Source organism: Cupriavidus sp. (assembly GCF_057315035.1).
Map to the genome: position 1 here is coordinate 11,095 of NZ_DBHKYV010000043.1, position 56,781 is coordinate 67,875.

Annotated in this window: 52 protein-coding genes (1 of these 52 only partly in view); 21 read left to right on the forward strand and 31 right to left on the reverse strand. The window is 64.4% G+C overall.

What is annotated here, in order from left to right:
* Positions 1-224: 224 nt before the first annotated feature.
* The gene (locus tag ACO550_RS33060; RefSeq protein WP_315598842.1) at positions 225-866 is read right to left on the reverse strand and encodes a flagellar biosynthesis protein; all 642 of its coding nucleotides are present in this window, start codon (positions 864-866) and stop codon (positions 225-227) included.
* A gap of 453 nt (positions 867-1,319) precedes the next feature.
* On the opposite strand from ACO550_RS33060, the gene ACO550_RS33065 reads away from it, so the two are divergent.
* Complete coding sequence (locus ACO550_RS33065; protein WP_315598843.1) at positions 1,320-1,532, forward strand: hypothetical protein; 213 nt, start codon at positions 1,320-1,322, stop codon at positions 1,530-1,532.
* A gap of 52 nt (positions 1,533-1,584) precedes the next feature.
* Here the strand turns inward: ACO550_RS33065 and ACO550_RS33070 are convergent, their stop codons facing one another.
* Positions 1,585-2,139, reverse strand: a complete 555-nt coding sequence (locus tag ACO550_RS33070) for a hypothetical protein (RefSeq protein ID WP_315598844.1) — start codon at positions 2,137-2,139, stop codon at positions 1,585-1,587.
* 137 nt (positions 2,140-2,276) lie between these two features.
* Between ACO550_RS33070 and ACO550_RS33075 the strand changes: the two genes are divergently transcribed.
* Entirely contained in the window at positions 2,277-2,408 is a 132-nt protein-coding gene (locus tag ACO550_RS33075; protein ID WP_315598845.1) for a hypothetical protein, read from the forward strand.
* 12 nt (positions 2,409-2,420) lie between these two features.
* Here ACO550_RS33075 and ACO550_RS33080 read toward each other — a convergent pair whose 3' ends face one another.
* The 13 genes from ACO550_RS33080 to bcsB all read right to left on the reverse strand — a co-directional run bounded on the left by ACO550_RS33080 (position 2,421) and on the right by bcsB (position 19,955).
* Positions 2,421-3,137: a diguanylate cyclase gene (locus tag ACO550_RS33080; protein WP_315598846.1), complete on the reverse strand. Its 717-nt coding sequence runs from the start codon at positions 3,135-3,137 to the stop codon at positions 2,421-2,423.
* A gap of 32 nt (positions 3,138-3,169) precedes the next feature.
* Positions 3,170-3,559 (reverse strand): DUF1987 domain-containing protein, encoded by a 390-nt coding sequence (locus ACO550_RS33085; RefSeq protein ID WP_315598847.1) that lies wholly within the window; start codon positions 3,557-3,559, stop codon positions 3,170-3,172.
* A 24-nt stretch (positions 3,560-3,583) separates the two neighbouring features.
* Positions 3,584-4,156 carry a SiaB family protein kinase gene (locus tag ACO550_RS33090; protein ID WP_315598848.1) on the reverse strand — a complete coding sequence of 191 codons (573 nt, stop codon included), beginning with the start codon at positions 4,154-4,156 and terminating at the stop codon, positions 3,584-3,586.
* Positions 4,157-4,187: 31 nt separating this feature from the next.
* On the reverse strand, positions 4,188-5,453 hold the full coding sequence (locus ACO550_RS33095) for a SpoIIE family protein phosphatase (RefSeq protein WP_315598849.1): 1,266 nt from the start codon (positions 5,451-5,453) through the stop codon (positions 4,188-4,190).
* Between the two features lie 86 nt (positions 5,454-5,539).
* The gene (gene bcsR / locus ACO550_RS33100; protein WP_315598850.1) at positions 5,540-5,752 is read right to left on the reverse strand and encodes a BcsR/BcsP family cellulose biosynthesis protein; all 213 of its coding nucleotides are present in this window, start codon (positions 5,750-5,752) and stop codon (positions 5,540-5,542) included.
* The gene (gene bcsG / locus ACO550_RS33105; RefSeq protein WP_315598851.1) at positions 5,749-7,308 is read right to left on the reverse strand and encodes a cellulose biosynthesis protein BcsG; all 1,560 of its coding nucleotides are present in this window, start codon (positions 7,306-7,308) and stop codon (positions 5,749-5,751) included. The genes bcsR and bcsG overlap by 4 nt, the downstream gene beginning before the upstream one ends.
* A 37-nt stretch (positions 7,309-7,345) precedes the next feature.
* Positions 7,346-9,931: a UDP-forming cellulose synthase catalytic subunit gene (gene bcsA / locus ACO550_RS33110; RefSeq protein ID WP_485995083.1), complete on the reverse strand. Its 2,586-nt coding sequence runs from the start codon at positions 9,929-9,931 to the stop codon at positions 7,346-7,348.
* A complete protein-coding gene (gene bcsQ, locus ACO550_RS33115; protein WP_315598889.1) occupies positions 9,928-10,716 on the reverse strand; it encodes a cellulose biosynthesis protein BcsQ in 789 nt (262 codons plus the stop codon). Before bcsQ ends, bcsA begins: the two co-directional genes overlap by 4 nt.
* Entirely contained in the window at positions 10,713-10,907 is a 195-nt protein-coding gene (locus ACO550_RS33120; protein ID WP_315598890.1) for a hypothetical protein, read from the reverse strand. Before ACO550_RS33120 ends, bcsQ begins: the two co-directional genes overlap by 4 nt.
* A gap of 3 nt (positions 10,908-10,910) precedes the next feature.
* Positions 10,911-12,677: a cellulose biosynthesis protein BcsE gene (gene bcsE, locus ACO550_RS33125; protein WP_485995084.1), complete on the reverse strand. Its 1,767-nt coding sequence runs from the start codon at positions 12,675-12,677 to the stop codon at positions 10,911-10,913.
* A gap of 3 nt (positions 12,678-12,680) precedes the next feature.
* Complete coding sequence (locus ACO550_RS33130) at positions 12,681-16,481, reverse strand: cellulose synthase subunit BcsC-related outer membrane protein (protein ID WP_315597467.1); 3,801 nt, start codon at positions 16,479-16,481, stop codon at positions 12,681-12,683.
* Positions 16,463-17,638, reverse strand: coding sequence for a cellulose synthase complex periplasmic endoglucanase BcsZ (bcsZ, locus tag ACO550_RS33135; protein ID WP_315597468.1), 1,176 nt, complete (start codon positions 17,636-17,638; stop codon positions 16,463-16,465). The genes ACO550_RS33130 and bcsZ overlap by 19 nt, the downstream gene beginning before the upstream one ends.
* Before the next feature lies 1 nt (position 17,639).
* Positions 17,640-19,955, reverse strand: coding sequence for a cellulose biosynthesis cyclic di-GMP-binding regulatory protein BcsB (gene bcsB / locus ACO550_RS33140; protein ID WP_485995085.1), 2,316 nt, complete (start codon positions 19,953-19,955; stop codon positions 17,640-17,642).
* Positions 19,956-20,245: 290 nt separating this feature from the next.
* On the opposite strand from bcsB, the gene ACO550_RS33145 reads away from it, so the two are divergent.
* A complete protein-coding gene (locus ACO550_RS33145) occupies positions 20,246-21,094 on the forward strand; it encodes an aminotransferase class IV (protein WP_315597469.1) in 849 nt (282 codons plus the stop codon).
* Positions 21,095-21,165: 71 nt separating this feature from the next.
* On the forward strand, positions 21,166-21,441 hold the full coding sequence (locus tag ACO550_RS33150) for a hypothetical protein (RefSeq protein ID WP_315597470.1): 276 nt from the start codon (positions 21,166-21,168) through the stop codon (positions 21,439-21,441).
* A gap of 25 nt (positions 21,442-21,466) precedes the next feature.
* Here ACO550_RS33150 and ACO550_RS33155 read toward each other — a convergent pair whose 3' ends face one another.
* The 4 genes from ACO550_RS33155 to yfiR form a co-directional block, all read right to left on the reverse strand.
* A complete protein-coding gene (locus ACO550_RS33155; protein ID WP_485995086.1) occupies positions 21,467-24,040 on the reverse strand; it encodes a sensor domain-containing protein in 2,574 nt (857 codons plus the stop codon).
* A gap of 309 nt (positions 24,041-24,349) precedes the next feature.
* Complete coding sequence (gene yfiB / locus ACO550_RS33160; protein WP_485995090.1) at positions 24,350-24,865, reverse strand: outer membrane lipoprotein YfiB; 516 nt, start codon at positions 24,863-24,865, stop codon at positions 24,350-24,352.
* Between the two features lie 20 nt (positions 24,866-24,885).
* A complete protein-coding gene (gene dgcN / locus ACO550_RS33165) occupies positions 24,886-26,163 on the reverse strand; it encodes a diguanylate cyclase DgcN/YfiN (protein WP_315597473.1) in 1,278 nt (425 codons plus the stop codon).
* Positions 26,160-26,681 carry a regulatory sequestration protein YfiR gene (yfiR, locus tag ACO550_RS33170; protein ID WP_485995087.1) on the reverse strand — a complete coding sequence of 174 codons (522 nt, stop codon included), beginning with the start codon at positions 26,679-26,681 and terminating at the stop codon, positions 26,160-26,162. Before yfiR ends, dgcN begins: the two co-directional genes overlap by 4 nt.
* 371 nt (positions 26,682-27,052) lie before the next feature.
* Between yfiR and ACO550_RS33175 the strand changes: the two genes are divergently transcribed.
* The 3 genes from ACO550_RS33175 to ACO550_RS33185 all read left to right on the forward strand — a co-directional run bounded on the left by ACO550_RS33175 (position 27,053) and on the right by ACO550_RS33185 (position 28,146).
* The gene (locus ACO550_RS33175) at positions 27,053-27,256 is read left to right on the forward strand and encodes a hypothetical protein (RefSeq protein WP_315597474.1); all 204 of its coding nucleotides are present in this window, start codon (positions 27,053-27,055) and stop codon (positions 27,254-27,256) included.
* A 114-nt stretch (positions 27,257-27,370) separates the two neighbouring features.
* Positions 27,371-27,796 (forward strand): hypothetical protein, encoded by a 426-nt coding sequence (locus ACO550_RS33180; protein ID WP_315597503.1) that lies wholly within the window; start codon positions 27,371-27,373, stop codon positions 27,794-27,796.
* A gap of 128 nt (positions 27,797-27,924) precedes the next feature.
* Complete coding sequence (locus ACO550_RS33185) at positions 27,925-28,146, forward strand: hypothetical protein (protein ID WP_315597475.1); 222 nt, start codon at positions 27,925-27,927, stop codon at positions 28,144-28,146.
* Positions 28,147-28,227: 81 nt separating this feature from the next.
* Here the strand turns inward: ACO550_RS33185 and ACO550_RS33190 are convergent, their stop codons facing one another.
* The 3 genes from ACO550_RS33190 to glpK all read right to left on the reverse strand — a co-directional run bounded on the left by ACO550_RS33190 (position 28,228) and on the right by glpK (position 31,836).
* Positions 28,228-28,611, reverse strand: coding sequence for a hypothetical protein (locus ACO550_RS33190; RefSeq protein ID WP_315597476.1), 384 nt, complete (start codon positions 28,609-28,611; stop codon positions 28,228-28,230).
* Between the two features lie 68 nt (positions 28,612-28,679).
* Positions 28,680-30,284: an FAD-dependent oxidoreductase gene (locus ACO550_RS33195; RefSeq protein ID WP_315597477.1), complete on the reverse strand. Its 1,605-nt coding sequence runs from the start codon at positions 30,282-30,284 to the stop codon at positions 28,680-28,682.
* Between the two features lie 19 nt (positions 30,285-30,303).
* Positions 30,304-31,836 carry a glycerol kinase GlpK gene (gene glpK, locus ACO550_RS33200; protein WP_485995088.1) on the reverse strand — a complete coding sequence of 511 codons (1,533 nt, stop codon included), beginning with the start codon at positions 31,834-31,836 and terminating at the stop codon, positions 30,304-30,306.
* A 33-nt stretch (positions 31,837-31,869) separates the two neighbouring features.
* On the opposite strand from glpK, the gene ACO550_RS33205 reads away from it, so the two are divergent.
* Both ACO550_RS33205 and purU read left to right on the forward strand, forming a co-directional pair.
* Entirely contained in the window at positions 31,870-32,706 is an 837-nt protein-coding gene (locus tag ACO550_RS33205; RefSeq protein WP_315597479.1) for an NUDIX hydrolase, read from the forward strand.
* 47 nt (positions 32,707-32,753) lie between these two features.
* Positions 32,754-33,620, forward strand: coding sequence for a formyltetrahydrofolate deformylase (purU, locus tag ACO550_RS33210; RefSeq protein ID WP_315597480.1), 867 nt, complete (start codon positions 32,754-32,756; stop codon positions 33,618-33,620).
* A gap of 60 nt (positions 33,621-33,680) precedes the next feature.
* On the opposite strand, the gene ACO550_RS33215 is transcribed toward purU, so the two are convergent.
* Positions 33,681-34,451: a DeoR family transcriptional regulator gene (locus ACO550_RS33215; RefSeq protein ID WP_315597481.1), complete on the reverse strand. Its 771-nt coding sequence runs from the start codon at positions 34,449-34,451 to the stop codon at positions 33,681-33,683.
* A 158-nt stretch (positions 34,452-34,609) separates the two neighbouring features.
* Between ACO550_RS33215 and ACO550_RS33220 the strand changes: the two genes are divergently transcribed.
* The 7 genes from ACO550_RS33220 (at position 34,610) to ACO550_RS33250 (ending at position 42,200) form a co-directional block, all read left to right on the forward strand.
* On the forward strand, positions 34,610-35,728 hold the full coding sequence (locus ACO550_RS33220; RefSeq protein ID WP_315597482.1) for an ATP-binding cassette domain-containing protein: 1,119 nt from the start codon (positions 34,610-34,612) through the stop codon (positions 35,726-35,728).
* A 1-nt stretch (position 35,729) separates the two neighbouring features.
* On the forward strand, positions 35,730-36,830 hold the full coding sequence (locus ACO550_RS33225; RefSeq protein WP_315597483.1) for an ABC transporter ATP-binding protein: 1,101 nt from the start codon (positions 35,730-35,732) through the stop codon (positions 36,828-36,830).
* Complete coding sequence (locus tag ACO550_RS33230) at positions 36,827-37,711, forward strand: ABC transporter permease subunit (protein WP_315597484.1); 885 nt, start codon at positions 36,827-36,829, stop codon at positions 37,709-37,711. The genes ACO550_RS33225 and ACO550_RS33230 overlap by 4 nt, the downstream gene beginning before the upstream one ends.
* A complete protein-coding gene (locus tag ACO550_RS33235; protein WP_315597485.1) occupies positions 37,704-38,534 on the forward strand; it encodes an ABC transporter permease subunit in 831 nt (276 codons plus the stop codon). The genes ACO550_RS33230 and ACO550_RS33235 overlap by 8 nt, the downstream gene beginning before the upstream one ends.
* Before the next feature lie 19 nt (positions 38,535-38,553).
* On the forward strand, positions 38,554-38,862 hold the full coding sequence (locus tag ACO550_RS33240; RefSeq protein ID WP_315597486.1) for a DUF2160 domain-containing protein: 309 nt from the start codon (positions 38,554-38,556) through the stop codon (positions 38,860-38,862).
* 120 nt (positions 38,863-38,982) lie between these two features.
* Positions 38,983-40,713: an extracellular solute-binding protein gene (locus tag ACO550_RS33245; protein ID WP_315597504.1), complete on the forward strand. Its 1,731-nt coding sequence runs from the start codon at positions 38,983-38,985 to the stop codon at positions 40,711-40,713.
* A 203-nt stretch (positions 40,714-40,916) separates the two neighbouring features.
* A complete protein-coding gene (locus ACO550_RS33250) occupies positions 40,917-42,200 on the forward strand; it encodes an AAA family ATPase (RefSeq protein ID WP_315597487.1) in 1,284 nt (427 codons plus the stop codon).
* Here the strand turns inward: ACO550_RS33250 and ACO550_RS33255 are convergent.
* Both ACO550_RS33255 and ACO550_RS33260 read right to left on the reverse strand, forming a co-directional pair.
* Complete coding sequence (locus tag ACO550_RS33255) at positions 42,149-44,137, reverse strand: sensor domain-containing diguanylate cyclase (RefSeq protein ID WP_315597488.1); 1,989 nt, start codon at positions 44,135-44,137, stop codon at positions 42,149-42,151. The genes ACO550_RS33250 and ACO550_RS33255 overlap by 52 nt on opposite strands.
* A 238-nt stretch (positions 44,138-44,375) precedes the next feature.
* Complete coding sequence (locus ACO550_RS33260) at positions 44,376-45,236, reverse strand: LysR substrate-binding domain-containing protein (protein WP_315597489.1); 861 nt, start codon at positions 45,234-45,236, stop codon at positions 44,376-44,378.
* A gap of 83 nt (positions 45,237-45,319) precedes the next feature.
* Here ACO550_RS33260 and ACO550_RS33265 point away from each other — a divergent pair, with 83 nt between their 5' ends.
* Both ACO550_RS33265 and waaC read left to right on the forward strand, forming a co-directional pair.
* Positions 45,320-45,958: an isochorismatase family protein gene (locus ACO550_RS33265; protein WP_315597490.1), complete on the forward strand. Its 639-nt coding sequence runs from the start codon at positions 45,320-45,322 to the stop codon at positions 45,956-45,958.
* 156 nt (positions 45,959-46,114) lie between these two features.
* Positions 46,115-47,140 (forward strand): lipopolysaccharide heptosyltransferase I, encoded by a 1,026-nt coding sequence (gene waaC, locus ACO550_RS33270; RefSeq protein ID WP_315597491.1) that lies wholly within the window; start codon positions 46,115-46,117, stop codon positions 47,138-47,140.
* Here waaC and ACO550_RS33275 read toward each other — a convergent pair.
* From ACO550_RS33275 to ACO550_RS33300, 6 genes are all read right to left on the reverse strand, one after another.
* A complete protein-coding gene (locus ACO550_RS33275) occupies positions 47,101-47,787 on the reverse strand; it encodes a hypothetical protein (RefSeq protein WP_315597492.1) in 687 nt (228 codons plus the stop codon). The two genes, waaC and ACO550_RS33275, sit on opposite strands and share 40 nt — an antisense overlap.
* A 136-nt stretch (positions 47,788-47,923) precedes the next feature.
* Entirely contained in the window at positions 47,924-49,135 is a 1,212-nt protein-coding gene (locus tag ACO550_RS33280) for a c-type cytochrome (RefSeq protein ID WP_315597493.1), read from the reverse strand.
* A gap of 3 nt (positions 49,136-49,138) precedes the next feature.
* Positions 49,139-49,930, reverse strand: a complete 792-nt coding sequence (locus tag ACO550_RS33285; protein WP_315597494.1) for an ATP-binding cassette domain-containing protein — start codon at positions 49,928-49,930, stop codon at positions 49,139-49,141.
* Complete coding sequence (locus tag ACO550_RS33290) at positions 49,924-50,967, reverse strand: ABC transporter permease (protein WP_315597495.1); 1,044 nt, start codon at positions 50,965-50,967, stop codon at positions 49,924-49,926. The genes ACO550_RS33285 and ACO550_RS33290 overlap by 7 nt, the downstream gene beginning before the upstream one ends.
* A gap of 15 nt (positions 50,968-50,982) precedes the next feature.
* Positions 50,983-51,996: an ABC transporter substrate-binding protein gene (locus tag ACO550_RS33295; protein WP_315597496.1), complete on the reverse strand. Its 1,014-nt coding sequence runs from the start codon at positions 51,994-51,996 to the stop codon at positions 50,983-50,985.
* Between the two features lie 61 nt (positions 51,997-52,057).
* Positions 52,058-53,149: an LLM class flavin-dependent oxidoreductase gene (locus tag ACO550_RS33300; protein ID WP_315597497.1), complete on the reverse strand. Its 1,092-nt coding sequence runs from the start codon at positions 53,147-53,149 to the stop codon at positions 52,058-52,060.
* A 194-nt stretch (positions 53,150-53,343) separates the two neighbouring features.
* Between ACO550_RS33300 and ACO550_RS33305 the strand changes: the two genes are divergently transcribed.
* The 3 genes from ACO550_RS33305 to ACO550_RS33315 form a co-directional block, all read left to right on the forward strand.
* Complete coding sequence (locus tag ACO550_RS33305; protein WP_315597498.1) at positions 53,344-54,552, forward strand: acyl-CoA dehydrogenase family protein; 1,209 nt, start codon at positions 53,344-53,346, stop codon at positions 54,550-54,552.
* Positions 54,553-54,655: 103 nt separating this feature from the next.
* Positions 54,656-55,276: a cysteine dioxygenase gene (locus tag ACO550_RS33310; protein WP_315597499.1), complete on the forward strand. Its 621-nt coding sequence runs from the start codon at positions 54,656-54,658 to the stop codon at positions 55,274-55,276.
* Positions 55,273-56,781, forward strand: partial view of a rhodanese-like domain-containing protein gene (locus ACO550_RS33315; protein WP_315597500.1) — the 5' portion only. It continues 93 nt past the right edge of the window; 1,509 of the gene's 1,602 nt are visible here — the first part of the coding sequence; the start codon lies at positions 55,273-55,275; its stop codon lies beyond the right edge, outside the window. Before ACO550_RS33310 ends, ACO550_RS33315 begins: the two co-directional genes overlap by 4 nt.

Sequence of the window (56,781 nt, forward strand, 5' to 3'; positions counted from 1 at the left end):
AATCCCCCTCTCTCCGCCAGAATACAAATGCCCGCGTCAGCGGGCATTTTCGTTCCCGGAGAGAAGCAGGCCAACAGTTTGGCCTGCGCGGGGTATTCGAAGGGATTCGCCTGCAGGCGAATCCGCGGCCTGCGCCCGTGTAGGCGAATCCCCCTCTCTCCGCCAGAATACAAATGCCCGCGTCAGCGGGCATTTTCGTTCGCACGGGGGTGACGCAACTCCCGTCAATGCGAAAGCAACGTCTTGGTTTGCTCCGCGATCGACGCCAGGCCCTTTTCCACAATTTCCTTCCACTCGCTGGAAGACGCTATCTGGCGCGACTCGGTCACGCGGGTCTTGATAGTTTCCTGTCCGTGCAGGCCGTCGATATTGCCGTTCAGCTGCAACTCGGATTTGTGATTTACGCTGATGGCCCAGAATCCTGGCTGGAACCATGCCCAGAAGTCGATGATCTTCGCGTTGACCGGCGCGGCGGCTTCGAAGTTTGGATCGCCTTTGTTCACGACGACATAGCCGGCTTGCTGGAAGCCAGTGGCGAGGGCCTTTTCCACGAGTCCCGAGACTGTCTTGCCTTCTGGCAGCACGATGTCACCAAGCGCTTTTCCGTAGCTGTTTCGCTTTCGGCCAATTGCACGGGCCCTGGACGTATCGCTATTGTCTTCGTCAGGATCCAGCGACGCGATGTCTGCGGTAGGTGGCGCGGCCTCGAACGTGCGCTTGTCGAGCACCGATTCGATGCGCACATATTTGCCGGTTGCGGGGTTTGATGCTTGAGGTGCCGTGATGTCGACGGTGCCGCGGCCAACGGCGCAGCCAGCAAGAATCGATGCAGCGAGGCCATAGGCCAGCAAGCGGATAGTCAGCAAGTCAATCTCCAAAGACGTTTGTGTATAACCCTTTGGTCTCGGCAATGTTCGCCTCGATCTTGACCCCGCTTTAGTCGGGGCTGCCTGAATCCTCGGCAACGATCAGCCTCCAAAGACAAAAAAAAGCCCGCTGCGCGGGGCGAGCGGGCCGGGATGAATGTCATGGGGTCAATCATGACTGGGCTTGATTGTCTGCTAATGTATGGTGTCCTGTCTGCCCCACAGGCGAGGGGAAAATGTCAGCGCAGCCGGACATGTCGGCCAGTGATTGGTATGGATTCGCACAGCTGTTCGATGTAACGCGGTTTACGCTCGCCCACCGTGCATCTATAACTTCAGGAAGGGTGGTCGCGAAGGAGAGTGAGCGGCCGTTGCGCGCGTCGAGCCCTGGCTTGTTCCGGATGTCATTGCTGACTGACCAACCGTTATGCCGCATCTCGGGGAGTGCAAATCATGCTGCTACGCAAGTTTGCTGGATTCCTGATGTTGTTGACGCTCGCTGGCTGCTTGTCGCGCCAGACCAATCATCTGTTGCCGGCCGCGCCCGAACCGCCGCGAATGTCGTCGCAGCAGTCCTCGCAGCCGCGTGACGACATGCAGATTCTGCCGCCCACGTCGGCCGGCGCCACGGCACTTGCGCGAGAGCCGGCGCCGGCGTCACGGTAGTAAAAGCGCGGTGCCGTCACGAACCGCCGCTCGTGTCGTTGCGCGCGGTCCGCTAATCCAGCTTGTATGGCGCCCCGGCGCGTGCCTCGGCAGTGGCAGTTGCAGTATTCCTGCCCGATTCGAACGCACCGATGATGCTTGAGCTGATCGTCGCGTTCAGGCTTGCCAGTCCGATGAGCGTGGCACACGCGGCGATCCAGATGTTCCATCGCAGGAACTTTGACTCCTTGCGCATTTCGGTCATCTCTTCGCGGATCCCGGCGACCTGGATCGTGAAGTGTTTCAGCTGATCATTGAGCCGTCGATCGAATGCCTTGTCTGAATCGCTCAATCTTCGGTCCATCTCGGCGAGTCGCTGGTCAAATCTGTGGTCCATTTCGGCAACTCGCTGTTCGTACTTGCGGTCCGACTCGGTGATTCGCTGGTCATACTTGCGGTCCATCTCGGCAATTCGCTGGTCGAACCTCGCGAAGTTCTGCTGCATGGATTCGTCGATCCGTCGCACGGATTCGTCAATCCGTCGCAAGTGGGCATCGAGTTCGCCCCGCGTGATGCCATTGGTGCGATAACCCGTTGTATTTGTGCGATATCTTGTTTGCCTGCGCATGATGTTCCGTCGCCTCCGGTTGAAATAGGTTCAACCTCGACTGTCGCTCTTGTCGCCAGGGCAAGGCTATAAGACAGTTCGCAAAATGTGGCCGTGACGCCTACCATGCAAGGGTCCGATCGAGACGGAGCCCTTGCATGTCGAAAGAAAGCTCAGGTATTGCCTTCCCGACGCTGATTGCCTTTGCCGTGGCCGGCATGGCGTTTACCGCGTCGCTGGTGCTGGCCTACTATGCCACGCATCCCGAAAAACTTGGCAGACGGCCGTAAGCCTGCGCGCGATCAAGCCGTAAGAGCCTGCGTCACGCGGTTGCGCCCGCCACGCTTGGCTTCGTAGAGCGCCTCGTCGGCACGCCCGTAGGCGTGCTCGAACGTGCGTCCCTGCGCGGACCAGCTGACGCCAAAGCTCGCGGTGACCTGCCGGTTGATGGGGGAGGGGAAACAGTAGCCGGCAATCGCATGGCGCATGCGCTCGGCAAGGTCGAGTGCTTCGGCCATGGTAAAGCCGGGCAGCAGCGCCGCGAACTCCTCGCCGCCCACGCGCCCAATCGCGCCTTCCGCACGCACCGTATCCTTGAGGCAGGCCGTCACGCCGCAAATCACGGCGTCGCCCACCGGATGTCCGAAATCGTCATTGAGCCGTTTGAAGTGGTCGATGTCGAGCACGATCAGCGCCAGGTTGCCACGCGCCAGCGCGGCCGACGCGCGATCGATCACGGCACCGCGATTGAGCGCCCCGGTCAGCGTGTCATGCGTGGCTCGATACTCGAGTTCTTGTGCGAGTTCCTGCAACCGGTGGTTGAGCCGGTTCATTTCCAGTTCCTCGCGGTCGCTGCGGCGGATCAGCCGGCGTGTCTCGCGCATCAGCCGCTCGTAGTAGCTGATCAATTGCCCGAGCGTATGGCGATAGGCTTCCTCGCCTGCGTCGACGTCGCAGAACACGGCCCGGGCATGAGCCAGAACACTGTTCTCCGATTCGAACAGGTCGGGTTCCGACATGGTCGCGGCCGGTGGAATATCGCGAGGCGCGTTCAACTGCTGGCAGTGACTTCGTCGATGAAGTCGATGGCCGGGAAGTCGGCGTGCAGCTCCTGGCCAAACTCGAGGATCGTGTCGTCATCCTCATCGTGAAACCAGTGCAGGCGCACGTGATTGCCGCGCTCGGCGGCTTCATTGAGCGCGTCGAACATGCTGAACAGCATCTTGGTGCTGGAACTGTTGAAATAGGTCAGCGCCACATTGACGGTCACGCTGATGTTGTCGCTATCCGCCAGGTACTTGCGCAGGCGGGCAATGGCCTCGCCATAGAACACGGCGGCGTTCTCGGGATAGGACTCGCCTTTGAGCGAGAGCGTGTGCCGCGCGAAATCGAAGCTCACCTCGGGCGAGCTTGGCGTGGCGGCGATAAACAGGTTTTCCATGGCTGGCTCTGTGCGATCGGCGTGTCAGATGGTGGCGACGAGCTGGAACATCGTCGAGACCGGGTCCGTGTCGATCGGCTGAAAGTTGTATTCCAGGGGGGCGCTGGCATCGCGCGCCATTGTCAGGAAGCCAAGCCCGGCTCCCTTGCTGCCTTCCGGAGCTTCCGCGCGCAGCGACTGCTTGTAGGCGAGCTTGATTTCATCGAGCGTCATCGTGCGCACCTTCTCCAGCGCGCCCCGCAACTGCTCGACGCGTGCCGATGACACCGGGTTCGAGCACATCAGCCGATAGTGCTCGTCCACCATGCTGATGCATACCGAACCGTGGCGCAACTGGCCATCGGCCTGCGAGGGCGACGTCAGCGAGTCGGATGAGTAGTGCACGATGTTCTGTGCCATTTCCACAAAGGATGAGAACAGTTTGCGCCGCGTGGTTCCATCGACGCCGCTGACGGTAAGCTGCAGGCGCACCGCGTCGGACATGGCGGCGATAATGTTCTGCGAAAAATAGCCGACGTAGTAGAAGATCACGTTGCGTTCCCGAGCCATCTGGAAGAACGGCTCATATTCCTTGTCAATCGATTGTGCGGCGGTCATGGGCAGGCGGTGTGGCGCGCGGTGAACGGATTCACTGCGCGCGGAAGCAGAAGAAGGTCAGGTCGTCCCGGCGGCGTTGCTGTCCCTGCCAGGCGCGATGCACATCGAGTACGGACTCGCTGATCTGTGCGGCCGAGGCTTCGCGCCGTGCACAGATTGCTTCGCGCATGCGGCGCTTGCCGAAGGCGATTTCCTTCGGGCCGCCGATCTGGTCGATCAGCCCGTCGGTAGTAACGAACACCAGCGTGCCGGCCTGCATGGGCACCGTACTGTTGTGCCAGATGAAGTCCATGGTCGTGTCGACATAGCCAACACCCATCCGCGCGCCGTTGATCATCTCGCCGTCCGCCGATCCAGTCGAGCCGGGTGCGTCAGGCTGAAGTACGAACAGCGACGATTTGGCGCCCGCGAATGTCAGCGTGCGCGTGGCGTTGTCGAACCAGAAGAACGCGGCGTCCATGCCGTCGTCCGATTCGGATGCATCGGGAATCTGGCGCGTCTCGCGGTCGTTCTGCCCAAGCATCTGCTTGATGCCGCGGTTCACGGCCATCAACAGCGCGCCAGGATCGCGCGGTCCCATCTGTTCCAGTGCCTGTGTGAGTAGCGATGATGCGATCAGCGTCATGAACGCGCCCGGTACTCCGTGGCCCGTGCAATCGGCCAGCGCGGCGAACCAGCCGCCCTCGAACGCGGCAAAATGATAGAAGTCGCCGCCAACCACATCGCGCGGCTCCCAGACCAGTGCCGCATCGGGCAGCGTCGCGGCCAGCGATTCGCGCGAAGTGCGCAGCATCGCGCGCTGGATCGTGCTTGCATAGTCGATGCTATGCATGATCTGGCGATTGCGCTCGGCCTGCATGTCGGCCACCACGCGCATCAGTTGCAGGCCCTGGCCCAGGCCAATGTACTGGCCATCGCGGGCAATGATGAAGCCGTCGGCCAGGGCCTTCTCACCATACTCCACGGCACGGAACGTCAGGGCATCGATGCTCATGGCGGCATCGACGACGAGCGGCTCCTTGTCCATGAAGGCAATGCAGCTCTTGCGGTTGTAGAGCTCGCGGTGATACGGCTTGCTCATCTGCGACAGGAAGATCGACCGGTTGATCAGCCCGATCGGCTTGCCTTGCTCGGTGACCGGCAGGCAGTCCAGGTCACGGTGCAGCGTAAAGACTTCCAGTACGTCCTGGTTGGTCTGGTCCGTGGTGACCGAAGGCGTGGGCACGGCCAGATCCTCCGCGCAGGGCTGCCGGAAGCGCGGTCGGGCAGCGGAAGGGTCCACCAGGAAGCCGGACATGACGGAGGAAGCTGGGAATTGGAAGGTGGCCCAGAGTCTAGGCAGGCTTTATGTCAGTTCCGTGACGTTGCGTGACGTCCCGGGTCCTACTGGCGAGGGGTGGCGGCATTAGCATTTGCCGCCATTTCCAACCCCATCGCCGCAGCCAGCAATGGCCATCTACGTATCGCCTCGGCGGTTTCGATTTCGCCCTGCTGGTCGAAATAGTTGCTTCCGTCGAATCCATCCACATGCTGTGCCAGCGCGTCGATGTCGTTGTAGGCAATTGCCGCCTTGCGTGATGTGATGGCTTTGCTCATTTCTGTTCCACCCAGACGCCATCCGGGGTATGGATCACGTAGCCGTCGGTGCGCTTCATCGTGAGCGTGCCTTCGTTTTCGCCCACCATCTGCGTTTGCGGAAGATCGTCCGAGTAGTGCGACAGCGCTGGTGCACCCTGGCGGAACGGGCTGTCGGCCACGAGGTTGAACACCAGCTGCGAGAGCCCCAGGAAACTCATCGGCGCATCGATGGTCACCGGTTGCGGCGATTCGGTGCCCGGCAGCCCCACCAGCTTCACGCCGACTGGCACGTGGATGATGTTCGGCGTGGGAATCTCGCGCAGGCCCGAGATCTGGTTGCGATCGCCACGCAGCGCGGCGCCGTGCTCGGGAACGAATACCACCACGGCCTTGCGCCCCGACTTGCTGATCGTATCGATGATCCGGTCAACGTCGTCGAGCAGTGCCTTGAGGCGCAGCGGATATGACTCGATACTTGTCAGCCGCTTGCCCGGTAGTCGGTTGCCATCGTGCAGCGTCACCGTGTTGTAGTAGAGCGCCACCGGCTTCTTGTCTTGCGTCAGGCGCTGCTTGTACCAGTGGTCGAACGTGGCGAAGTCGCTCAATACCGGTGAATCGTCGAACGAGCGCATGGCCACGGGCACGCCGTCGGTCGATTCCATCTTGATGCCCGGCGTGCCGATTTCCTGTTCCACATAGGTGCGGAAATTGTCGAAGCGGCCGTCGTGGTTCATCAGGATCCGTGGCGTGAAGCCGGCCTGTGCCAGATCGGCAAACAGATGGCATTCAGCCGGCGCCGGATCATAGAGGCTCTTGTGCGGTTCCTGTCCGCACCCGGCGCGCAGCACGCGAATCGCCGCCGGGCCACTGTAGCTGGCGGCGGAGCTGAAGTTCTTGAACAGATAGTCGAAGCGCGCCAGCAACGGGTGGTTCAGGCTCTTGGCCGCATCGAGATCGTCCCACGACAGCGAGCAGATATGCAGCACGATGACGTCGAACTGCGCATCGGGACTGGCGGTCAGCGGCGCCACCGTGGCGTTGCGCTGCGCTTCCTGCTCGCGGAACGCGGCCAGGATGGCGTCGTAGTTGTTGGTCGCGTTGATATCGGCGCGCGGGCTATCCGCGGCGCGTGCCACCGCTGGTCCCTTGCCACCAGGCAGGTTGATCCCCAGCCCATACCAGAACGGCATGGCAAACAACGCAATCAGCACGAAGGTCGTGGTGCGGACCCAGCGGTTCACCAGCAGGTAGACCACCAGTACCAGCAATACCGCCACCACCAGTTGGACCGATACCAGCCGCTGCAGCAATTCCACCAGGTAGGCCGGTGTGAATTCGCTGATGTTCGAGAACTGCGCGATCACGCGTTCGAACGGTGGCAGCGTGGATTCGCGCCACGCCAGCGCGGCGCCAACGCAGATGGCCAGGATCTGGCGCAGCACGCGCAGCGGGCGCGATTCCATCGGCGCCACCAGCAGCAGCGCGAACACGATATTGAGGATCCATATCGGCTTCATCTGCCCGGTATGGAACAGGTAGAGCTTGGCGAGGAAGTAGAGGTTCCAGAGTCCCATGTCGTCTCGATGCAGGGGCAGAGTAGGTGCGATGCGCTCAGGGCATGCGCGACCGGCGTCGTGCGATGACCAGGTCCACGGCATCCATGAACGCGTCGTAAAGACGCAGCAAGCCCTGGTAGCCCATTTCAATGACTTCCTTGAGGCTGCGCAGCGGCGCATCCACGCGTTCGTCGTCAAGCCAGTCGATCCATGCGTCGGCCCGGCCGAACGTGCACTGGATCAACTGCGTTTCGCGTTCGACGGTCAGGTCGTCCATGCGCACGCCCAGGTGCCGGTTGACGTTGCGCGTGACCACCGACGGAAAGTGATAGGTGCGCGACCCGCGCGACAGGCATACACCCACGTGCGCGCCTTCCTGCAGCGGCACGTCGATCGGCAGCACCATGCCGAGCCCGCCCATCGAATAGTTCTCGGTCTTGCACGCCAGCGTGCGGCCATCGGGCAGCAACAGCGTGGCTGGCACGCGCATCGGGATGCGGTGCGAGACGCGCACCTGGCGTGCCTCGCGCGCGACACCTATCGCGGCACCGAGCATCATCAGGTTGAACACCGCCCATGCCATGTTCATCAGTACCGTGGCTGGCTCGTCGGTGCCCCAGAACAGCAGCCTTGCGATACCTGCCCCGAGTCCGATGACGTTCAGTGCCAGCAGGAACAGGTAAGGTTTGGAGATGGTCCAGTCCAGGTAGTCGTCGGCGATCTGGCCACCCTTGGCCGTGACGTTGAACTTGCCAGCCCGCGGGTTGATGAACGCGACCGTGGTGGGCAGCACGATGTACCACGCGAGCACCGATTCGTAGACCTCGGCCCAGAACGAATGCCGGAAGCGACCCTGCAGGCGCGAGTTGGTAATGTTGGCAACCAGCAGGTAGGGCAGCACATAGGCAGTGATCAGCAGCGCCGAAGTGTTGATCACGTGCAGCCCGAAATACAGGTAGGCAATCGGCATGGTCAGGAAGATCAGCCGCGGAATGCCATAGAAGAAGTGCAGCATCGCATTGCTGTAGCACAGCCGCTGGAAGAACTTGAGGCCCTTGCCGAACATCGGATTGTCGAGCCGGAAAATCTGCGCCATGCCACGCGCCCAGCGAATGCGCTGGCCAATATGGCCCGACAGGCTTTCGGTGGCCAGGCCCGCCGCCTGCACCGTGCGCAGGTAAGCGCTGTTGTAGCCAAGCCGGTGCAGCTTCAGCGCGGTGTGCGCATCCTCGGTCACGGTTTCCACGGCGATGCCGCCGATTTCCAGCAGCGGGTCTCGCTTGATCACCGCGCACGATCCGCAGAAGAACGTGGCGTTCCAGAAGTCGTTGCCGTCCTGGATCAGGCCGTAGAACAGGCTGCCTTCATTCGGTACGCGCCGGAACGTATCGAAGTTGCGTTCGAACGGGTCTGGTGAGAAGAAGTGGTGCGGGGTCTGAACCAGCGCGCAGCGTGGATCGGCAAGAAACTCGCCCATCGTCATCTGCAGGAAGGAGCGCGTGGGGATGTGGTCGCAGTCGAAGATCGCGATGTAATCGCCATCGGTCTTCGGCAGCGCCGCGTTGATATTGCCGGCCTTGGCGTGGCGGTTGTCGGTGCGCGTCAGGTAGCCCACGCCGGCGGCTTCAGCGAACTCGCGGATATGTGGCCGCCGTCCGTCATCGAGAATGAACACGCGCAGCTTGTGCGCGGGCCAGTCCATGCTGCGCGCCGCGAACACTGTGGGCTGGATTACGTTCAGCGACTCGTTGTAGGTCGGGATGAACACGTCCACCGTGGGCCATTGCTCGGGGTCGGCAGGCAGTGGCTTGGGCTTGCGATGCAGCGGCCATGCGGTCTGCAGATAGCCAAGTGCCAGAACAAACCAGGTATAGACCTCGGCGGCGTAGAGCACATAGCCGACCACGGCCTCGGTGGCGGTGGCGAACTGCAGCGTCTGGGTGGAGCGCCACCAGATATAGCGGCCCGCCATCAGCGTGGAGATGGCGATCATCGTCAGCGTTGCCAGCCGTCCCGGCACGCGGCGCACCACGGCCAGCACGAGCCATACCACTGCGAACAGCACGATCTGGTCCTTGAGCGGCAGCGGCGTGGTACTGACGATCATTACCGCGATGGCGGCCAGTACCAGCGACACCGGTACCACGAACGGAATACGGCCGACGCGTGCCGAGAGGCCCTCCGTTACGTACGCCACACGGTTCCAGTCCGGGCGCGGCAGTTGCATCAGGAACTTGTGACGCAGCCGCGCCGCGGCATGCCAGACCGGTTCGAGTACGCGGTCTAGCGACCTGCGCAACCAGCCCGAGCGGTCGGGTTCCGTGACGCCGCGCAGCTTGCGCGGATCGGCGGCCAGGCGCACCCGCGGCTTTGGCGGGCGGACGAATAGCCGCCATAGCCAGGTGCCGGCATGTGGACGCTTGCCGATGCCCAGCCGTGCCACGGCGCGACGATAGACAAGCGCGGACCATTGCGCCGGAATATCGGGCTTGCCGGGCCGCGGTGGCTGGAACACCAGACGCAGCAGCCAGTCGCCGAGATGCGGCACCGGACCGGTGCTGATGCCGACACCAAGCAGGAGCGCCAGGCGGTCGCGCGTCGACACCATCCATTGGCGCAGCCCTGGCATGCGTGCGTTCATGATGTGCTCCCGCGCTGGCCCTGACCTTGGCCCTGAGCCTGGCCAAGTTCCTCGGACTCTATCCAGGCCGACAGCCATGAGGCGACGCCGTTCAGGTCATGGGCGGCCTGTGAGTGTGGGGTGCTGCGGCTGAAGTTTTCGCTGCGCGCCAGGGCGTCGGCGACACTGCTGTCCTCGTGCACGTGATACGGCAGCATGTCCGCACCGAGCATTGCCTGCAGCATGGCAACGATGTCGACGTGCAAGGGCCGCGCCGGCTGCAAACGCGTGGCCAGGTAGCGCACGGCTTTGCCGCGTGCGGCAAGACTGTCGGTGAAGCGGCGCAGCGTCAGGCAGGTTTCCGGTTGTGCCGGCACCAGCGCAAGCACTAGGTCGGCGGCGTCGATCGCCTGGTTGGCGTAAGCCGAAGGCCATGGCGCGGTATCGATCAGCACCACGCCGCGTGGCGGCAGGTCGACCTGCCCAAGCTGGCGTGCGAGCCAGTTCGATGCCAGGCGCTCGATGGCGCCGAGTTCGGTGCTGTCGCCCCAGGGTACGAACAGCACGCCATCGTCACTGCGCTGGCCCGTCTTCGCCCATGCCATGGCCGAGGCTTCATGCAGGAACGCGCCAAGTCCTTCGGATGGAATCTCGCGCATGCCGAAGTGGAAGCCGAGCACATTGCGCGGATCGCATTCGATGGCCAGCACCTGATGCTTGCGCGATGCCAGCAGCGACGCCAGTTCGGCCGTCAGCGTGCTGCGGCCGGCGCCGCCCGTGGTAGAGACAATTGCCACGGTTTTCATCGACGCCCCTCGGCCTGGCGCTTGCCGCGAATCACCAGCGCTTGCGCTTGCGGCGGCAGACGCACGGCACGGCGTGGCCGCGCGGCCGACCAGCGTGGCAGCCAGCGCAGCAGGTTGAAGCGCCAGATCAGCCAGGACAGCGGCGCGGCAAGTATCAGTCCCCAGATGAAATAGCCGAGAAAAATGGGCATGGGTCAGTCCTGAGGTTTGAGTGGCACCGGGTGGTGTTGCGGCAGCGAGCGCGGCGCCGCGGCGGGCGTCGCGCGGCGCGGCGGTATCAGTGGCAGTGTCGGCGATGCAACTTCCGATACAGCTTCGGGGGCGTCGCGTGCAGCCGGCGCTTCGGAACGATGTTCGGTCTGCGCGGGCAACCACGTACTGTAGTCGGGCGGTGGATAGGTTGCGGCCTCGGCTTCGAACCGGTTCAGCACCGCGGTAATCGACTCGTTGTCGCCGCTGCGCAGATCGCCCTGGAACAGGTTGGCCATCGGGCGCCGGAATACGCGCTGGCATACCGCATCCACGTCGTCCATGCGGCAGGCGAAGAAAAACACATAGAGGCAATCGCTGCCGGCGGTGCAAAGGTCGCCCGCGCGATTCATATGGCAGGCACGCAATGCGTCGACATGCGCGATCTCGGGCAGCAATGGCAGCTGCAGCAACACATGCGGCAGGCGGACCATCCGGCTGCGCTCCACCGCATCACGCACCAGTGCGACAAAGGTCGATGCGGTGACATAGCCGCTGGTCGTGGTGGTCAGCACCGCCGATAGCGCGTTGTGATAGTCGGCCAGGATCGGCCTCGAGAATACTTGTCCCTGCAGGCCGTCGATGGTGGCCTGCATCCGCGCAAACGGGGTGCGCTGCGCGATCACGGCATTCGCGCCCAGGTTCAGCATCAACAGTTCATAGTGCTGGCGCATCGCTTCGCGATCTTCGCGAATCACGATCTTGAGTGCGCGTCCGGCACTGCGCCGCAAGCGGTGCACCTGACCGGCCAGCATTTCCAGGTCGCGGCTGCCCGCATAGTGCAGCACGGCGGTGGCCGCCACCGATTTGCTCGCGGTGGCAACCACCGCTTCGTTACTGTCGACCACGCGCCACGATTCGGGGATATGACGCTCGCGCAGCACCGCATCACGGCTCACGATCACGCGATCTTCATCGGGCGCCAGCATGCCGGCTTCCTCGATCGTGTCGCTATAGGTGTCGGACGCCACCATAAGCCGGTGTTCGTTTGGCGCAAAGCGCAGGCGGATCAGTTCGCCGGCCACCACGGCCTGGTTGTCGCGCCAGAACGCCACCTCCCAGGTGTACTGGCCTTGCTGCTGCGACAACTGCACGGCGCCGGCAAAGCGCCCGTGAAATCCCTGCAGGTCGGGTGCGGCGTGACCAGCCTCGAGCGTCGGCGGCGCCATCACCAGCAATAGCGCGCAGCGCTCCTGTGCGCACCAGTCGCCAAGGCGCGTGCCTTGCTGGGCCAGCGCGGGTGCATCCTGCCAGGAGAAGAATGGCTCGGCACCCTCGATCAGGAATGTGGTACCACGCGCGCCGCACTGTTCGACCAGCGCCTGCAAGACTTCCATCAGTGCTTCAAAGCCTTGCTTGCCGGGCTGTGGACGCAAGGCGCACAGGTTGGCGCGCGCATGGAGCGCACGATTCACGTCAATGTCGAGCCCATGTTCGCGTAGTGCGCCGGCAATCTCACTGGCATCGCGTGTGGACAGCACGCAGGCAGGGCCACGCAGCGCGCTGGCGGCGCTTTGCCAGAACAGCGCATCGCGTGCGGGAGATGGCTGCGCATAGACCACATGGGCACGGCCCGGCGTCAGCGTGGCCAGTGCGGGCGTCAGGCCCTCGATGGCCAGCATGGCGCGCGCCTGCAGTCGCGCGAGCAGCGGGGTGCGCGGGGATGTGGCGAGGTTGCGTGCGACGTCGTTCATCACGGAGCCCTGGCTCATGGGTCAGTATGCCGAATATGGTCGTACTGGCGTTGGCGGGAATGGCACCGGCATTTGCCGCTTGTCGAACAGGTAGCGTAGCCATGCCATCGCGCGATTCGGCGCATAGTCGCGCGAGCGGTCGATCGAGAAGCCGGCACCCACCACCCAGTGCGGCGCGAAGGTGTACTCCACGGTCGCGCCAAGCGTGTAGCTGAACCCGCCGCCCGATCCGCCGCCGTATGTGGCGTTGCCACTCAGCGCCTGCAGGTCCGGTCGCGTCGGGAAATACGGCGCGTCGTTCTCATAAGTGAAGGACCAGCCCGCCGAGCCGAGAAAACGCCAGGACCACTTTGCGTAGCGGCCGGTCCAGTCGAGTGGAATGCCAAATGAAACGTAACGCTGCGGGCTGTAATACCCGCCATGGCCAAACGTATAGAAGCGCTGGTTATCGGAATAGTGCCAATAGTTCACCACCAGGCCGCTGCTTACGCGCTGGTCGCGCTGCGTATAGACCGGCACGTCGAAGCCCGTGCGCACCGTGACTTCCCGGTTGGTCTTTACGTTGTCACCAGTGTAGAGGCCGTAGCCCACGTCGGCAAACAGGCCGACGCGCCCGACATCGCGCGCATAGCGCAGGTGCACGCCATTGCGCACAATGCCGCCCCAGGTTTCACCGGTCACGGGGTCACGCGCGCCCGCGTAGGAAATCAGCGAACTGGTCTGTGCGCGGCGCGAGATATCCACGGTGACCGACTGCACGCCCAGGTCCGCGCGATAGCGCAGGCCGCCCACCACCGTGGTCTCCAGAAAGCCTAGCGGGGTGGTGCCGATATCGGCGCGCCAGCTGTTGTAGGCGCCATTGAACTCATAGCCGGCGGCCAGTGCCACGCCCTTGTCGGTCTGGCCGATCGCCCCGAGCCCGGCGTTGCCGAGCGCCGGGATCTTGCCGAAGGGCAGGGAGCTGACGTTGCGATCGCCTTGCAAGGTGCCGGCATCGAGCAGCACGGTGTCGGCGTGAAAGAACATATGGCCGGTGTAGCCGTGCGGAATCCGCACGTAAAGCGGAATCTCGGTGGCGTGCAGCTTCGAGATACCGTCGTCGCCAGACTTGTTCGATTGCATGACAGCGGTTGCCACCTCGCCCTGGCGCCGTGATTCCAGCCCGGCCAGCGCGCGCTGTGCCGGTGTGCCATCCGGGCCGGCCAGCACGCTTTCACGCTGTTCCAGTCCGCGCGCACTGCGGTAGATCTGCGCCGCCTGATCGAAGTCGCCACGCGACTGCGCAATCCGCCCGCGCTGCATGGTGATGTCGGCACGCTCCGGAAAGCGCGCATCGAGTGCGTCGACCACTTCGCCGGCCTCGTCCTCGCGGCGCATGGCTGTAAAGCGGCGGGCGACCGACAGGCGGGTGTCGATATCGTCCTCGGGCGTTTCCGCCAGCACCGTGCGTACGATGTCGAGCGCCTGGTCGGTGCGGCCCATCAACTCGTACTGGCGGGCCAGTGTGAGTTGTGCGCCCGCATCGCGCGGCTGGGTGGCCAGCACCTGCCGCGCGGCATCGGCCGCGCCGCGGTAGTCGCCGGCCGCCTGGCGCAGGTCGGCCAGCGTCAGCAGCCAGCGGCGATCGGTCTGCTGCGCGGCCGGTACCGCGTAGAGGACCTGGTGCGCGCGCTTCAGGTCGCCGGCCGTGATCTGGCGATCGGTTTCGCGCATCGCCAGCCGCAGCGACTGGTCGGCAAAGTCGGCACGCTGTTCCGTCGTGATGCCGGGCAGGGCGGTTGCGTCGGCAATCCATTGGCGCAGGTCGTCGTCGCGGTCGGCCGCGGCCAACAGTTCGCCGTAGCGCAGGCGCACGTCGATATGCGGCGCCTCGGGGTGCGCGGCCAGCCAGTCGCTGACCAGGCGCAACCCTTTGTCGGTCTCGCCGAGTGCAATCCACTCGCGGCCGATCGAGGCGAGCATATGCGGATCGTTGCTGGCCTCCATTGCCGCCTGATCCAGCAGCTTGCGCGCTTCGTCATCGCGGCCTTCGGCCACGCGTTGCCGCGCGTCGCGCAGCATCTGCTGTGCCGCCAGGTTGCTGGCCAGGTTGCGCATGCCTTCCGAGCGATCAGCCTGCGGTACCGTTGCCAGGACGGTCGCGGCACCATCGATGTCGTCGACGCTGTTCAGGTAAAGCGCCGTCGCGTAGCGCATCTCGCTGTTGGGTGCCGCGCGCATGCCATCGTCCATCACGCTGCGGCCCAGCGCGGGCAGGTTCAGGTCGCGGTAGATGCGCGCGAGGGTGAAACGGGTCCACGGATCTTCGGGGCGCAGGCGAATGGATTCTTCAAGCGCGCCGATGGCCGGACTGCGCTTCTGCTGGGCCAGCAAGCGGTCGGCACGTACCGACAGCAGGTCGGCGCGCAACTCCCGCAGTTCGCTGGCGGAACCTTTCATGCGTTGTTCCTGGCTGGCGATCAGCGGTTCCACTTCGGCATCGCGGCCTTCCTTCTGCAGGATTTCGACCAGCGTACGCAGCGCGTTGAGGTCGGGCTTGCCACGCGCCAGCATGTTCCGCAGCAGTTGTTCGGCTTCATCATTCTTGCCCTGCGCGACCAGCGCTTCTGCAAGGATGTGCTGGGCGTCCTCGTTGCCTGGCTGCTGGGCCAGCGCCAGGCGGGCCAGCGCTTCGGCTTCGGCGGGCTTGCCTTGTGCGTTGGACTGGCGCGCCTTGGCCACGGTGCCCCAGAACGTGGCGGTGGCTATCAGGCTGCGCCACTTGTTGCTGGGGTCTAGTTGCTGGGCACGCGTGAACAGTTCGCGCGCTTCGTCATGCCGGCCTTCGCGCAGTCGTACCAGGCCAAGGCCGCCCACCACCTCGGCATCGTTGCGGCGTTTCTGGTAGGCCTTTTGCAAGGTCGCATCGGCATCCTTGAGCTGGCCGCGTTCGAGTTGCGCCAGTCCGCGCTGGCGTGCCTGGTAGGCCGGATCGGCCTGCAGCTTTTGCTGCGCGGTCACCCGCTTGCCAAGATCGGCAAGCGTGTCCTGCGCAGCCTTGTCGTCGGGCACTTCCTTGACGTACCGCTCGAACCAGACGTAGTAGGCTGGATCGTCGTTGACGCGATACAGCGTGCGACGCCAGATATCGAGCGCGGTCTTGCGATCGCCGTCAGGGCGCTGGGTAATGCGGTACAGGATCGCCATGCCTTCCTGGCGGGTGGCGTCGCGATCGGTCAACAGGTCGCCCAGCGCCATCTGCAGCTGGAGGTCGTCCGGATTGGCGCGTGTGCGGCGGCGCAGCTCGGCGATGGCTTCGGTGCGGCCGGCCGGCGTGCCGGACAAGATGCGATAGTAGTCGCGCGCCAGGTCGCCGTCGGGCGCACCGCGCGGAAACAGCTTGCGCAGCCGCTGTACCGCTTCGTCGTCCTTGCCGCTGCGCGACAACAGGCGGATATTGGCCATTTCGCGTTTGTCGCGCGTGGCGATACGGTACGCGTCTTCGAGCTCCTGCGTGGTCGCGTCTCCCGGGGCCACTGCGCGCAGTTTCTTCAGCAGCTTCTCGGCTTCCACGGGACGGTTCGAACGGATTTCGATCAGGCCCATCAGCTTCAATGCTTCTGGCTGGTTGGGGTCGATCAGCAGCGCCTTTTCCAGAACACCGCGCGCCATGTCGGCGCGGTTCCTGGCGTCCCACATCCTTGCGGAGGCCAGCAGTTGCGCCATCTGGCGTGAGGGCGCAGCGCGTGAAGCGGGGGCGGGGGCGGGATCGGCGGCGAGGACCGGCATGGCGGAACTGGCCAGCAACAGCGCCAGCGTGGGGGCTAGCGCGTGGCGGGGCATGCGGATTTCCAGGCCGGCACCACGGTGCCGTCCGCTTCAAAGCGGAATTGTCCGTCGAGATGACCAAGTCCGAACAGCGCCAGAACCTGGCTGTAGTAACCGAGCGGCTCGCGCCCGGCCAAGGTGCGGGTGCGCTGGGCCTGCGCGCGCGCGGCATCGGCCAGGCCCAGTGCGGCCAGGTAGGGGGCCACGGCAGCCGAGAACCCCGCATTGCCAGCATTTGGGCCGAACGTGCCGGCTTGCGTGTCGACCTGCTCGGGCGGGTGACCATGGGTCACCACGTAATCGGCCATGGGGCGGAACGTGTGCAGCACTGACGTACGCATCGGATCGCGTTGCGCCATCATGCCGGCCCACAGGTAGACGCGGATGGCGTTGTATGCGCCGACCGCCTGCGTCTGCGCGTCGGGAACAAAGCCGTGCCCCTTCCGGTATGCGACCCAGTCGGGCGAGAAGCCCTTCGGCGCGGTGGTCACTATCAGTCGCGCCGAGGTTTCGACCAGCGTTTTCCAACTGCTGTCTTCGCCGAGCACGGCGGCCAGCCGGCGCATCACGGGCAACGGCACATAGCTGGGATTCAGGCGCCACAGGTCGGGCGACGGATGAAAGCCGACCGGGCCCGGCAACAGCGTACGGCCCAGGCCAGGCAGGAGCGCGGTTTCCTCGTGTAGCACACGGCGTGCGACCAGTGTGCCCAATGCGATGTAGCGCCGCTCATTCCAGAGCCGGCCGGCTTCCAGCAGCGTATAGGCAATCCAGAGGTCGGCATCGGACGCGGGATTCTGGTCGAGCACGCCCCAGGTGCCGGCATGCTCGCCGTCGGTCCGCTTGCCCCATTGCCAGGCTGGCAGATGCGCAACCAGATCGCCCTGCGCGAGGTTGTTCTCGGTCCAGGCCAGCAGCTTGTCGAACGTGGCGCGGTCATTGGCCACCAGCGCGAAGAACAGCGCGTATGACTGGCCTTCGGAGACGGTGACCTGCTGATCAGTGCTGTCGTCGATCACACGGCCATCCTGGCTGATCGTATGGCGGCGAAAGGCGTCCCAGTCCGGCCACGCGCAGGTCGCGGCCGCGCTGGTCAGCGCCACGCTGCCCAGCACCCACGCCGTCGCGCAGCGTACCAGGACAGGCAGCAGCCACGCCCGTGCCCGCCGCATGTCAGCCTCCGTTTCGGCGCGCCGCAATTCGGCCCAGCGCCCAGAACAGTGTCAGCGCCACCAGCAACCCGGCCAGGATGCCGGCTATGGCCAGCAGGGCAGGGTGAGCCGACATCGTCATCCACAGTCGCGCATACCAGGGCAGGTTGCCTACGTAGTAGGTGTCGCCCAGGCGCAGCCCTTCGAGCTCGCGCTGCCGGATCACCGTAAGATCGCCGCGGATCTGCGCCACCTTGCCGGGATCCTCGAGTACGTCGAGCACATCGCGTACACGGTCGTCGCTCGATGCCGTCAGCGCTACCACGCTGCGGCGTTCCACATACGGCGATTCGAAACCGATCAGCGCGGCCAATGGCCCGTCGCCAGTCAGGATCGCGCGGCCGGCCGGCGAAATGTTTTCCTCCTCCAGTCCGCTGAGCCAGTTCGACCATGCGTGCGTGCGCTGGTCGCGCAACGCGATTTCGGTGCGGCCGCGTTCAACCAGCAGTGGCAGTGACTTGCCCCAGTTCTGCAGGATCTGCGCGGCGCTGCCCGTGCCGACGATGACCAGGTTGCGGTCCTTGACCGATTCGATGGCCTTGGCTGGGGTCACCGCAACGCGCAGCGCCGGCAAGCCGGTCCATTTGCCCATATGGCCCAGTACGGTCAGCAACGCTTCCTGGTCGACCGTGGTCGGGGCGTCAGGCATTACCACCGCGGTGTCGGCGAGGTCGGCGAGGCGCGTGAACGGATATCCGCTGTTGGCAAAGAATGCGAGGTTCGGCAACGCTGCGTAGTGCAGGAAGCCGCTGAAGTCGATCGACGAATCGGGATCCACAGCGGCGCGTGCCACGTTGGCGGCGGTGGATGAGCACAGGCCCGTCTTCTGCGAATCGATATGGAAACGGAACTGCATCTGGTTGTTGCTGCCCACACGGAAGGCAGGGATCAGGATCTCGTTGCTGACGGTTGCGCTGCCACCGGACAGCAACGGCACGCTGACCAGGTTCTCGTCGGTCTGCACAGTCAGTGGCTTGAGCCGGTACGAGCGTACGAGCTGGTCGTTGACGTCGATGCTGAGCACCGAATCGTTGTAGGTGGAGGGCGCCGTGTAGCGGTACTTCATGCTCAGCGGCACCGAGCGGTCGTTCCAGCCGAACAGGTCGGCAGGCACGCGCAGGTTCACGCGGATCGCATCGGGGCTGGCCCCCGACACCTGTAGTTGTTGCGGGTCGGTGACCAGCTCCTTGAACATGACCGGGCGGTCCACCGGTGCCCAGGCCGGTGCGTCGTAGGGGCGGCGCGGCTTGCCGAGGTCCACCGACTTGACCGCGGCGCTGGGCCCGGCCATGCCGGCCTTGCCAAGCACCACCGCATTGGCGGCGACTTCCAGTTCCTGCGGCGTGCGGCCTGCCAGCACCAGCAGCTTGCGTGACGGATTGGCCGGATTGGGCATCACGCTGACGGACGGGCCATCGATCTTGTCGAGGTGAATGCCGTCGGGCTGCGCATTGGGCAGGACCAGCGCAATCGCATGGGCGTCGGCCGGTGCGCTGCGTGTCACCGGAAAGCGCAGTTCGCGGTAGCTGGCCAGCGCGCCAAGCCACGACGCCACCACGCCCGCCGCGCGCAGCGTGACGGGATCGGCGTTGGCTGCCAGCATGAACGGCACCGTGACGCGGCGGTTGTCGCGGCGGTCGAAGAACGGCGCCGGTAGCAGCGCCAGGTTGTCAGGCAGGGTGACCGTGGACTTGGTCAGCGTCAGCGTGCTGGTGGGGCTGATGTCGGTCCACAGGCTCGAATGGTAGGGGTCTTCGCAGTGGTCGAGCGTGTAGTGCGCGATCATCTGCACATTGATGCGATTGAAATCCGTAAAGAAGCGCGGGTCCAGTTCGATCTCGCGCGAGACCTGCTGGCCGGCGTGAGCCTGATCCAGCGGCAGCGTCGCCACGACTTCATCGTTGAGTCGGATCTTCAGGTGCGACAACGGATACACCAGCGACGGCGAATACGTGAACACCAGCTTGAGCTTTGCCGCGGTGACCACTTCATCGAGCCGGATGCCGACATTCACGGTGCGATCGGGATCGACGCCGCGCAATGGAATCGTATAGTTGGCGCCCATCTGGGCGAAGCTCAGGGTCTGGGTGCGGCCGGGCGGTGATGGTGTCGGGGGCGTCGCGGCGTCTGAGGCTGCAGCCGTTGCCGAGGCTGCGACGGCCTGGGCAGCGGATTCCAGAGGGAGGACGGCCGCGCAGAGGGCCGCAATCATTAAGGTCAATGGCAACCAGGCTTGCCTGATGCAGCCACGTCGCAGGCCTGACACAAGTTCCGTCATATCGGGGTGCCCTGTGAAGATCGCAGCAAATACATTGCGTTCAGAGAATACTGCGTGGCGAATATAGCACGCCGATTTCGGCCAGCAGCAAGGCTTTGCGGGAAGTCAGCAGTGAATTAAGAAAGATTCAAATCAAACGGCCGAGTGGTCTTAATATTTTTAATCACAGCGCGAGTTCCAATTCGCATGTGCGGTAATTTCGACAATCGCACATGCCAAATTTGCATAAAGGCAGCGTCGGGCATGTGGAAGAATTCAGCCAATCCTTTGCTCTCGTTGAGTATTTCGCCATGTCCGAAGCTGTCGTTTTCCTGAACGGGGAACTGCTCCCCCTGTCCGAAGCCCGCATTCCCGTGCTCGATCGCGGCTTTATCTTTGGCGACGGCATCTACGAAGTCATTCCGCTCTACAACGGCAAGCCGTTCCGTGGCGCGCAACACCTGGCGCGCCTGGCCCGCAGCCTGGCATCGATCGGCATCCCCAACCCCTATACCGAAGCGGAATGGCTGGCCCAGATCGACCGCGTGGTCAAGTCCAACGGCCTGGCCGACCAGATGATCTACATGCAGGTGACGCGCGGCGTGGCAAAGCGCGCCCACGCGTTTCCCGCCGAGGTTTCGCCGACCGTACTGATCATGACCAACCCGATGGCACTGCCGCCGGCAGCGTCGGTCGAGCAAGGCGTGGCCTGCGTGACGATGGAAGATCGCCGCTGGCTCAATTGCCAGATCAAGTCGACCTCGCTGCTGGGTAATGTGCTGGCCGCGCAGGTGGCGGCCGAGGCTGGCGTGACCGAGGCCATCCAGTTTCGCGATGGCTTCCTGACCGAGGCTTCGTCATCCAATGTGTGGATCGTGAAGCAAGGCCGTGTGGCGGCGCCCCCCAAGGACAACCTGATTCTCGAAGGCATTCGCTATGGCCTGATGGAAGAACTGTGCGCGGCGATGGACATCTCGATCGAGGCACGCCGCATCGCGCGCGACGAGGTCTTTGCCGCTGACGAGGTAATGATTTCATCGGCCAGCAAGGAGTTGCTGCCGGTGGTGACGATCGACGGCAAGCGCATCGGCAATGGCCAGCCTGGTCCGGTGTTCCAGCGCCTGTACGCGGCATACCAGACGGCCAAGGCCGCGCTCTAGTCACCCTGCGCGCCTTTTCGGTAGCCGCGTGCTAGGATGGCCGCGGACGTATCACCGACAGGAGACTGGTCATGGCCAAGCGCGAGCGCAGCCGGCGTGTCATCAAGGAAGAGGTGAGCCGGCGCATTGGGCAGATCGACGAGATCGCGGACGACGGTGCCCGTGTCCGGGTACCGGACCCCGAGCCGCACGCACGCGATACACGCGGCCGTAACTGGGACATGGCCCGCTTTGGCAACGCGCGGGGCTATGAAGCGGCGATCCGGGCGGTGGTCGACGAGGTACGCGACGAGTTCGACCTCGTGGACGATCCCGCCAGCCACGTGCCAAATCCGTTTGGCGATTGACGCGTGGCCGGCTTGCCCGGCAAGTCTAGTGCGGCAGTCCCGGCCATGCCGGTTGGGGCTGCCAGCCTTCGATGGTCCTGGCCGGCAATGGCTGCGCAAACAGGAACCCCTGCCCCACATGGCAGCCGTGTTCGAGCAGGAACTGGCGCTGGAATGCGCTGGTGACACCCTCGGCCACCACCGTCAGTTCGCGGGCGCGGCCGATGCGGATCACGGCTTCCACCAGCGTGCGCGCCGCCTCGCTGGTTTCCAGATCCAGCAGGAAACTGCGGTCCAGCTTGATTTCTTCGACTGGCAGTCGCGTAAGCCGGCTCAGGCTCGAAAAACCCGTACCGAAATCGTCGATCGACAGGCGCACGCCCATCTTGCGCAGCGCCGCAATGGTTGCCTCGGCCTCCGACGTGTGCTCCAGGAAGACCCCTTCGGTGATCTCGATGGTCAGGTCGCCGGCAGGCAAGCCGTGCGTGCGCAGGGCCTGTGCCACCACGTCGGGCAAGCCCGGGTCACGAATGCTCAGCGGCGACAGGTTGACCGAGACCGCCGGCACTGCCGCACCCCGGGCGCGCCATTGGCCCTGCTGGGCACAGGCCTCGCGCACCGCCCAATAGCCCAGTGCAACGATCAGCCCGGATTCCTCCGCCAACGGTACGAACATCGACGGGGCGATATCGCCACGGCGCGGATGCGGCCAGCGGGCCAGTGCCTCGACGGCCCACAGGCTGCCGGTGGCAAGGTGAATCTGTGGCTGGTAGTGCATGCGCAGGCGGCCGTCGGCAATGGCTTCGCGCAATTCGATCTCGAGCGTGCGGCGGTCGCCGAGGCGACGTGCAAGCGAGGCGTCGTAGAGGCAGACCTGGCTGTCGCGCCCCTGGACGCATTGTTTCTTGGCCTGGTAGACCGCCAGGTCGGCGTGATGCAGCAAGGTCTCGCGGTCACGCGCCTGTTCCGTCAGCAGGCTGATGCCGACGCTGGCCATAGGCGACAAGGTCAGTCCGCGCGCGACACTGATCGGGGCGGATAGCGAGTGAAGCAGGGCCCGCGCAGCGGCCATGGCAGCGTCGGCCGAGTGGCCGGGCAGCAGGACCGCAAACTCGTCGCCAGACAGGCGGCCGACCGTGGCATCGGCATGGAGGCCAAGCGCGCCATGCTGCAGTCGCGTGGCCACTTCGGTAAGAAAGCGGTCGCCCGCACCGTGTCCCTGCACGTCGTTGACGCGCTTGAAGTCGTTCAGGTCGATAAACAGCAATGCCAGCGGGCTGCCATCGGCGTTGGCGCGGGCCACGGCTTCGTCGGTGCGCGAGAGCAGTAACTGGCGATTGGGCAGGCCGGTGAGCGCGTCGTAATACGCCAGACGATGGATGCGCTCCTGCGCGTGGTCGCGCGCCAGTGCCAGCGCGCATAGATCCGCTGCCACCGATACCAGGTTCTCGTGGAACGCATCGGGCAGGCGCGGCTCGGCAAAGCAGAGGGCAAAGGTTCCCAGGACGCGGCCATCGGCTGCCCGCACCGGCGTGGACCAGCTGGCGGCCAGCCCGGCCCCCAATGCCGCGTCGCGCAGCGTTTCCCAGCGCGGGTCCTGCGCAATATCGCCGACGGCCACCGGCTTGCCCAGGAATGCGGCCGCACCGCAGGAGCCCGATTGCAGTCCGATTGACAGGTTGTCGAACGGTGCCTCGGCGGCAGGGTCGGCGGACGGCATTGCCACCAGCCGCAGGTGGCCGCCGGCCACGCGCATCACGGCCGCCATCGCGCCCGGCGACATCCGTTCGACGCGCCGGCACAGGTCGGCCATGATTTCGCTGGTGGGCAGGTCGCGTGCCAATGCCTCCAGCGTGCGATGCTGGATCGACTCCCGCACCTTGGTGGCGGTGATGTCGGTGAGCACGCAGACGGTATTGACCAGGTCGCCGGCCGCGCGAGTCGGGTTCGCCTGCCGGGATCCCGCCATGATCGGACTTACCGCAACCGACAGCCAGCGCGGCTGGCCAGCCATGTCGGCCACCAGCGATTCACGCTGGAGGGGTTTGCCTTCGGCCAGCGGCGCGAGCATCGTGGCAAGCGGTTCGGTCCGTGCGTGGAGTGGCCTGAGCAGTTCATGCCAGGGGCGTCCCACGGCCTGGTGCCGGGCATAACCGAGCAGCCGTGCAAAGCCGCCGTTGACGTGGCAGATGATGCCTCGGCCGTCGGTAATCATGACCGGGTTTTCGGCGTGGTCCAGGCATAGCGACAGCATGCGCAGGCCTGCCGGGCTTAGCGCGTCGCCGGGTTCGTCATGGCGATCGCGCAGGAAGGCCGCGTACTGGACCGGCGAGTCGGCATCGCCATCGAGCGGTGCAAACGCCGTGGCATGCAGGCATACATGACGTACCGTGCCGTCCGGGCGCCGGACGGCAATTTCTTGCGCAGCCTCGCGCTGATCGCCTGGCGTGGCCAGGCCGTCCAGTGCGCCGGGCGACAACGTGCTGGCGCATTGCCCAAGCACGGTAGCTCGCTTAAGTCCCCACAATGCCTCGGCGGCGGCATTGAACAGGGTGACGTGGTTGCGCGCATTGACGGCGACCACGGCATCGATCGCCTGTTCCAGCGCCTGGGTACGCATGCTTTCTGACTTTCTCGTTTTTTTGGATATCGTCGTGCCCACTCCCGGCAATCTCCCTCGATTGCCGTCCATCCGTGCGCACCCCGCGAGTGTACGACCGTTCCCAAGCGCCCATGGGCAGGGTTTGCCCGGCTTTTTGTAGAAATGACAATCGAGTCAACCCCTCTGATGGGGTCGTGCGGGCGTAAGCGCCATATCCGGCGCCATTGCTGCGCCTGCGTATGACCCCACGCACCATGACGGGGCAAAAATTAGAGGGTTTATTCGGTCTGGCAGCGGTCGCTTGCCTGGCCAACCGCCCGGGTATCGTCAGTCGACCGAGACGATAATGGCCACGCGACGATTCTCCGCGCGGCCCAGCGCGGTGCGATTGTCGGAAATCGGGTGGGTCTTGCCCAGGCCGCGCACCAGCAACTGACTGCGTGTGAACCCGCAAGTGGTCAGCACGCGTGCCACCGCTTCCGCGCGGCGCATTGACAACAGCTGGTTGTACTCGGCGGTGCCGGCATCGTCGGTATGTCCGTCAATGCGCAGCGCATCGATCCCGGCGTCATGGAGAACGTGGCCAATGCGCAGCAGGGCGGCCTGGCGCTCCGGCGTAATCACGTCTTCGTCGAACCCGAACAGCACCTTGTTCGACGCGCCGAGTTCCCAGCCGCTACCGGTCAGTTCGAAGCCGTGGCCTTGCAGTACCGTCACCTGCGCGGGCGTCAGCTTGCCGGCAGGCGCGGGCGGGCTGGCGCAGCCCGCGAGGGTCAACCCGGTCGTCATCGCAAGGCCCATGCTGCGGGTCAGGAAGCTGCGACGGGTGAGTCGGTACTTCATCATGACGGCAGCCGTGCCGATCAGGCATGAGGTTCGGGTGGCGCGGTTTCGGCGCTGCGCCAGGTGGCGCCCGACTGCCGCTTGGCGCCGTACATCGCGGCATCGGCCGCATGGAGCAGCGCGGTGCCGTTGCGGGCGTGGAGCGGAAATACCGCCAGACCGATGCTGAGCGGTGCCACGATCGACGTGCCGCTGGGCAGGTCCATTGGCTGGCTCATCGCATCGAGGATGCCTTCGGCGATGCGCACCGCATCCTCAGGCTGGCGCAGCGCGGCAATCAGCACGGCGAACTCGTCGCCGCCGAGGCGCGCCACGCTGTCGGTGTCGCGCAGGCAGGCGCGGATGCGCTGGGCAATGCCCACCAGTACCGCGTCGCCGGCGGCATGGCCGTGGCGGTCGTTGATACCCTTGAAGTCGTCACTGTCGAGATAGAGCACGGCGGCATACTGGTTGCGGGCCGCTGCCGAACGCACGGCGAGATCGAGCGTTTCGGTGAAGGCGGCGCGGTTCAGCAATCCTGTCAGGCTGTCGTGCGTGGCGCGGTGCGCCAGCGAACGGTTCTCGTGCTGCAACTGTTTCTGCCATGCCTCCAGCTCGTCCAGCAGTACGTTGAAGTCCTCGGACAGCGCATTGAGCTCGGCGATCCGCGCGGGCGGCATGCGCTGGCCGAAGGCGCGTTCCGAGCGTACCGCGTGCGCCACGCGCATCAGGTTGCGCAACGGATCGACGATATTGGACAGCATGCGGCTGGACATGTAGTGCGCGCCGATGGCCGTCAGCAGCAGGCACGCAATCAGCCCAAGTGTGCCCTGCAGCAGGAAATGCAGCAGCGCGATCGGGTCGCCGGCCACGCGCACGCTGCCCACCTGCTGCGACTCATGAATGATCGGTTGCACCACCGGGCCCGAGGTCAGCATCTCGCCAGCCAGCCGGCGCAGTGCCGGAAAGCGGTGCTGGCCAGGCCGTTGCCACGACGCCAGCGGCTGCTGGTCGCGGTCGAGCACGGTAACCGTGGCCACGTCCTCGGCGGCGGCAATCACCGAGAGTGCATCGGCGGTGGCGGCTTCGTCGCGGAACACGACCGGCGCCTCGACCGTATAGGCAATCGAGCGCGCCACCAGATGCAGATTGTGGTCGGCATAGGCGCGCAGCGCGGTCATTCCGAGGAACGTCAGCGAGATGCCCGCCGTAAAAACGGCGATCATCGCCACACCCAGGTGGATGCGGCGCAGCGCGCTGTACAGCGTCGGCCGGGCCGGCGTAGTCGGGGCGGGGGCGTGTCGGCCGTGCAGCTTCATGGTGCCGGCGCCCTGCGGCGTCCCAGTTGCAGCACACCCGGATGAACGTGAATGCCGCTGCGCGCAATCGCATCGAGATTGATGCGGAACGACACCTGGTTCTCACGGATGACCAGGCAGAACATGCTGCCACCCTCACACTCGAAATCTTCTTCCGATATCACCAGTACGGGTTTGCCAACGAACTCCGTCGTCAGCTTGTGGCGGCGCGCATCGGTCATCGCCCCAAGGTAAAGCGCGTCGCAATCGGCCACCAGCGATTCGGTGAGCATGTCGGCCCGGCGTGCCTCCACCAGCCGCCCGGAGGACAGCGTGCCACCCTCCATCAGCTTGCTGGCGAAACGGGCGGTATTGTCCACGCAAAGGCGCACCGTTTCGCGCTCGTTTGGCCAGCGCGCATAGCTGAGCAGGCTCATGACCACGCGCGCGACGGCTTCGGGGCGCGAAACCGGCGCGGCGGCCGGCGCGGCGGCCGGCGCGGCTGACGAAGCACCGGCGACCGGTGGCGACGAGGCCATGGCCGGCATCGGCAGGCATACGCCGAGAGGCAGAGCCAGAAGGGCCAGCAGTGCCAGTAGGCCTGGCAAGGCCCGGTACGCAGGCCGGCTCACGGCGAGGAGGGGGCGGAATACGGAACGCGGCAATTGGGCGGCGGACGCAAGTCAGGGCAAATCCACGGAAATGGTGGGCGAATGGCTCCATGGGAGTTTCGGCAGGTTCTGCACAAAACTGTAGCCACAATTGCCAGCTTCCGCACCGGGCCAAATGCCGTAGGCCGGGGTCGCCCGCGACGAAGGGCTTCACCCGGATGTGCTAGAGTTCCCGCAACGCTTTCCTGCCAGCTTTTTGTCCTGTTGTGTTGTGCCGTTGTCTTGACCGGAGGAGCATCATGGCGACCGAATCCAGACCGCAACTTAAGGCTTTCGTGCAGACCGCGCCCCAGGCCGGGCGTTACGTGTGGGTGATTTCACTGGTGGACTTCAGTGCGCAGCAGATCCGGCGCACCATGGTGTCCGACGACACTTTCACGACGTCCGATGCCGCCCGTGTGGCGGGCGACGCCGAACTGAAGGGAATGGCCGCCGACCACTGATCCGGCGGTAATTTTTCGATACCCTCTCTATCACACCGTTACATCACACCGTGGATACGGTAGGTACACTGTTGCCCATCGTCCATAAGAAAAGAGAGGGTCATCTTGAACCGCATGACATTCCTGCGCGCCGCCGCTGGCGCCGCGCTGCTGTGCTCGGCCGCGGCATTCGCCCCGGCGGCCATGGCCCAGGTCAATATCAATATCGGCATCGGCACCCCGCCGCCGGCCCCGATCTACGAAGCCGTGCCGGCCCCGCGCGCCGGCTACGTCTGGGCGCCGGGCTACTGGGCCTGGGATGACCATTACCACAAGCACGCCTGGAAGAAGGGCCATTGGGCCGCGGCGCGCCCGGGCTATGTCTACGAATCGCCGCGCTGGGTGCGGGCCAGCAACGGCTGGGTCATGCAGCCCGAGCGCTGGAACCACGGGCCGGACTATGACCGCTACTACGGTCGTGACGATCGAGGCCCGGGCCGGGGTCACGGCAATGGCGGCTATCACTGCCCGCCGGGGCACGCAAAGAAGGGTGAGTGCTGAATACCGCCTGAGCCTAGTCTGAGCCTGGGCTGAGCCCGTTTGGGCACAGCTATCTCACGATGCGGTGACAGGCGTGCGTAAGGCCATGCTAGGATTTCCGGGCTCAGCCGATTACCCGGAGACTAGATATGGCCAAGCAGGTCTTCTCGCGTATGCAGTACCTGGATATCCTCAACGACAGTTTGCGCCGCCATCCGGGCTTCCAGCCGGGCATGGCGTTCGTGTTCCTGCCGCCAGGGGCCAGTGCCGGCCAGGCGTCGGGTGTCGGATGCACGGGCCCGCTCGAGGCGATGCCGGTCTATTGCGAGATCGAGCGCGTGGCGTCGGGACTGATCGAGGTCGAAGAATAGTCGAGGATTTGGTCGACGATTGATCGAGGGATTGGTCCAGGAAAACAAAAAGCACCCGAGGGTGCTTTTTGTTTTTGTTTCTCAGCCTTCGTCTTCCTCGTCATCGAGGAATTCGCGACGCAGCATCCAGTTGGCGATGGCTTCGTCGCAGACGTTCTTGAGCTTGCCCTTGTCGGGCAGCTTGTCGAACAGCTGGAAATTGACCAGTGCCATGCCTGCATCGGTGATGTAGAACAGGCGGTCCGGTTCGTCGTAGTGGACGATGCGTCCGTCGATGCCAGCTTCCTCGTTGTCGGCGGGCAGGTCTTCGAGCTCGACCACGCGGCACGTGAAACGCGGGCTGCGGGTGTGGGTCAGATACTCGAATTCGTCGTGTGTGATATCGCCGCCCTTGCCGGCGACGACCGCGAAGCCCCAGATGAACCGGGGCATCGGCAGATCGGACAGATCATCAATCTCGTCCATGGTGTTCTCCCTGATGCAACAACCGGCATTATCGCCCAACTCCAGCACCGCGGCAGCCCCCGGGACCATCAATCGAGCATGTATCCCTTTGCCAGCGTGCCAAAGTCTTCCAGTTCACGTGCTTGCCATGCGGCATCATGCCCCAGTTCCTCGGCCAGCAGGGCCGCCACGCGTGGCGCACCGGCCAGCGCGGCCCGGGCATCGAGGAACAGCGCACGATTGCGCCGGCCCAGCACGTCTTCCACGCGGCGTGCCAGTTCATGGCGGGCGGCAAACCGGACGTGGGCTTCGGTCAGTCCTGACGCCGGCACGATGACGGAGTCGGCGCCGGGCAATGCCTGCACCAGCGGCAGGTCCGCGCCATAGTAGCGATCCGGTGAACCCGTATTGGCAGGCGGCAGGCCGGCTGGCATGCCGGTGGCCCCATGCAGCGGCAGGTCGGCCGTGCGGCACGGTGCGGCACGCAGCAACTGGCGCTGGATGGCGGTCTCGATCACGTCCTCGGCCATCTTGCGATAGGTGGTCCATTTGCCGCCAGTCACGGTGATCAGGCCGGCCTTCGAGACCACTATCGTATGTTCGCGCGACAGCGACGCCGTCGACGATTCCCCCGTGGCCTTGACCAGCGGACGCAGTCCGGCCCAGACGCTCGTGACATCGGCGCGCGATGGGTCGCGGGCCAGGTAGCGCGCAGCGGTTTCCAGGATGAAGTCGATGTCGTCGGCAGTGGCGCGCGGCTCAATCGGCAGGTCCTTGCGCGGCGTATCGGTGGTGCCGACGATCACGTGGCCATTCCAGGGCACCAGGAACAGCACGCGGCCGTCGTCGGTCTTGGGGATCAGGACTGCCCGGTCACCGGGCAGGAAGCTGCGCGGGATCGTCAGGTGCACGCCCTGGCTCGGTGCCACCATGGTGCGGGCCTGGCCGTCTTCCATCTGGCGCACCGCATCGACCCATACGCCCGTGGCGTTGATCACGCAATCGGCACGCAACTGGAAGGTGGCATCGCCCAGCGCATCCTGCGCCGTGACGCCGGTCACGACGCCATTACTCTGTGTCAGGCCGGTCACGCGCATATAGTTGAGCGCGGTACCGCCTACGTCGAACAGTGTGCGCATCAGCGCCATGGCCAGGCGGGCATCGTCGAACTGGCCGTCGAAATACAGGTTGCCGCCACGCAGCGGCCGGCCGCCCACATGCTCGGCCAGCGTCGGGGCGGCCTGCAGTGTTTCGCGGTGATTGAGCCAGCGGCTGCCCGACAGGTTCAACCCACCGGCCAGCATGTCGTAGACCTTCAATCCGATGCCATAGAAAGGCTGGTCGAACATCTGGTAAGCAGGCACCACGAAACCCAGCGGCCACACCACGTGAGGCGCGTTGCGCGCCAGCAGGCCGCGTTCGTGCAGTGCTTCGCGCACCAGGCTGATATTGCCCTGGGCCAGATAGCGCACGCCGCCGTGTACCAGCTTGGTGGCCTTGCTCGAGGTGCCCTTGGCGAAGTCGGCGGCTTCCAGCAGCAATGTGCGATAGCCGCGTGCGGCTGCGTCGAGTGCGGTGCCCAGTCCCGTGGCGCCGCCGCCGATGACGATGACATCCCAGCGCGCGGTGCGCGATAGCGTATCGAGCAGTTCGCCGCGTGTGGGTGGCTGGACCGGAGGTACGGAGATTGGCATGGAGTCTTCGGCAGTCAGTTCAGTGTGCGGCACCGCTGTCGTCGCGCGCCCAGTCCCGGGCGCGGTCGACGGCACGATGCCAGCGGGCAATGCGATGCGCGCGTTCGTCGGCCGACAGTTTCGGTTCGAAACGCTGTTCCACCTGCCACTGGCGCGTGATTTCCTCGGGGTCGGTCCAATAGCCGGTGGCCAGGCCCGCCAGGTAGGCGGCGCCCAGCGCCGTGGTTTCGGTGACGCGCGGACGCACGACCGGTGTGCCAAGCAGGTCGGCCTGCATCTGCATCAGCAGGTCGCTGCGCGATGCGCCACCGTCCACCCGCAATTCATCCAGCGAGATGCCGGCATCCTTCTGCATCGCATCGAGTACATCCACGCTTTGCAGTGCGATCGATTCCAGCGCGGCGCGGGCAATATGCGCGCCGCCGGTGCCGCGCGTGATGCCGATCAGCGTGCCGCGGGCAAACGGGTCCCAGTGTGGCGCGCCGAGTCCGGCAAACGCCGGCACGAACACCACGCCGCCGGTATCGTCGCATTGGCGCGCGAGCGGGTCGACCTCCGGCGCGCTGTGGATCAGCTTGAGCCCATCGCGCAGCCACTGGATCGTGGCGCCGCCCATGAACACGCCCCCCTCGAGGCAGTATTGCGTGTCCTGCCCGATCTGCCAGCCGATGGTGGTAATCAGCCTGTTGCGGGATGCCACTGGCTGGTTGCCTGTATTCATCAGGATGAAGCAACCGGTGCCATAGGTGTTCTTGGCCATGCCCGAGCGCAGGCAGGCCTGGCCGAACGTGGCGGCCTGCTGGTCGCCGGCGATGCCGGCAATCGGCACGTCCACGCCGAACAGCCGGGTGGACGTGCGCGCGACCTCGCCACTCGATGGCACCACCTCGGGCAACAGGCTGCGCGGGATGTCGAGGATGCCGAGCAGTTCATCGTCCCAGCGGAATTCGTGGATATTGAACAGCAGCGTGCGCGATGCGTTGGAGACATCGGTCACGTGCCGCGCGCCATCGGTCAGTTGCCAGATCAGCCAGCTGTCGACCGTGCCGAAGGCCAGTTCGCCACGTTCGGCGCGTGCGCGCGCGCCGTCGTAGTGGTCCAGCATCCAGCGCAGCTTGGTGCCCGAGAAATACGCATCGATCAGCAGTCCGGTCTTGCGCTGGAAAGTGTCGGCATGGCCGGCGGCCTGCAGGTCTTCGCACATCGGTGCGGTGCGGCGGTCCTGCCAGACCAGTGCGCGGCCCACTGGTTCGCCGGTTTTGCGGTCCCACAGCACGGTGGTTTCGCGCTGGTTGGTGATGCCGATCGCGCTCAGTTGTGATCCGCTGACATTGGCATCGCCGAGCACCTCGTGCGCAACCGCCAGTTGCGATTGCCAGATTTCATAAGGGTCGTGCTCGACGTGCCCGGGATGCGGATAATATTGCCGGAATTCGCGCTGGGCGATGCGTACCACATTGCCGCCGTGATCGAACAGGATGGCGCGCGAACTGCTGGTGCCCTGGTCCAGGGCCAGCACGTAGCGCGGCTGCGAGGCGTGCGTGGATGTCATGCGGTCCATCCTTCATGGAGAAACTGAATAGTCATGTCCGATATCGTTACCAACATCCTGGCCGGCGTTGCAGCGCGCAGTCCGTTCGATCGTGCAGCCCATCTGCGGTTGACCGTGGAGGGCGCGCAGGTGGGGTGGCTGCCGCGCAGGCACGCGGAAATTCTCGCGGGGTTTGGCAGCGACGTGATCGGCGAAGTCGTGGGCAAGGAAGACGGGCAGGGCGCGGTGGCGCTGTTGCCTGCCTGCGGCACGGTGCACGCGCGCGACGCCGCGCTGGCCACGCTGGCCCGGCAGCTTGCCGACGCCGGGCATGTGCGCGGCTGGCGCAACGAGCTGTTCGCCGTCACGCCCGCGCTCGAGGCGACGCCATTCGGGGTCATTGAACGCGCCGCGGCCCGCTTCCTGGGGCTGCTGACATTCGCGTCGCACATGAATGGCATCGTGGCCGGGCAGCGCACGTTGTGGATTTCGCGGCGCAGCGCGGCCAAGGCGGTCGATCCCGGCATGTGGGACAACCTCGTGGCCGGCGGCATGCCGGCTGGCAGCGATCCGCTGGAAACCCTGGTGCGCGAATGCGACGAAGAATCGGGCATTCCACCTGCGCTCGCTGGCCAGGCCGAAGCGCATGGCGTGATCGAAGTCCTGCGCGAGATCCCCGAAGGCGTGCAATGGGAACACGTATATATATATGACCTGCTGCTGCCGCCAGACTTTGTACCGTGCAACCGTGACGGCGAGGTGGCGGAGCACCGCATTATCGACCCGGCGGCATTGCTTGCTATCATGGCGGACCGCGCGATGACCGTAGATGCCACGCTGGTGACGTTGGATGCCCTCGTTCGGCGCGGCTGGACTGCCGTCCAGCCCTGATTGCCACGCATCACGGTACCTGCCTGCCTAACCCCGAATTGCCGAAGATGAGCACCACCGGATTTATCCTGACCCTTTCCTGCCCGGACCAGCCGGGCATCGTGCACGCCGTGTCCGGCCTGCTGTTCCAGCACGGCTGCAATATCGTCGATTCTGACCAGTACGGCGATGCCTTCACCGGCCGCTTTTTCATGCGCGTGCATTTCAGCACGGCCGCGGGCGGTCCGGAGCTCGGTGAACTGCGTACCGCATTCGCGCCCATAGGCGATCAGTTCGGCATGCAGTGGGACGTGTTCGATGCCACCGTGAAGCCGCGCGTGATGATCATGGTGTCGAAGATCGGCCATTGCCTGAACGACCTGCTGTTCCGCGCCAAGGCCGGTGGTTTGCCGGTGGAAATTGCCGCGATCGTGTCGAACCATCGCGACTTCTATCAACTGGCCGCGTCGTACGACGTGCCGTTTTTCCACCTGCCGCTGATGAACGCATCGGCCGAGCAGAAGGCCGCGCAGGAAGCGCGCGTGTTCGAGGTGGTACGCGACCAGAACATCGACCTGGTCGTGCTGGCGCGCTACATGCAGGTGCTGTCCGACGACCTGTGCCGCAAGCTGCAAGGCCGTGCGATCAATATCCACCATTCGTTCCTGCCAAGCTTCAAGGGTGCCAAGCCCTACTACCAGGCGCACGACCGTGGTGTGAAGCTGATCGGCGCCACGGCCCACTACGTGACCGCCGACCTTGACGAAGGTCCGATCATCGAGCAGGAGATCGAGCGCGTGGATCACAGCATGGACCCCGAACAACTGACCGCCGTCGGCCGTGACGTGGAATGCGTGGCGCTGGCACGCGCCGTCAAGTGGCACGCCGAACACCGCATTTTGGTGAACGGCCACAAGACGGTCGTCTTCAAGTAAGCGACGGTTTTTTCCCCTCTCCCGCACGCGGGGGAGGGGAGCAAGGCGCTCGACGCAGCGTCACTCCTTTTCCGCGACCACACATTTCACTCCGCTTTCTGTCAGCATCGTCTCGAACGGCGTGCGTAGCGGCTCGTCCGTGAACAGGCGGTCGATGCTGGACAGCGGCGCCAGTTCCACCATGGCCTGGCGGTTGAATTTGCTGGCATCGGCGGCCAGCCAGATCTCGCGCGAATGTTCCATGATTGCGCGCGCCACCTTCACCTCGCGAAAATCGTAGTCACGCAATGTGCCATCGGCCTCGATGCCCGAGATGCCGATCAGGCCGATGTCGACCTTGAACTGGCGGATAAACTCCACCGTAGCCTCGCCAATGATGCCGCGGTCGCGCGAGCGCAGTACGCCACCTGCCACGATCACTTCGCAATCGGGGTTATCGGCCAGGATATTGGCCACATGCAGGTTGTTCGTGATCACGCGCAGGCCGCGATGATGAATCAGCGCGCGCGCTACCTCTTCCACGGTGGTGCCAATGTTCAGGATCAGCGAACACCCTTCCGGCACCGCTGCCGCCACGGCTCGCGCAATGCGCGCCTTGCCTTCGGCATTCAAGACCTGCCGTTGCCGATAGGTAATGTTCTCGGTCGTCGACCCTTCCATGCGTACCCCGCCATGAAAGCGGGCCAGCATCCCGTTCTCCGCCAGCAGGTTGACGTCGCGCCGGACAGTTTGCAGGGTCACGCCGAACTTGCGCGAGAGTTCGTCGATGGAGGCAAAGCCCTGGGTGCGGACTTCCTCGAGCAGGGCGGTCTGGCGGGGATTAAGCGTCATGTCCGGCATTCTAGTTCAAACAGAAACGAAAACAAATGATGCGCCGCAGTATTGTTTTATGTTCGTTTATGCACTAAAACGAGCGGGACGAGTGAAAAAGTGCGCCTTGGCCGCAGTTTTCAGTGTGGCTGAAAAAGCACAGGAACATTGGAGACTGGATGCAGCTGAGCCTGGAAGGCGTTGCGCAGCAAGTGGGGTCGCAAGCCTATCTCTACCCGATGTCGCTGGCCCCCGTGCCAGGCGCCGTTACCATCCTGCTGGGGGCAACCCAGGCCGGCAAGACATCGCTGATGCGGATCATGGCAGGGCTCGACAAGCCCACCGCCGGCCGCGTGCGCGTGGACGGCGTCGACGTGACCGGCGTACCGGTGCGCGACCGAAACGTGTCGATGGTCTACCAGCAGTTCATCAACTACCCGTCGCTGACCGTCTTCGACAATATCGCATCGCCGCTACGGCTGCGGCGCGACAGTCGCGACGACATCGCAACGCGGGTGCGCGCGCTGGCGGACCGCCTCCATATCGGGCAATTCCTCGACCGCTATCCGTCGGCACTGTCGGGTGGCCAGCAGCAGCGCGTAGCGCTGGCGCGTGCGCTGGCCAAGAACGCGCCATTGATGTTGCTGGACGAACCGTTGGTCAACCTGGACTACAAGCTGCGCGAGGAACTGCGTGAAGAACTCACGCATCTGTTCGCGCAGGGCGATGCCACGGTGATCTACGCCACCACGGAGCCGGCCGAGGCGCTGCTGCTGGGTGGCCATACAGCCGTGCTAGATGCCGGTGAACTGCTGCAATACGGGCCGACTCCCGAGGTGTTCCATTACCCGGTGTCATTGCGCGTGGCGCGCGCATTCAGCGATCCGCCGATGAATCTCATGGAAGGCATGCTTGCGCGCGGCAGCGTGACGCTGCCCGGCAATATCGTGATGCGGCTGCCCGAGGTGACTGCACCTGACGGGCCCGTCACCGTGGGCGTACGCGCCGCGGCATTGCGGCTGCAACCGGTGTCCGGCAGCGTCGAGATACAGGGCAAGGTCGGACTTGCGGAATTGTCGGGCTCCGATACTTTCGCGCACGTGGATACCCCCGCCGGTAACCTCGTTGCGCAGTTCGCGGGCGTGCTGGACCTGCAACTGGGCGCACCGCTGTCGCTCCATATCGAGCCGGGGCAACTGTATCTGTTCAACGCGGCGGGCGATCGCATTTACGCGCCGCGCCGTCCGGGTGCGCTGGCCGATGTGGTCAGCGCGCCGGTCGCCGAGCCGGGAGCCTGACATGGCGCGCATTGACCTGGATCTGGCTCATTCCTACGTTGCCCAGCCGCAGACCGATGAAGACTACGCGCTGCTGCCACTGAATTTCACGTTCGAGGACGGCGGCGCTTATGCGTTGCTGGGGCCGTCCGGCTGCGGCAAGACCACGCTGCTGAATTGCATTTCCGGATTGTTGCGCCCGTCACAGGGCACCATCCGTTTCGATGGCAACGATGTCACCGAGGCATCGCCGCAGGCACGCAATATCGCGCAGGTGTTCCAGTTTCCGGTGATCTACGACACCATGACCGTGGGCGAGAACCTGGCCTTTCCGCTGCGCAACCGAGGCGTGCCGGCCGCACAGGTCAAGCAGCGTGTGGGACGTGTGGCGGAGATGCTCGACCTGTCAGCATCGCTCGATCGTCGCGCGAGCGGGCTGGCTGCCGATGCCAAGCAGAAAATATCGCTGGGGCGCGGGCTGGTGCGGCAGGATGTCTCGGCAATCCTGTTCGACGAACCGCTGACCGTGATCGACCCGCACCTGAAATGGCAGTTGCGGCGCAAGCTCAAGGAAATCCATCACGAGTTCAGGTTGACGCTGATCTACGTGACGCACGACCAGACCGAAGCGCTGACGTTTGCCGACCAGGTGGTGGTGATGTCGCGCGGCAAGGCCGTGCAGGTGGGACCTGCCGACGCGCTGTTCGAGCGGCCCGCGCATACCTTCGTGGGCCATTTCATCGGATCGCCGGGCATGAACTTCCTGCCAGGGCAGTGGCGCGATGGTGCGATCGAAGTGGCGGGGCGGCGCTATCTGCCACCGTTGCCGGCGCAGACCGAGGCCGCGCTGCAGGCAGCCGGCAGTTTCAGGATTGGCGTGCGGCCGGAATACCTGCGGCTGGCACCCGCCGATGATCCGCAAGCCATGCCGGTGCGCGTGGAGCGTGCGCAGGACATCGGTACCTACTGGCTGATGACGGCCACGGTGAACCACGGCGAAGCGGCCACCATCCGCGCGCGGCTGGGTACCGAGGCCGCGGCATTGCGGGCCGGCGACACTGCCTGGCTGTCGGTGTTCAATCGGCACACCTGCTTCTACATCAACGAGGAACTGGTCCCATGAAGTCCGTCAACCAGAAGGCCTGGCTGCTGGTGTTGCCGGTGGTACTGTGTGTGGCGTTCTCGGCCATCCTGCCGCTGATGACCATCGTCAACTATTCGGTGCAGGACATCATCTCGCCAGAGCGCCGCGTTTTTGTCGGCACCGAATGGTTTGCCACGGTGCTGCGCGACGGCGAACTCCACGATGCGCTACTGCGCCAGTTGGGATTTTCGCTGGCCGTGCTTTGCGTGGAAATTCCATTGGGCATCCTGCTCGCGCTGGCAATGCCGGCGACCGGATGGAAGGCCTCGGCGGTGCTGGTGATCATCGCGCTGTCGTTGCTGATTCCGTGGAACGTGGTCGGCACGATCTGGCAGATTTTCGGCCGCACCGATATCGGGTTGCTTGGCGCCGCACTCGATGGCATGGGAATGGACTATAACTACACCGGTAGTGCGGTCGACGCGTGGGTCACGGTGCTGGTGATGGATGTGTGGCACTGGACGCCGCTGGTGGCACTGTTGTGCTACGCCGGCCTGCGCGCGATTCCCGATGCCTACTACCAGGCCGCGCAGATCGATGGCGCGTCGCGCCTTGCGGTGTTTCGCTTCATCCAGTTGCCCAAGCTGCGCGGCGTGCTGATGATTGCCGTGCTGCTGCGCTTCATGGACAGCTTCATGATCTACACCGAGCCGTTCGTGCTGACCGGCGGCGGGCCCGGCAATGCCACCACGTTCCTGTCGCAATACCTGACGCAGAAGGCCGTGGGGCAATTCGACCTGGGACCGGCCGCGGCGTTCTCGATCGTCTACTTCCTGATCATCCTGCTGACCTGCTTCGTGCTCTACAACTGGATGCAGCGCGCCGGCACGGCTGGCACCGAGGAGATGCCCAATGGCTGAACGCAATCTTCCTGGCCAGCGTCCCGGCTGGTGGCGACCGGTGTTCCTGGCGCTCTACCTGCTGTTCGCCATCGTACCGATCTACTGGATGGTGAACATGTCGTTCAAGACCAACGAGGAGATCGTCTCCACGTTGTCGCTCTGGCCGGCCACGTTCACGCTTGAACACTACGTGACGATCTTTACCGATGCGTCGTGGTACTCGGGCTATATCAATTCGATGATCTATGTGGCGATGAACACGGTGATCTCGATCGGCGTGGCCTTGCCCGCCGCGTACGCGTTCTCGCGCTACCAGTTCATTGGCGACAAGCACGTGTTCTTCTGGCTGCTGACCAATCGCATGACACCACCCGCGGTGTTTCTGCTGCCGTTCTTCCAGCTCTACACGACGATCGGCCTGATGGATACGCATCTGGGCGTGGCACTGGCCCACCTGGTATTCAACGTGCCGCTCGCGGTGTGGATCCTCGAAGGCTTCATGTCCGGCGTGCCGCGCGAGATCGACGAGACGGCCTACGTCGACGGCTATTCGTTTCCGCGCTTCTTCCTGACGATCTTCCTGCCACTGATCAAGGCCGGTGTTGGGGTGGCCGCGTTCTTCTGCTTCATGTTCAGCTGGGTGGAACTGTTGCTGGCGCGCACGTTGACGTCGGTGAACGCCAAGCCGATCGTGGCGACGATGACGCGCACGGTGTCGGCGTCGGGCATGGACTGGGGGGTGCTGGCGGCAGCCGGTGTGCTGACCATCGTGCCGGGCGCCATCGTGATCTGGTTTGTGCGGCACTACATTGCGAAGGGCTTCGCAATGGGCCGCGTGTAGTTTCAGCAGGAGCCGAACGATGCTGAGCTGGATGGTCTGGACCACGCCCGTGGCGGTCTTCTTCGGGCTGGTGGTGGTGATGCTGATAGGCATGACGATCTGGGAAGTCAGGTCGCCAACGGTGGAGCGCAAGGGCTTCCTGCCCATTGCCACCACGCGTGGCGACCGGCTGTTCATTGGCCTGATGTGCGCGGCCTGGATCAACCTGGCGTGGGTAGGGCTGGGCGAGAAAATCCAGGGGTGGATGCAACTGGCGGAGGCACCGTCGATCTGGATCAGCGTGGCAATCTCCGCCGTGGTGTTGCTGCTGGTGATGCGCAACGGCTGAAGCATCCGGAATGGTCGTATTTGCTGTCATGGGCTGCGCGATCTTGATCCCTTCCCCGGGGCCGCAACCCAGCTACAGAACCGGGGAAGGCTTCCTGAGGAGACACTGATGAAAGAGCGCGTGAAGTTGGGGATGTCGGCCCTGGCCTTTGCGGCCGCGCTGACATGCGGACATGCCGCCTTCGCCGACGAGGCCGCGGCGAAGAAGTGGGTCGATAACGAATTCCAGCCGTCGTCCCTGGCCAAGGACAAGCAGCTGGCGGAAATGAAGTGGTTCATGGATGCCGCGGCCAAGCTCAAGGCCAAGGGCGTCACGCAGGTCAACGTGGTATCGGAAACCATCACCACGCACGAATACGAGTCGAAGACGCTGGCCAAGGCCTTCGAGGAAATCACCGGCATCAAGGTCAACCACGACATCATCCAGGAAGGCGATGTGGTGGAGAAACTCCAGACCTCGATGCAGTCGGGCAAATCGATCTATGACGGGTGGATTTCCGATTCCGACCTGATCGGCACGCACTACCGGTACGGTGCCATCCTGCCGCTGTCCGACTACATGAACGGCGCCGGCAAGGAATTCACGAACCCGGGCATCGACATCAAGGACTTTATCGGCACCAAGTTCACCACGGCGCCCGATGGCAAGCTGTACCAGTTGCCCGACCAGCAGTTCGCCAACCTCTACTGGTTCCGTGCCGACTGGTTCGCGCGCAAGGACCTGCAGGACAAGTTCAAGGCCAAGTACGGCTACGACCTGGGCGTGCCGACCAACTGGTCTGCCTACGAGGACATTGCAAACTTCTTTACCAACGATGTGAAGGAACTCGACGGCAAGAAGGTCTTCGGCCATATGGATTACGGCAAGAAGGACCCGTCGCTGGGCTGGCGCTTCACCGATGCCTGGCTGTCGATGGCCGGTTCCGCCGACAAGGGCCTGCCCAATGGCATGCCGGTGGACGAGTGGGGCATCCGCGTGGCCGACGACAAGTGCACGCCGGTGGGGGCCTCGGTCTCGCGCGGCGGCGCCACCAACAGCCCGGCCGCGGTCTATGCGCTGACCAAGTATATCGACTGGATGAAGAAGTTTGCGCCGCCGCAGGCCATGGGCATGACCTTCTCCGAAGCGGGTCCGGTGCCGGCCCAGGGACAGATTGCGCAGCAGATCTTCTGGTACACGGCGTTCACGGCCGACATGACCAAGAAGGGCCTGCCGGTGGTCAATGCCGATGGCTCGCCAAAGTGGCGCATGGCGCCGTCCCCATACGGCCCGTACTGGAAGCAGGGCATGCAGAACGGCTACCAGGACGTGGGGTCGTGGACGTTCTTCAAGAACACTGATCCGAATCGCCTGGCCGCTGCATGGCTGTACGCGCAGTTCGTGACGTCGAAGACGGTGTCGCTGAAGAAGTCGCTGACCGGACTGACCTTTATCCGCGACAGCGATATCCACCACGACTACCTGACCAAGAATGCGGCCAAGTATGGCGGCCTGATCGAGTTCTATCGCAGCCCGGCCCGCGTGGCCTGGACGCCGACCGGCAACAACGTGCCCGACTATCCGAAGCTGGCCCAGCTATGGTGGAAGAACGTGGCGACGGCCGTCACTGGCGAGAAGACGCCGCAGGCAGCCATGGACAACCTGGCCGAGGAAATGGACCAGGTGATGGGCCGTCTGCAACGCGCCGGCATGGCGCAATGCGCGCCGAAGCTCAACCCGAAGAGCGATCCGTCGAAGTGGCTGTCGTCTGAACACGCGCCGTGGAAGAAGCTCGACAACGAGAAGCCGAAGGGCGAGACCATCTCCTACGACAAATTGCTGCAGGCGTGGAAGGAAGGGCGCGTGCGCTGAGGCTTCCCTGAACGGGGTGTTCGGGATGCAGTGCGAAGTGGTGTGAAGTAGTGCGAAGCGGTGGCGAGTGTTGCGCCACCGCTTCATTTTTTTGTGGATGTGTGAACAACTGGAATATTGCTGTTGCACTCGCGGTTTGGTAATGCGTTCGCACACGCGGCTCCATAGAATCGTTGGCGCTTGGCTAACGACAAGGGGCAACCGTGGAAGTGAAGAACATCTACAGGCGCAAGGAACTGGCCGACGAACTGGCGGAACTGTTGGCGGCCGAGGAGAGCGCCGGCACTGCGAGGTCGGGCCTGATGCTGACGGCGCCACGTGGCACTGGAAAATCGGTGTTCCTGAGAAAGGATCTGGTGCCTGCGCTCGAACGCCGCGGCGTGGTGGTGATCGTGGCGGACCTGTGGGCCAACCCCGAAGCGGATCCTGCGGACGTGATCCTGCAGTCCGTCAATCAGGCGCTGAAGCGCCATGAGCGTATGGTGGCCCGATGGGCGCAGGCGATCGGGCTTGAGCGCGTTGGTTTTGGTGGTTTGTCATTTTCCATCGCCCGCCAGGGCACCGAGGGCCTCTGGCTGAATCATGCGCTGGCCGCGCTGTCCGACAAGACCCGGCGTCCCATTGTGCTGGTGCTCGACGAAGTGCAGCAGTGCATGACGACGTCGCGCGGCAGCAACCTGCTGTTCTCGCTGAAAGCCGCACGCGATGCCGTGAGCCTGGAGCACTACGGCTTGCGTGTCATAGCGACCGGTTCACATCGGGCCAAGCTCATGACGATGCTGGGCAATAGCGAAGTATTCTTCTGCTCGAAGCGCATTTCGCTGCCGCCACTTGATGGTGCCTACCTGAACTGGTTCCGTGCTCAATATCGCTTGGCGGATGACTTCCGCGCCGATGTCATGGCGAAGTCGTTCCGCCGGGCCGGTTATCGTCCCGATGTCTTCAGGGATGCGGTAATCGAGATGCAAGCTGCACGTGGCCAATCGACCGACGACCGGGAAGCCGCGTTTGCCAGTGCCATCGATGCGGAGTTGCATGAGATTCACAAGGGGCGTCTGCTGGCAATCTCGATGTTGCCGACGGTTCAGGCGGCCGTCATTCGCGTCATGGCAACCATCGAGGAGACGCGCGCCGGCTTCAATGCGAGCACGATGGATGCCTATGCCCAGGTTGTCCGGCACATCGATGCAAAATGGACCGGCGCTCTCGATGTCGAGTGTATCGTTCAGGCGCTCGACATGCTGGTCGCGATTCGCCTGGTGTGGAAATCGACGCTGGGGATCTACATGCTGGAAGACCCGACGCTGGCCAGCGCCATGCGTCAGGCAGGCCTGCTCGATATCGTGCCCGATATCCCGGGCGTGGGGCGCTTTGACGAAGCCGCGGAGGGGTTCGGCGAAAGCGATCTGTTCCCGCCGTGGCGAAGCAGGCGTGCTCAAGCCTCCGATGCCGCGTCCACTACCAGCTTTGCCGCTGTGGAGGCATAGCAGGCCTTGCCATGGCGCTTGGCGTCGTAGAGCGCCATGTCCGCGCGCATGAACAGTTCGCTGACCGATGTGCCCTGGTCGGGACGGTGGATTGCGCTGCCGACGCTGGCGGTGGACACCAGGCGATTGCCATCGATATCGAACGGCCGCATCGCCGCGTGAACCACGGTGTGCGCGATGCGTTCGACCGAGTTCGGATTCTTCACGTTGTCGAGGATGATCGCGAACTCGTCGCCGCCAATCCGTGCCACGGCATCGCCGGCGCGTACACAGGCACGCAAGCGATCGGCGAAGGCAATCAGCAACTGGTCGCCAAGCTGGTGACCATAGGTGTCATTGACCGCCTTGAAGTCGTCAAGGTCCACCAGCAGCAGGGCGGCGCGGTATCCACCGGCGTCGGCGCGTGCCATGGTTTCCTGCAGGCGACGGTCGAAACCCTTGCGGTTGAGCAGGCCGGTCAGGTGATCCGACAGGGTCTGGGCTTCGAGCGAGCGTAGCTTCTGGCGTTCGCCGGTGATGTCACGCGCAAACATGTGGAGGCCAGTGACCGTATCCTGCGCATCGTTCCAGGCGGGCTGCAACGTGATTTCCCAGGCAATGCCGTCGGCATTCTCGCGCGAAAATGTGATCGACTCCCCGGCGCTTGCCCGGTCGACATACGGCTTGTTGGCCACGTATTCGGGTGTGCCCCAGAGTTCGCGCAACGACAGGCCGGCGATCTGCTCGGCGGGCAAGCCGAAGTGCCGTGCATAGGCCTGGTTGACGAAGGCGAACCGCTCGCCGGCATCGATGAACGCAACCAGGTCGGGGATATGGTTGGCGATGGCTTCGAGACGCTTTTCGCTGGCGGCCGCGCTATTGTTGGCAGCCTTCAGTGCCGCCTCGCGTTCCGTCAGTTGTGTCATGACATCGGAGAATGCGCCGGCCAGTTCGCCAATCTCGTCATCGCGCGTTACCGGCAGGTCCGCCACCGCGGTCGGCTGCTCGCAAAGCCGACGCACCGTGCGATGCAGATGTTCGAGCGGGGCCAGCAGATGGCGGATCATCATCCACATCAACACGGCCGCGATCAGTAGTGACAACACGCCGACGACGATGGCCCGGTGCCGCACCTCAAACAGCGGCGAGTATGCTTCGTTGGCCGGCAGTACCGAGATGACTTCCCAGCCATTCGACTCCAGCAGATGCCGCGCCACCACGGGTTGCACCGGCGACAGCAGTTCCCAGTTCGATTCGGGTTGCTCGGCGCCGCAGGCCTCGCCTACCGCCTGCGCGGGCGCCAGCACCTTCGACGCATCGGGATGCATCGCATAGCGCGGATTGGGACCGGCTGATACCAGGCAATAGAACCCGGTCACGCCGACGCGATGCTGGGCCAGTTCACGCAGGAAGTTGTCTGCCGAGAGGTTGAGCACACCACCCACCACGCCGCGCAAGCGGCCGTGTGCGTCACGCAGCGGTACGGCCAGGATCACGCCGGGGGCACTGGAGTGCTTGCCCTGCAGCAGGTCGGACACCGCGAAATCCGCGCCGGCGACTATGCTCTTGAAATAGTCGCGTTCGCCCACGGTCATTTTTACGCCATCGGGCACGGCGGTGCTGAACGCTAGCGTGCCATCTGGCCAGGCCATGAAGGTGGCGTTGAAGTGTTCGGGCATGTCGACGGTGTCGGCAGCCAGTTGGCGCAACTGTGAGGTGGGGCGATCGAGCACCGGCGCGAGCGTACGCGCGAGCCGGCGCAGCACCACTGCACGCGATTCGAGCTTTTCGTCGAGTTGGTCGGCAATCAGCTTGACCAGTGTGTCCTGCTGGGCCTGAACCACTTCGTTCAGGCGCGTGTATGCATAGAACTGGGAAAACCCCGCCCGCACCACAAACACCAGCGTGACAACAGTCGCCGCAGCGATTGCCATCCGGTACTTCAAAGAGTGCCGCATGAATCTCTTCTTCTTCTGCGCACTGACCCGTTTTTGCGGTTGCCGGGGCTTTGTGCAACGACCCTGCCCCTGTAGTTGAACATCGTGTTGATGCGTCATCGGCAGCCGGATCAAAGCGTAGCAGAACTCCTACTTTTTTCGGTGCGAGGAGGATTCGAATCGCGTGTGGCAGCGCACACGGTGTGCAGCATTCAGCATGTCGTGGCACCCGCGCGACACTTTGCGTGCGCAGACCGCCTCAGGGGCATTCGGCGAGTGTTTCGGTCAGCCAGTCGATGACCGGACGGAAGCGCGATGCACCGCGAAATTCGACCGGATAGGCGAGCCAGATTTCGCGGATGACTTCCGGCACATGGCGCACGAGCGACAGCCCGGACTCTTCGGCGCCGAGGTGGTGCGGCAACAGCGCTACGCCCAGTCCTGCTCGCACGCCTTCGCGCACTGCCAGGAAACTGTTCGACTGGAACGAGAAGCGTCGTTGCTGGGCGCGTGGCCAATCGACCTCGGGCAGTGCAAAGCCTTCGTCGAGCAGTCCACACATTGGCGTGTCGCGCGACTCGGCCTGGGCGGCGGACATGCCGGAAGGTGCGTAGAGTCCGAAGCGCATGGTGCCCGCGCGCTGCGCCACCATATTGTCTTCCTGCGGCCGCGCCAGTCGCACGGCGATATGGGCGCGGCGCTTGGCCAGGCTGGTGACCCGGTTGTCGACTTCGAGCCGGACTTCCACGTCGGGATTGCTGGCGTAGAAGGCTGGCAGGCGTGGTGTAAGGAAATGGCTGCCGAGCGCGGCGGTGGTCGCAACGCGCACCACGCCCGATACGCCCGGTCCCGCACCTTCGATTTCGCGGAGCAACCGGTCAGCCGACTGTTCCATCTGGCGGGCTGCGGAAAGCGCATTGTGGCCGACCGCGGTCAGTACGAAGTCGCCGTCGGTGCGCGTGGCGACCGGCTTGCCGAGCGCGGCCTCGAGCCTGCGGATACGGCGGATGGCCGTGGCATGCGTGATATCGAGCTCGCGTGCGCAGGCCGAATAGCTTCCGGCACGGATCAATGTCGACAGCGTCAGCAGGTCGTCCCAGGCGATTGTGCTTTTTTGCACAGCAAGTGTGAATTGGTGGCGAATTGGCGCACAGCTTACCGCGCCCTACGATGCGTGCATAGCGTTCTCAAGGAGAGACAAGCATGTCCGCCGTGCCCCAATCTGCCGCTCCCCAAACCGTTGCCGCCCCGTTCACGTTGCTCGATGCCGCCGGTGCCAGCCGCAAGCCATCCGCGTGGTCCGACGCCGTACTGGTCCTGGTGGACCATCAGCGCGAATATGTCGATGGCAAACTGCCCCTGACCGGCATGCCCGCGGCCGTGGCGGAATGTGCGGCGTTGCTGGCGCTGGCGCGGCAGCACGGTACGCCGGTCATCCATGTGGTGCATCACGGCAAGGCCGGCGGCGCATTCGATCCGGCCGGGCCACATGTCGCCATCATCGAGGGCTTGACCCCGCTCGAGGGAGAGCAGACGGTGGTCAAGGGCCTGCCCAACAGCTTCGCGGGTACCGGGCTTGCGGCAACGCTGACGGCCAGCGGGCGCAAGGAACTGATCGTGGCAGGCTTTCAGACCCATATGTGTATCAGTGCGACCGTGCGCTCGGCGCTCGATCATGGCTATCGGGTAACGCTGGTGGCGGCTGCCTGTGCCACGCGCGACCTGCCGGACCCCCTGGGCGGCGAGCCGTTATCGGCGGCCGAGTTGCACCGAGTCACGCTGGCCGCGCTGAATGACCGCTTTGCCACGGTTGTCGCCGATGCCTCGGTCTGGCAGGACTGAGCGGAAGTGACAGGATTCGCCGGGTGCCGGGCCTAAAGTGATTGTGTAGATTTCATTACATATTTGTCAGGCCCGCACTGTTACGGTCTGGGGCATACTAGCGCCTTTCCAACGCGGCCAAAGCGGCCGCGTTCGCACACCAACGCCCCCCGTTTCATGAAGCGCATCCTCCTCATCAAGATCACCTCGCTCGGCGACATGGTGCATACGCTGCCGCTGCTGTACGACCTGCGGCGCGCCTACCCTGGGGCGAAAATCGATTGGGTAGCCGATGCATCATGTGCCGACATTCCCCGCTGGGCGGTCGGCGTGGACCGCGTCATCTCGCCCCCTCTACGTCAGTTCAAGAAGAACGGGCGCAAGTGGCGCGATCTGCGCGGGATCCTTTCCGCGGTAGGTGCGCTGCGTCGCGAACGCTATGACGTGGCCATCGACGTGCACGGTGTCTACAAGAGTGCGATCGTCGCGCGACTGGCACGTACCCATCGTCGTCTTGGATATGCCGCCGAATTCCTGGGCGAGGAGAAGGCCGTCTTCGCCTACACCGAGATCTTCGGTCCGCATGGCGACGCAAACTGCCGCCAGAAGATGCGCATGGTGGTGGCCAATGCCCTGGGCTACGAGATCGACGCGCATGAGACGGCCGAGTTGCGTGTACCCGCTCCAGCCACACCGCTGAACACCGACGGCGCACCACGCGCGATGCTGTTCCACGCGACCTCGCTCGATATCAAGAAATGGCCGCAAGCCAACTGGGTCGAGATCGGCCACCAGTTGGCCCGTCGTGGCTACCGCGTGCAATTGCCATGGGGTTCGCAAAAGGAACATGACGAAGCCCAGGCGCTGGCTGCGGCGATTCCCAACGCTGAAGTACTGCCGCGCATGTCGATTACCGAGTGTGCGCAACGGGTGGACGCCGCCTCGCTGGTGGTCGGCATGGACACCGGCTTCGTGCACCTGGCCGATGCGCTGGGCAAGCCGACGGTAATGTTGTTCACCGCCACGTCGCGTCCGCACTTTGGTGTCGACAAACCGGGACAGTCGGTATCGGTTGGCGACAACGGCGCGCCGCCTTCGGTGGACGACGTGCTTGGCGCCATCGAGCATGTCACGCGCGGCGGTCACGGAGATCATGGCGGTGATCACCCGCGGCTGCGCGACGCGGGCAGTATGTCGGCGTAACGCCAGTATTCGAACTGGACGATCGTCGTGTTGGTGTTTGCCGTCACGAGGTCGAGTATGAACGGCTGGCGCCGTATCAACATGCGGGCCAGGAAGCGCGTGCCACGGACGAGCCCCGGTGGCGGCGCGATGCGGTCGCCATGCCGCATGGCCAGCCGCAGGATATGGACCGGCACGAAACGCTGCGCATCCTCCATGCGCACGAGCGCAGCCTCGCGGTAAAGCAGTGACGATTGCGCAAGGCCGGCGAAACGCGCACGCAGTTGTGCCAGCGCCGCAGGCGCCAGCGTGATTCCCGTACCCATCAGGCCCAGCGTGGTAATGCCGCGCACCTGCTCGTTCCAGAGCTTGCCGATTACCAGCACCGGATCGCGTTTTTCCATTGGTTGCAGCATGGTCAGGTCCTCCCGGACCGCGAACATGTTGCCGTTCAGGTCGAACAGATGACTGCGGATTCCGAACCGGCGGTGATAGCCGATGATGCAATCGAGTGACTCGTCGAGGATTGGCTGCACGTCGCGCGGCAGGCAACGCGGACGGATTTCGAACAGTCCGGGCGACACAGCGTAGCGGCCTGTCCAGGTCTGGAGGCGCGGGGCATCCGCACTGGTAGCGGAGTCAGGCGCGGGCGAAGGTTCCAGGGACATCGTCGTGGGTCCGTAGCGTTGCAGGTATGCATACGCTATGCGTGACACCCACTGATGTCGTTAGGACGATTCTAAAAATCGATGGCGAACCTTCTCCGGCGATAACTGGGCTTGATCTTGCGCAATCTACGTCGGTTCAATGAATAAAGCCTCCCTGTACAAACCGCACCGGTTCGGCATCCATGCGCAGTACCAGCGCGGTAAGGCCGTCGGGTGGCAGAACCTGACCGGGCGCAGCCGCCGCTTGGCCGGCAGTGCAAAGCAGATCGGCGTCGCGCCAGCCACGCTCGGAAGCCGTAGCCCGCGCGCGCAACCATCCCTGGCGATCCGCGAGCCATGCAGTACCAGCCAGTCGCGCGGGGCTGACGCCCGCGATCTGCGCGAAGACCTGCCAGGCCTCGCGCGATGCCGCGACACATTCGGCGCGGAACTGCTGCATTTCGGGCGCAGCGGTAACTGGCGGGCGGCCGTCGCGCGTGACCAGTAGCGTGAGAAAGCGTGGATCTTCGAGCGGCAGCTCGGCTGGCCTGGCGCCTGTTGCACCAGCGTCGACCGCCACCACGCGCACGCGCTGGTTGCCACGCCAGTCGGCCAGCTCGCGTGGCGGCTGGCTGCCGCAGCGTACCGGGACAGCGGGCAAGCGTAGCGGTATCGGCCAGCTTCCCTGCATGGCGGCGCCCGTTCCGGCGGCCAGCACCCGCATATGGTCGATGACCGCCCATGCCTCGGTGTCGCTGACCTGGTCGCCGAAACCCGGCATGGTGATGCGACCTTGCGCATCGCGCATGCCCGCCACGATATGCCAGAACAGTTCGCCTTCGGCGCGGCGTCCCAGCAATGGACTCATGAAGGTCGGTGGCCAGTGCGGCAGCGTCGCCGATAACGGCCCCTCGCCGCGGCCGTCCGCTCCGTGGCAGGCCGCGCAGTGCTGTGCGTAGACGCGTGCTCCGTCCGCGATCGTTGCCACGGAAAACCCGGTGGGACTGGTGTGGAAGCTGGTGGGTGCGGCCGGTGTCAGCAGCAGGGCCGGCGAGGGCCATGGCGCCAGGATCAGCGCCAGCGCGCCGAGTCCGAGCCATGCCACGCGCCGGCGCCGCCAGCACAAGGCGACCAGTACGCATCCGAGCGCGAAGCCGATGGCGCACACGCTCCATGCGGTCTGGCGCGCCAGCCCCAGGTCGATCAGCAGTGTTTCACCGGCAATGCGTCGGGTCCACGGCCATGCTGGCTGCCCGTGGATATCACCGGACCATCCCATTGCGTGCCACAGTTGCAGCAGTGCAAGTTGTGCCTCCTGGATCAGGCGCAGCAGCGCGTTGAGCCAGGTTTGCGGCGGTGGACTGCTCATTGCCTACCAGCTCGCATCGAGTCCAAGATGCCCCAACGCTTCATGACGCAGTTCGGTCAGACGCGGATCGCCACGATGGCGTGGGTAGGGCAGGTCGACCCTGATCTCCGCGGTGATGCGGGCCGGCCGCTGGCTGAATATGATTACGCGCCGGGCCAGGAACAGCGCTTCTTCCACGTCGTGCGTGACCAGCAGCGCCGAAAAACCGGCACGTTGCCAGAGTTCGACGAGATCGCTTTGCATGGTCAGGCGTGTCAGCGAATCGAGCTTGCCGAGTGGTTCGTCAAGGACCAGCAACCGCGGATCATTGACCAGCGCGCGTGCCAGCGCCACGCGCTGTGCCATGCCGCCAGACAGTTGATGTGGAAAGGCCCGTGCAAATGCTTCCAGTCCCACGCGCCGAAGCGCTGCATCCACGCGATGGCCTTCGCGGCGCAGGAGCCCGCGTGCCTGCAGACCCAGCGCGACGTTGTCGCGCACGCGCCGCCACGGATATAGCGTCGGGTCCTGGAACACGACGATGCGCGAGGGATCGGGCCGGTCGATCGGCACGTCGTCCTGCAGGATCTGCCCTTGCGCCGGCTGGTCGAGCCCGGCCACCAGCCGCAGCAGCGTGGACTTGCCGCAGCCGCTGGGGCCGAGCAGCGCCACGAACTCGCCAGGCGCGACATCGAGGTTGACGGCATCGAGCACCGGCAGTTGCTGGTCACCGTCGCCAAAGGCATGGCTGACGCCGCGGATATCGATGCGGGCGCCCCGGGGCTGGGGCGGGGTCTGTGATACGGCGGCTACCATTTTACGGTTCCTTTCTGCCATGACAGCGCGCGATCACGCACCGCGAACAGCAATGTGATGACGCCAGAAAACAGCAGCGCCATGACGATCAGCGCGGCATACATGTTCACATACGAGGCCCAGCCCTGGGCCCAGGTCAGGTACCAGCCGAGACCGGATTTCACGCCCATCATTTCGGCCGTGACCAGCACCGAGAACGATGCGCCGAGTCCCATGAACAATCCGACGAATACTTGCGGCAGCGCGGCGGGAATTGCCACGCGCAGCACCAGGAACCATTCCGACGCGCCCATCGTGCGCGCCACGTCGTAGTAGGCCTTGTTGACGCCGGCCACGCCCGACCACGTCAGGACTGCCACGGGAAAGGCGGTAGCCAGTGCAATCAGGAACACCGCGGCCGAATAGCTCGACGGGAAGAAGTAGAACGTCAGCGGCAATAGCGCGGTCGATGGCAACGGCCCGAGCACCCGTAACACCGGATGCACCCAGTATCCGATGCGGCGCGACCATCCGATCGATACGCCAATCAGGAAGCCCGCCAATCCGCCATATGCCACGCCGAAGCCCAGCAGTTTCAGCGTATTGAGCACGCTGTCGCCAAGGCGGCGCCAGTCGTCGAGATAGACCTCGATCAGCGCCTGCGGCGGCGCGAAGAAGGGCGTGGGCAGCACCGCGGTCTTGGCGGTCAGGATCTCCCAGGCGGCAAAGGCCAGCGGCAGGGCGACCAGCCACGGGCCCGCTTTCTGTAATGCCTCTCTCGCGCGCTGTAATGGGCGCAGGTAGGCGCCGCCCACCGCGATTACCAGCAGCGCGGCCGCCACCGCGAGCACGGCGATTCCCAGTTCCTCGGTGTAGGCCCAGTCGGTAAAGCCTGCCACCTTGTTGGGCCAGCGCCATGTCAGGGCGCCAAACGCAGCCCAGGCCAGCGCGGCGACGATGCCGGTGGGCCACAGGCTGGCAACGCCGTGTGTTTCGCTGGCGCGGGACTTGCCATCGTGCAGTAACCGCGCATCGATCGCTTGCTGGCTCGTTGTCATCGCATCATCCTTGCTTCAGCCCAGTACGTTCGCATAGACATGCTGTGCGAGCCGTTTGGTGTCGGTGGATTTCTTGAGTACGCCGATACGCTGGAAATCGCCGGCATAGAAGGCGATTTCCTCTTGCAGGTCCACGCCGGTCGGGTGATGCGTGTAGGTCAGCGAGGCATACAGGCGGCGCAGATCGTCGGTGCTGATCTTGGGCGAGTACTTGGCGAACACCTTGGCGGCTTCATTCGGGTTTTCGTTGACATAGTCGGTGGCCTGCACGATCGAGCGCGCCAGCGCCGACGCCGCAGGGCGATCGTTGCGCACCAGTTCGCCACGCGCTCCGATCACGCAGCAAACCTTGCGTGCGTATTCGCCGGTCAGGTTGGTTGCCAGTTCGACGTAAGCGCCATTGGTGCGCTTTTCGAGCAGGTAAAGGTTGGGGTCGCCGTCGGCAATCGCCTGGATCTCGCCCTTGTCCACGGCCACGCCGAGCAGATCGGCCGGATACTGGCGCCATGTGATGTCGCGGTCAGGGTCGATGCCGTTCTTGGCCAGCAGGATCGTAAAGAAATGCTTGCCCGGCGCGGCCAGGTCGCTGACGCCGACGGTCTTGCCCTTCAAGGCCTGCAGATTCGTCACGCCTGCCGCCTTCGCGCCCACCAGACGGACGCAGCCGCCATGCGAGCTGCCAATGATCTTGACGTCGAAGCCTGCTTCCAGCGGCTTCAGCCAGCGATGGATCATGCCTACCGCCGCGTCTGCCTTCCCGGTCGCAATCGATTCGAGCAGCTGGTCGGTGGAGCCGCTGTAGTTGATCAGGTCGACCTGCAGTCCATTCTTCTCGAAGAAACCTTTCTCCTGCGCCACCACGATGGGCGTCAGGCAGAACGAATTCTGGTTCCACGCAAACGTGAGCTTGCGCGGTGCGGACCATGCCTGGCGTCCGAGGATCAAGGCCGGTGCGGCAATGGCCGCGCTGCCGGCCAGGCGCAGTACGTTGCGCCGGCGTGCGTTGGGTTGCAGAGTGTCCTGGCTCATGATTTCCCGTTTCCGTGAGTCGCTATGGTTCGTTATGGTTTGTTATGGCCGTTTTGAGTTGTCACGCGGCGCGGCGGCGCTGTTCGGCATCGCGCTGCGCCACCAGTTCGCGTACGCGCGGAATCAGTTCCCGGCCATAGTCGACGGCATCTTCAAGCGGATCGAAACCGCGGATCAGGAACGTGGTGACGCCAAGGTCGTAGTAGGCCAGCAGCGCATCGGCAACCTGCTCCGGTGTACCTACCAGGCCCGTGGAGTTCGATCGCCCGCCGGTTTCGCGCGCGATGGCCGTCCACAGGCGCTGGTCGACGCGGTCGCCTTGTCCGGCTGCCGCCAGCAGGCGACGCGCACCTTCGCTTTGTTGCGGACCACCACGGCTGTATCCGGCCTGGACACGCAATGCACGGGTACGTTCGAGAATGTCGTCGGCACGTTTCCATGCCTTGTCTTCGGTTTCGGCCAACACGGGACGGAACGAGACCGAGAAGCGAACTTCGCGCCCATGTTTGGCCGCTTCGGCCCGTACGCGCGTAGTCAGTTCCCGCACCTGGTCGAGTGATTCGCCCCATAGCGCGTAGACATCGGCATGCTTGCCGGCGACGGCGATGGCCGCATCCGACGCGCCACCGAAGTAGATCGGCACATGCGGCTGCTGTGCCGGCTTGACTTCGGAGAAGCCGCGCTGGAAGCGGTAGAACTTGCCCTCGTGATCGAAGGGCTGCGGCCCCGTCCATACGCGGCGCAGGATGCCGAGGTATTCGTCAGTACGTGCGTAGCGCTGGTCGTGGTCGAGATAGTCGCCGTCGCGCTTCTGTTCGTCGTCTGATCCGCCCGAGATGAAGTGCACGCCGAGCCGGCCACCGCTGAACTGGTCGAGCGTGGCAATCTGCCGCGCGGCCAGCGTTGGCGACGTGAAGCCAGGACGGTGCGCCAGCATGAAGTGGATCCGCTCGGTCACGGCAGCCGCATACGAGATCGTCAGCGTGGCCGATGGTCCGGTTGAATGGTGCGGTACCAGGATGCGGTCGAACCCGGCCTGCTCGTGTGCCTGCGCAAACGCTCGCACATAGTCGCGATCAACCACGGGCCCGAGGGGCGGATGGATTTCAGACTGCTTCTGGCTCTGGATCATGCCGATAAAGTCGACGCTCATGTTGCGCTCCTGGTTTGTGCGGTTTCGGAACAGGAGAACAACGTACGCGCGCGGCGCGTCGCTGCAAACGAATAAGAACGTCGCTCCATATTCGGCAAAAACCGCTGCTCGATATGCGATATGCGTCGTTAGTGGAGCCGGCGTCGCGGCGGTACGCTATGTGGCGAGTCATTTGTCTGCCCCAAAGGATTTCCATGTCTTCGTCATCGCTGCATCGCCTGCCCACGCCCGCAACTCGGCTGGCCGACGTGCTTGCCGGACTTTCCACGCGCTTTGCAACGACCGCCGCCGCGCACGATGCCAGCGGCGACTTTCCGCATGACAACTTTGCGTTGCTGCACCAGTACGGACTGATTGCGCAGGCAGTGCCATCCACCTATGGCGGTGCAGGTGCCGGCCTGACCGAAGCGCGTCACATCGTGGCCGCCGTGGCTGGTGGCGATGCCGCCACGGCATTGGTACTGACGATGACCTATCTGCAACATCGGTCGATCGGTCGCGCCGATTCGCGCTGGCCGGAGGCCGTGCGTCAGCAGGTGTTTCGCAGCGCGGTAGAGCAGGGTGCGCTGATCAATTCGCTGCGTGTGGAGCCCGAGCTGGGCTCACCCGCACGCGGCGGCCTGCCGGCCACCGTGGCCACGCGCGTGGGCGACCGCTGGCGCCTGCGCGGACACAAGCTCTACACCACCGGCATTCCGGCCTTGCGATGGCTCGCGGTGTGGGCGCGTACGCACGAGCCCGAGCCGCGTGTGGGCGTGTTCCTGGTACCGAAGCCCGAAGCCGATACCGCAGGCATCAGCGTGATCGAAAGCTGGAACCACATGGGCCTGCGTGCATCGGGCAGTCACGAAACCGTGTTCGATGACATCTGGATTCCCATCGAGAACGCGGTCGATGTCCGCCCGCCCGCTGCATGGGCGCCGGCCGGGGCGAGCCAGGCTGACATCGACGCCAATACCGATCAGCAGGCGTGGATGGTGACCTTGCTGGGCAGCCTCTATGACGCGGTGGCCCGTGCCGGCTTCGACTGGATTCGCCAGTTCGTACGCGAGCGTGCGCCGGGCAGCCTGGGCCAGCCGCTGGCCACTTTGCCGCGCGTGCAGGAGTCAGTCGGAGAAATCGCTGCGCTGCTGCGGACCAACCAGGTGTTGCTCGATGATGCGGCTGCGCGTACCGATGCCGGCATACCGCCAACGGCAACCGACAGCGGCCTGATCAAGTACACCGTGACATCGAACGCCATCCGCGCCGTAGAACTGGCACTGCAGTTATCGGGCAACCACGGCCTGAGCCGCAACAATCCGCTGGAACGCCACTACCGCGACGTACTCTGCAGTCGGATTCACACGCCGCAGAATGACTCGATCCTGACCGCTGCGGGCCGCACCGCACTGGGCGTCTGATTGGCCAACCGCACGGCAATCGCACGGCAGCCGGGTCTGCACCTTCGTGCTATGGTTGTTGGCGATTCACCCACAGATGGCTGAACCAATCCGGAGACAAGGAATGGCTGAGACGCTTTCCGCCGCGCAGGCACTGACGCCGCTGCGCGATTTCATCACCGCGTTGTCGGCGCTGCTGGACCAGCGTCCCGACGAGTCACGTATCCTCGACGAAGGCGGCAAGCTGCTTGCAAAGCTCGTTGCGCGCGACGACTGGCTGCCCGATGCATATGCGCAACCGCACCCCGAGTACTACCAGCAAGTGCTGCTTCATTGCGATTCCGCCGAGCGGTTTTCCATCGTCAGCTTTGTCTGGGGCCCCGGGCAGCGTACGCCGATCCACGACCATACGGTCTGGGGCCTGATCGGGATGCTGCGCGGCGCCGAGTATGCCCAGCCCTATGCGGTCGATGCCGATGGCGTGCCACAACCCGATGGCGAAGCCGTGCGGCTGGAGCCGGGGCAGGTCGAGGCGGTATCGCCCACGGTGGGCGACATCCATCGCGTGCACAACGCGTACGAGGATCGCGTGTCGATCAGCATCCACGTCTATGGCGCGAATATCGGTGCCGTACGCCGTCATGTCTATCCGGAATCCGGCGGCACCAAGTCATTTGTCTCCGGCTATTCCAATTCCACCTTGCCCAATCCATGGGATCGCTCGAAGGATCCTGTTGCGTCATGACCGAAGCCATTCTCCCGTTCCAGACCACCACCAGCCTGGCCGTGCGCCAGGCACTGCTCGACCGTACCGAGATCGCGCTGCTCGACGTGCGCGAGGAAGATCCGTTTGCCCAGGAGCATCCGCTCTGGGCCGCCAATTTTCCATTGTCGAAGCTCGAACTCGAGGTGTGGACAAGAATTCCGCGCCGCGATACGCGTATCGTGGTCTATGGCACGCATGATGGCGTAGACCTGGCGCCGCGCGCTGCGACAAGGCTGCGCGAGCTCGGCTACACAGACGTGTCGTTGCTTGATGGCGGGCTGGCCGCATGGATCGCCGCGGGCGGCGAAGTGTTCCGTGATGTGAATGTGCCCAGCAAGTCGTTCGGGGAACTGGTCGAGGCCAGGCGTCATACGCCGTCGCTGGGCGCGCCCGAAGTGCAGGCACTGATCGACCAGAAGGCCGATGTGGTGATCGTCGATGCGCGCCGCTTCGACGAGTACCAGACCATGAATATTCCCACATCGACGAGTGTGCCCGGTGCTGAACTGGTACTGCGGATTCGTGAGTTGGCCCCGGACCCGCGCACGCAGGTCATTGTCAACTGCGCAGGCCGCACGCGTAGCATCATCGGTACGCAGTCGCTGATCAATGCCGGCATTCCGAATCCGGTGGCGGCACTGCGTAATGGAACCATTGGCTGGACGCTGGCCGGCCAGACGCTGAGCCATGGTGCCAGTCGGCGTGCACCGCCCCAGGTGGATGCGGCGAATCGTGAGCAGGCGCGTGAAGGCGCGCGCACCATTGCAGCGCGGGCCGGCGTGCGACGGATTGCGTTCGACGCGCTGGCGTCTCTGGACACGCCGGGGCGCACGGTCTATCGCTTCGACGTGCGTACGCCGGAGGAATATGCCGACGGCCACCTGCCTGATTTTGCCAGCGTGCCCGGTGGGCAACTGGTACAGGAAACCGACCACCAGGCCCCCGTGCGTGGTGCGCGGATCGTACTGGCCGATGATGATGACGTGCGCGCCAGCATGAGCGCTTCGTGGCTGGCGCAGATGGGATGGGAGGTCTATGTCGTGGAGCCGGTCGGCGATGCGCAGCGCAGCGAGCGCGGTACGCCGGCCGCTCGGCGTCCGGCCACGCCTGAAGTCAGCGCCATTACCCCGGCAACGCTGTCCGCGTGGCTCGAAGAGGGCGACGTGGCGGTGCTCGACGTGACTGCCAGTGCCAACTACGTCAAGCGCCATGTTCCCGGCGCCTGGTTTGCAATCCGTGCGCAACTGGGCCAGGCCTTGCAGGTGATTCCGCCAGCCAGTCGCTACGTACTTACGTGTGGATCGAGTCTGCTCGCCCGGTTTGCGGCCGACGATCTCAAGTCACTGACGTCTGCCGAAATATTTGTGCTGGAAGGTGGCACCGCTGCGTGGGCCGATGCGGGATTGCCGGTGGAGCAAGGCGAGACGCGGCTGGCTGTAGCGCGTACGGATCGCTATCGTCGACCCTATGAAGGCACGGACAAT

Excerpts from the sequence above, each read along its gene's own strand:
- ACO550_RS33070 (WP_315598844.1), bottom strand. The coding sequence starts at position 2,139 with ATGCGCAGGCAAACAAGATATCGCACAAATACAACGGGTTATCGCACC.
- ACO550_RS33215 (WP_315597481.1), bottom strand. The coding sequence starts at position 34,451 with ATGACGCTTAATCCCCGCCAGACCGCCCTGCTCGAGGAAGTCCGCACC.
- purU (WP_315597480.1), top strand. The coding sequence starts at position 32,754 with ATGAGCACCACCGGATTTATCCTGACCCTTTCCTGCCCGGACCAGCCG.
- ACO550_RS33190 (WP_315597476.1), bottom strand. The coding sequence starts at position 28,611 with ATGGACGAGATTGATGATCTGTCCGATCTGCCGATGCCCCGGTTCATC.
- ACO550_RS33285 (WP_315597494.1), bottom strand. The coding sequence starts at position 49,930 with ATGGTAGCCGCCGTATCACAGACCCCGCCCCAGCCCCGGGGCGCCCGC.
- ACO550_RS33235 (WP_315597485.1), top strand. The coding sequence starts at position 37,704 with ATGGCTGAACGCAATCTTCCTGGCCAGCGTCCCGGCTGGTGGCGACCG.
- ACO550_RS33300 (WP_315597497.1), bottom strand. The coding sequence starts at position 53,149 with ATGAGCGTCGACTTTATCGGCATGATCCAGAGCCAGAAGCAGTCTGAA.
- bcsB (WP_485995085.1), bottom strand. The coding sequence starts at position 19,955 with ATGACGGAACTTGTGTCAGGCCTGCGACGTGGCTGCATCAGGCAAGCC.
- ACO550_RS33145 (WP_315597469.1), top strand. The coding sequence starts at position 20,246 with ATGTCCGAAGCTGTCGTTTTCCTGAACGGGGAACTGCTCCCCCTGTCC.
- ACO550_RS33305 (WP_315597498.1), top strand. The coding sequence starts at position 53,344 with ATGTCTTCGTCATCGCTGCATCGCCTGCCCACGCCCGCAACTCGGCTG.
- yfiR (WP_485995087.1), bottom strand. The coding sequence starts at position 26,681 with ATGGCCTCGTCGCCACCGGTCGCCGGTGCTTCGTCAGCCGCGCCGGCC.
- bcsG (WP_315598851.1), bottom strand. The coding sequence starts at position 7,308 with ATGGGACTCTGGAACCTCTACTTCCTCGCCAAGCTCTACCTGTTCCAT.
- yfiB (WP_485995090.1), bottom strand. The coding sequence starts at position 24,865 with ATGAAGTACCGACTCACCCGTCGCAGCTTCCTGACCCGCAGCATGGGC.
- dgcN (WP_315597473.1), bottom strand. The coding sequence starts at position 26,163 with ATGAAGCTGCACGGCCGACACGCCCCCGCCCCGACTACGCCGGCCCGG.
- ACO550_RS33240 (WP_315597486.1), top strand. The coding sequence starts at position 38,554 with ATGCTGAGCTGGATGGTCTGGACCACGCCCGTGGCGGTCTTCTTCGGG.
- ACO550_RS33185 (WP_315597475.1), top strand. The coding sequence starts at position 27,925 with ATGGCCAAGCAGGTCTTCTCGCGTATGCAGTACCTGGATATCCTCAAC.
- bcsE (WP_485995084.1), bottom strand. The coding sequence starts at position 12,677 with ATGAGCCAGGGCTCCGTGATGAACGACGTCGCACGCAACCTCGCCACA.
- ACO550_RS33295 (WP_315597496.1), bottom strand. The coding sequence starts at position 51,996 with ATGAGCCAGGACACTCTGCAACCCAACGCACGCCGGCGCAACGTACTG.
- bcsR (WP_315598850.1), bottom strand. The coding sequence starts at position 5,752 with ATGAGCAAAGCCATCACATCACGCAAGGCGGCAATTGCCTACAACGAC.
- ACO550_RS33130 (WP_315597467.1), bottom strand. The coding sequence starts at position 16,481 with ATGCCCCGCCACGCGCTAGCCCCCACGCTGGCGCTGTTGCTGGCCAGT.
- ACO550_RS33230 (WP_315597484.1), top strand. The coding sequence starts at position 36,827 with ATGAAGTCCGTCAACCAGAAGGCCTGGCTGCTGGTGTTGCCGGTGGTA.
- ACO550_RS33225 (WP_315597483.1), top strand. The coding sequence starts at position 35,730 with ATGGCGCGCATTGACCTGGATCTGGCTCATTCCTACGTTGCCCAGCCG.
- ACO550_RS33065 (WP_315598843.1), top strand. The coding sequence starts at position 1,320 with ATGCTGCTACGCAAGTTTGCTGGATTCCTGATGTTGTTGACGCTCGCT.
- bcsA (WP_485995083.1), bottom strand. The coding sequence starts at position 9,931 with ATGAACGCACGCATGCCAGGGCTGCGCCAATGGATGGTGTCGACGCGC.
- ACO550_RS33090 (WP_315598848.1), bottom strand. The coding sequence starts at position 4,156 with ATGACCGCCGCACAATCGATTGACAAGGAATATGAGCCGTTCTTCCAG.
- waaC (WP_315597491.1), top strand. The coding sequence starts at position 46,115 with ATGAAGCGCATCCTCCTCATCAAGATCACCTCGCTCGGCGACATGGTG.
- ACO550_RS33150 (WP_315597470.1), top strand. The coding sequence starts at position 21,166 with ATGGCCAAGCGCGAGCGCAGCCGGCGTGTCATCAAGGAAGAGGTGAGC.
- ACO550_RS33075 (WP_315598845.1), top strand. The coding sequence starts at position 2,277 with ATGTCGAAAGAAAGCTCAGGTATTGCCTTCCCGACGCTGATTGCCTTT.
- ACO550_RS33080 (WP_315598846.1), bottom strand. The coding sequence starts at position 3,137 with ATGTCGGAACCCGACCTGTTCGAATCGGAGAACAGTGTTCTGGCTCAT.
- ACO550_RS33280 (WP_315597493.1), bottom strand. The coding sequence starts at position 49,135 with ATGAGCAGTCCACCGCCGCAAACCTGGCTCAACGCGCTGCTGCGCCTG.
- ACO550_RS33275 (WP_315597492.1), bottom strand. The coding sequence starts at position 47,787 with ATGTCCCTGGAACCTTCGCCCGCGCCTGACTCCGCTACCAGTGCGGAT.
- ACO550_RS33155 (WP_485995086.1), bottom strand. The coding sequence starts at position 24,040 with ATGCGTACCCAGGCGCTGGAACAGGCGATCGATGCCGTGGTCGCCGTC.
- ACO550_RS33290 (WP_315597495.1), bottom strand. The coding sequence starts at position 50,967 with ATGACAACGAGCCAGCAAGCGATCGATGCGCGGTTACTGCACGATGGC.
- ACO550_RS33120 (WP_315598890.1), bottom strand. The coding sequence starts at position 10,907 with ATGCCCATTTTTCTCGGCTATTTCATCTGGGGACTGATACTTGCCGCG.
- ACO550_RS33265 (WP_315597490.1), top strand. The coding sequence starts at position 45,320 with ATGTCCGCCGTGCCCCAATCTGCCGCTCCCCAAACCGTTGCCGCCCCG.
- bcsZ (WP_315597468.1), bottom strand. The coding sequence starts at position 17,638 with ATGCGGCGGGCACGGGCGTGGCTGCTGCCTGTCCTGGTACGCTGCGCG.
- glpK (WP_485995088.1), bottom strand. The coding sequence starts at position 31,836 with ATGACATCCACGCACGCCTCGCAGCCGCGCTACGTGCTGGCCCTGGAC.
- ACO550_RS33310 (WP_315597499.1), top strand. The coding sequence starts at position 54,656 with ATGGCTGAGACGCTTTCCGCCGCGCAGGCACTGACGCCGCTGCGCGAT.
- ACO550_RS33220 (WP_315597482.1), top strand. The coding sequence starts at position 34,610 with ATGCAGCTGAGCCTGGAAGGCGTTGCGCAGCAAGTGGGGTCGCAAGCC.
- ACO550_RS33175 (WP_315597474.1), top strand. The coding sequence starts at position 27,053 with ATGGCGACCGAATCCAGACCGCAACTTAAGGCTTTCGTGCAGACCGCG.
- ACO550_RS33205 (WP_315597479.1), top strand. The coding sequence starts at position 31,870 with ATGTCCGATATCGTTACCAACATCCTGGCCGGCGTTGCAGCGCGCAGT.
- ACO550_RS33095 (WP_315598849.1), bottom strand. The coding sequence starts at position 5,453 with ATGTCCGGCTTCCTGGTGGACCCTTCCGCTGCCCGACCGCGCTTCCGG.
- ACO550_RS33085 (WP_315598847.1), bottom strand. The coding sequence starts at position 3,559 with ATGGAAAACCTGTTTATCGCCGCCACGCCAAGCTCGCCCGAGGTGAGC.
- ACO550_RS33255 (WP_315597488.1), bottom strand. The coding sequence starts at position 44,137 with ATGCGGCACTCTTTGAAGTACCGGATGGCAATCGCTGCGGCGACTGTT.
- ACO550_RS33180 (WP_315597503.1), top strand. The coding sequence starts at position 27,371 with ATGACATTCCTGCGCGCCGCCGCTGGCGCCGCGCTGCTGTGCTCGGCC.
- bcsQ (WP_315598889.1), bottom strand. The coding sequence starts at position 10,716 with ATGAAAACCGTGGCAATTGTCTCTACCACGGGCGGCGCCGGCCGCAGC.
- ACO550_RS33195 (WP_315597477.1), bottom strand. The coding sequence starts at position 30,284 with ATGCCAATCTCCGTACCTCCGGTCCAGCCACCCACACGCGGCGAACTG.